General features: G+C 42.6%; 42 protein-coding genes, 1 tRNA gene, 1 other RNA gene and 1 pseudogene (1 of these 45 cut by a window edge). 32 read left to right on the forward strand and 13 right to left on the reverse strand.

Annotated features, from left to right (window positions below; all coding sequences use genetic code 11):
- The 3 genes from JMY05_RS13175 to JMY05_RS13185 all read left to right on the forward strand — a co-directional run.
- Window positions 1–155, forward strand: the 3' portion of a protein-coding gene (locus tag JMY05_RS13175; protein ID WP_045443559.1) for a hydroxymethylglutaryl-CoA lyase. 781 nt of this gene lie to the left of the window's left edge; 155 of the gene's 936 nt are visible here — the last part of the coding sequence; the start codon falls outside the window, past its left edge; it ends in the stop codon at window positions 153–155.
- Between the two features lie 204 nt (window positions 156–359).
- Entirely contained in the window at window positions 360–1547 is a 1188-nt protein-coding gene (locus JMY05_RS13180) for an isovaleryl-CoA dehydrogenase (protein ID WP_045443562.1), read from the forward strand.
- Window positions 1548–1716: 169 nt separating this feature from the next.
- Complete coding sequence (locus JMY05_RS13185; RefSeq protein ID WP_060490399.1) at window positions 1717–2184, forward strand: energy transducer TonB; 468 nt, start codon at window positions 1717–1719, stop codon at window positions 2182–2184.
- Between the two features lie 83 nt (window positions 2185–2267).
- Here the strand turns inward: JMY05_RS13185 and JMY05_RS13190 are convergent, their stop codons facing one another.
- Entirely contained in the window at window positions 2268–2996 is a 729-nt protein-coding gene (locus JMY05_RS13190; RefSeq protein ID WP_045453617.1) for a pantothenate kinase, read from the reverse strand.
- 37 nt (window positions 2997–3033) lie between these two features.
- Window positions 3034–3993 (reverse strand): biotin--[acetyl-CoA-carboxylase] ligase, encoded by a 960-nt coding sequence (locus JMY05_RS13195; RefSeq protein WP_045443568.1) that lies wholly within the window; start codon window positions 3991–3993, stop codon window positions 3034–3036.
- A 195-nt stretch (window positions 3994–4188) separates the two neighbouring features.
- On the opposite strand from JMY05_RS13195, the gene JMY05_RS13200 reads away from it, so the two are divergent.
- Window positions 4189–4992, forward strand: coding sequence for a sulfite exporter TauE/SafE family protein (locus tag JMY05_RS13200; protein WP_201615412.1), 804 nt, complete (start codon window positions 4189–4191; stop codon window positions 4990–4992).
- Window positions 4993–5041: 49 nt separating this feature from the next.
- The gene (locus tag JMY05_RS13205) at window positions 5042–5563 is read left to right on the forward strand and encodes a hypothetical protein (RefSeq protein ID WP_045443571.1); all 522 of its coding nucleotides are present in this window, start codon (window positions 5042–5044) and stop codon (window positions 5561–5563) included.
- Between the two features lie 127 nt (window positions 5564–5690).
- Here JMY05_RS13205 and JMY05_RS13210 read toward each other — a convergent pair whose 3' ends face one another.
- A complete protein-coding gene (locus JMY05_RS13210; RefSeq protein WP_045443574.1) occupies window positions 5691–5990 on the reverse strand; it encodes a DUF4298 domain-containing protein in 300 nt (99 codons plus the stop codon).
- Between the two features lie 139 nt (window positions 5991–6129).
- Between JMY05_RS13210 and JMY05_RS13215 the strand changes: the two genes are divergently transcribed.
- From JMY05_RS13215 to JMY05_RS13230, 4 genes are all read left to right on the forward strand, one after another.
- The gene (locus JMY05_RS13215; protein ID WP_201615289.1) at window positions 6130–10092 is read left to right on the forward strand and encodes an AAA family ATPase; all 3963 of its coding nucleotides are present in this window, start codon (window positions 6130–6132) and stop codon (window positions 10090–10092) included.
- 214 nt (window positions 10093–10306) lie between these two features.
- Window positions 10307–11323 carry a cell division protein ZipA C-terminal FtsZ-binding domain-containing protein gene (locus tag JMY05_RS13220; protein ID WP_045443577.1) on the forward strand — a complete coding sequence of 339 codons (1017 nt, stop codon included), beginning with the start codon at window positions 10307–10309 and terminating at the stop codon, window positions 11321–11323.
- Between the two features lie 293 nt (window positions 11324–11616).
- A complete protein-coding gene (gene ligA, locus JMY05_RS13225) occupies window positions 11617–13716 on the forward strand; it encodes an NAD-dependent DNA ligase LigA (protein WP_045443579.1) in 2100 nt (699 codons plus the stop codon).
- Window positions 13717–13719: 3 nt separating this feature from the next.
- On the forward strand, window positions 13720–15150 hold the full coding sequence (locus JMY05_RS13230; RefSeq protein ID WP_201615290.1) for a DUF2971 domain-containing protein: 1431 nt from the start codon (window positions 13720–13722) through the stop codon (window positions 15148–15150).
- A 50-nt stretch (window positions 15151–15200) separates the two neighbouring features.
- On the opposite strand, the gene JMY05_RS13235 is transcribed toward JMY05_RS13230, so the two are convergent.
- The 5 genes from JMY05_RS13235 to JMY05_RS13255 form a co-directional block, all read right to left on the reverse strand.
- Window positions 15201–15764 carry a hypothetical protein gene (locus tag JMY05_RS13235; protein WP_227678190.1) on the reverse strand — a complete coding sequence of 188 codons (564 nt, stop codon included), beginning with the start codon at window positions 15762–15764 and terminating at the stop codon, window positions 15201–15203.
- Window positions 15765–16110: 346 nt separating this feature from the next.
- On the reverse strand, window positions 16111–16524 hold the full coding sequence (locus JMY05_RS13240) for a hypothetical protein (RefSeq protein WP_045443583.1): 414 nt from the start codon (window positions 16522–16524) through the stop codon (window positions 16111–16113).
- Window positions 16525–16858: 334 nt separating this feature from the next.
- On the reverse strand, window positions 16859–19318 hold the full coding sequence (locus JMY05_RS13245; protein ID WP_201615291.1) for a YgiQ family radical SAM protein: 2460 nt from the start codon (window positions 19316–19318) through the stop codon (window positions 16859–16861).
- A 220-nt stretch (window positions 19319–19538) separates the two neighbouring features.
- Entirely contained in the window at window positions 19539–20294 is a 756-nt protein-coding gene (locus JMY05_RS13250; protein WP_227678192.1) for a hypothetical protein, read from the reverse strand.
- 142 nt (window positions 20295–20436) lie between these two features.
- Window positions 20437–20904, reverse strand: coding sequence for an Lrp/AsnC family transcriptional regulator (locus JMY05_RS13255; protein ID WP_045443585.1), 468 nt, complete (start codon window positions 20902–20904; stop codon window positions 20437–20439).
- A gap of 289 nt (window positions 20905–21193) precedes the next feature.
- Between JMY05_RS13255 and rarD the strand changes: the two genes are divergently transcribed.
- Window positions 21194–22216, forward strand: coding sequence for an EamA family transporter RarD (gene rarD / locus JMY05_RS13260; RefSeq protein WP_045443587.1), 1023 nt, complete (start codon window positions 21194–21196; stop codon window positions 22214–22216).
- Window positions 22217–22320: 104 nt separating this feature from the next.
- Here rarD and smpB read toward each other — a convergent pair whose 3' ends face one another.
- Window positions 22321–22797, reverse strand: a complete 477-nt coding sequence (gene smpB / locus JMY05_RS13265) for an SsrA-binding protein SmpB (RefSeq protein WP_011512728.1) — start codon at window positions 22795–22797, stop codon at window positions 22321–22323.
- Window positions 22798–23155: 358 nt separating this feature from the next.
- On the opposite strand from smpB, the gene coaD reads away from it, so the two are divergent.
- The 19 genes and pseudogenes from coaD to JMY05_RS13360 all read left to right on the forward strand — a co-directional run bounded on the left by coaD (window position 23156) and on the right by JMY05_RS13360 (window position 42820).
- Window positions 23156–23674 (forward strand): pantetheine-phosphate adenylyltransferase, encoded by a 519-nt coding sequence (gene coaD, locus JMY05_RS13270; RefSeq protein WP_201615292.1) that lies wholly within the window; start codon window positions 23156–23158, stop codon window positions 23672–23674.
- 102 nt (window positions 23675–23776) lie between these two features.
- The gene (locus tag JMY05_RS13275) at window positions 23777–24025 is read left to right on the forward strand and encodes a YfhL family 4Fe-4S dicluster ferredoxin (protein ID WP_021814308.1); all 249 of its coding nucleotides are present in this window, start codon (window positions 23777–23779) and stop codon (window positions 24023–24025) included.
- 3 nt (window positions 24026–24028) lie between these two features.
- On the forward strand, window positions 24029–25339 hold the full coding sequence (gene bioA, locus JMY05_RS13280) for an adenosylmethionine--8-amino-7-oxononanoate transaminase (RefSeq protein WP_201615293.1): 1311 nt from the start codon (window positions 24029–24031) through the stop codon (window positions 25337–25339).
- A 2-nt stretch (window positions 25340–25341) separates the two neighbouring features.
- A complete protein-coding gene (gene bioD, locus JMY05_RS13285) occupies window positions 25342–26061 on the forward strand; it encodes a dethiobiotin synthase (protein WP_201615294.1) in 720 nt (239 codons plus the stop codon).
- Between the two features lie 66 nt (window positions 26062–26127).
- An RNA gene (rnpB, locus tag JMY05_RS13290) (RNase P RNA component class A) lies at window positions 26128–26510 on the forward strand.
- Window positions 26511–26630: 120 nt separating this feature from the next.
- Window positions 26631–26707 (forward strand) — tRNA-Met (locus JMY05_RS13295).
- Window positions 26708–27000: 293 nt separating this feature from the next.
- Window positions 27001–27756 carry an ABC transporter permease gene (locus JMY05_RS13300; protein ID WP_227678194.1) on the forward strand — a complete coding sequence of 252 codons (756 nt, stop codon included), beginning with the start codon at window positions 27001–27003 and terminating at the stop codon, window positions 27754–27756.
- Window positions 27757–27796: 40 nt separating this feature from the next.
- Window positions 27797–28468 (forward strand): ABC transporter ATP-binding protein, encoded by a 672-nt coding sequence (locus tag JMY05_RS13305; RefSeq protein WP_045443596.1) that lies wholly within the window; start codon window positions 27797–27799, stop codon window positions 28466–28468.
- On the forward strand, window positions 28446–29552 hold the full coding sequence (locus JMY05_RS13310; RefSeq protein WP_227678195.1) for a capsule biosynthesis protein: 1107 nt from the start codon (window positions 28446–28448) through the stop codon (window positions 29550–29552). The genes JMY05_RS13305 and JMY05_RS13310 overlap by 23 nt, the downstream gene beginning before the upstream one ends.
- A gap of 55 nt (window positions 29553–29607) precedes the next feature.
- Window positions 29608–31389, forward strand: coding sequence for a polysaccharide biosynthesis/export family protein (locus JMY05_RS13315; RefSeq protein WP_201615296.1), 1782 nt, complete (start codon window positions 29608–29610; stop codon window positions 31387–31389).
- 80 nt (window positions 31390–31469) lie between these two features.
- On the forward strand, window positions 31470–34052 hold the full coding sequence (locus JMY05_RS13320) for a capsular polysaccharide biosynthesis protein (RefSeq protein ID WP_201615297.1): 2583 nt from the start codon (window positions 31470–31472) through the stop codon (window positions 34050–34052).
- Window positions 34053–34212: 160 nt separating this feature from the next.
- Window positions 34213–35457 (forward strand): capsule biosynthesis protein, encoded by a 1245-nt coding sequence (locus JMY05_RS13325; protein WP_045443605.1) that lies wholly within the window; start codon window positions 34213–34215, stop codon window positions 35455–35457.
- A 349-nt stretch (window positions 35458–35806) separates the two neighbouring features.
- On the forward strand, window positions 35807–37603 hold the full coding sequence (gene lepA, locus JMY05_RS13330; RefSeq protein ID WP_045443608.1) for a translation elongation factor 4: 1797 nt from the start codon (window positions 35807–35809) through the stop codon (window positions 37601–37603).
- A gap of 104 nt (window positions 37604–37707) precedes the next feature.
- Complete coding sequence (gene lepB, locus JMY05_RS13335; RefSeq protein WP_045443610.1) at window positions 37708–38610, forward strand: signal peptidase I; 903 nt, start codon at window positions 37708–37710, stop codon at window positions 38608–38610.
- Between the two features lie 146 nt (window positions 38611–38756).
- Window positions 38757–39149: a DUF4845 domain-containing protein gene (locus JMY05_RS13340; RefSeq protein ID WP_227678196.1), complete on the forward strand. Its 393-nt coding sequence runs from the start codon at window positions 38757–38759 to the stop codon at window positions 39147–39149.
- 120 nt (window positions 39150–39269) lie between these two features.
- Window positions 39270–40067 (forward strand): ribonuclease III, encoded by a 798-nt coding sequence (gene rnc, locus JMY05_RS13345; protein ID WP_045443615.1) that lies wholly within the window; start codon window positions 39270–39272, stop codon window positions 40065–40067.
- Between the two features lie 361 nt (window positions 40068–40428).
- A complete protein-coding gene (gene era, locus JMY05_RS13350) occupies window positions 40429–41394 on the forward strand; it encodes a GTPase Era (protein ID WP_045443844.1) in 966 nt (321 codons plus the stop codon).
- A 56-nt stretch (window positions 41395–41450) separates the two neighbouring features.
- Window positions 41451–42227 (forward strand): DNA repair protein RecO, encoded by a 777-nt coding sequence (recO, locus tag JMY05_RS13355; RefSeq protein ID WP_201615298.1) that lies wholly within the window; start codon window positions 41451–41453, stop codon window positions 42225–42227.
- 252 nt (window positions 42228–42479) lie between these two features.
- Window positions 42480–42820 (forward strand): annotated as a pseudogene (locus JMY05_RS13360) (pyridoxine 5'-phosphate synthase).
- A 10-nt stretch (window positions 42821–42830) separates the two neighbouring features.
- On the opposite strand, the gene JMY05_RS13365 reads toward JMY05_RS13360, so the two are convergent.
- Entirely contained in the window at window positions 42831–43556 is a 726-nt protein-coding gene (locus tag JMY05_RS13365) for a GspH/FimT family pseudopilin (RefSeq protein ID WP_227678197.1), read from the reverse strand.
- 560 nt (window positions 43557–44116) lie between these two features.
- On the opposite strand from JMY05_RS13365, the gene JMY05_RS13370 reads away from it, so the two are divergent.
- The 3 genes from JMY05_RS13370 to mscL all read left to right on the forward strand — a co-directional run bounded on the left by JMY05_RS13370 (window position 44117) and on the right by mscL (window position 48344).
- Complete coding sequence (locus tag JMY05_RS13370) at window positions 44117–45409, forward strand: OmpA family protein (protein WP_193007713.1); 1293 nt, start codon at window positions 44117–44119, stop codon at window positions 45407–45409.
- A gap of 356 nt (window positions 45410–45765) precedes the next feature.
- On the forward strand, window positions 45766–47616 hold the full coding sequence (typA, locus tag JMY05_RS13375) for a translational GTPase TypA (protein WP_201602234.1): 1851 nt from the start codon (window positions 45766–45768) through the stop codon (window positions 47614–47616).
- A 284-nt stretch (window positions 47617–47900) separates the two neighbouring features.
- A complete protein-coding gene (gene mscL, locus JMY05_RS13380; protein WP_055125730.1) occupies window positions 47901–48344 on the forward strand; it encodes a large conductance mechanosensitive channel protein MscL in 444 nt (147 codons plus the stop codon).
- A gap of 117 nt (window positions 48345–48461) precedes the next feature.
- Here mscL and JMY05_RS13385 read toward each other — a convergent pair whose 3' ends face one another.
- The 3 genes from JMY05_RS13385 to JMY05_RS13395 form a co-directional block, all read right to left on the reverse strand.
- Window positions 48462–48902 carry a hypothetical protein gene (locus JMY05_RS13385; RefSeq protein WP_045443618.1) on the reverse strand — a complete coding sequence of 147 codons (441 nt, stop codon included), beginning with the start codon at window positions 48900–48902 and terminating at the stop codon, window positions 48462–48464.
- Window positions 48903–49230: 328 nt separating this feature from the next.
- A complete protein-coding gene (gene mutM / locus JMY05_RS13390) occupies window positions 49231–50169 on the reverse strand; it encodes a bifunctional DNA-formamidopyrimidine glycosylase/DNA-(apurinic or apyrimidinic site) lyase (protein WP_201615299.1) in 939 nt (312 codons plus the stop codon).
- A 53-nt stretch (window positions 50170–50222) separates the two neighbouring features.
- Window positions 50223–51860, reverse strand: a 1638-nt coding sequence (locus tag JMY05_RS13395; RefSeq protein WP_201615300.1) for a RelA/SpoT family protein, incomplete at its 5' end; no start/stop codon positions are given.

The following is a 51860-nucleotide window of genomic DNA, read 5'->3' on the forward strand; positions in this document are numbered from 1 at the left end:
CCGAAGATGTGGTGTATATGCTGCATGGTATGGGTATCAGTACTGGTATCGACTTAGATAAATTGGTCGTGGCAGGCGAGCGTATCAGTGCGTTCTTAAAGCGTCCAAATGGTTCAAACGTGGCACGTGCTTTAATCAATAAACGTCAGTCTTAACAAGTATCGTCAATCCACTATAAAAGTGTGACAGCGTTAACCTCGCTTGAAGTATTCAATATACATCGACACTCGGTTGCCTTGTCAGACTTTCACATTGAATTGACTATGACTCCAAAAATGACATTATAAATACAGTTACAGTGGTTTTAAAAAGCAGATTAAAATTCGAAATTTAAAAATATCAAAACACAAGGAATGGTTATGAGTTTACCTGGATTAAATTTTCAGCTTGGCGAAGATATTGATGCATTACGCGATATGGTACAGCAGTTTGCCACTAATGAAATTGCTCCACGTGCAAGCGAAATCGACAGTAGCGACGAGTTCCCCATGGATCTATGGCAAAAAATGGGCGACATCGGTCTACATGGCATTACCGTTCCTGAAGAGTACGGCGGCTCTAACATGGGCTACGTCGCACATATGGTCGCGATGGAAGAGATTAGCCGCGCTTCGGCATCGGTCGCGCTAAGCTATGGTGCGCACTCAAACCTATGTATCAACCAAATCAAACGCAATGGCTCTGAGGCACAAAAACAAAAGTATTTGCCAAAGCTGGTCAGCGGTGAGTTCATCGGTGCATTGGCAATGAGTGAGACAGGCGCTGGCTCAGACGTCGTCAGTATGAAACTCAAAGCTGAAGAAAAAGATGGAAGTTATGTGCTAAACGGTAGCAAAATGTGGATCACCAATGGCCCTGATGCGGATGTGATGGTGGTCTATGCCAAGACCAATCCAGAGCTAGGCGCGAAAGGCATGACGGCCTTTATCGTTGAAAAAGGCATGGAAGGTTTTGGCACGGCACAAAAGCTGGATAAACTTGGCATGCGTGGTAGCCATACGGGTGAGATGACCTTTAACAATGTGACCGTACCAAGCGAAAATATCTTGGGCGGTCTCAATGAAGGCGTTAAGGTATTGATGAGCGGCCTAGATTATGAGCGTGCCGTATTGGCTGCGGGTCCTATCGGTATCATGCAAGCGGTGATGGACAATGTCGTGCCTTATATTCATGATCGTAAGCAGTTTGGTCAAGCCATCGGTGAGTTCCAGCTTATCCAAGGTAAAGTCGCAGACATGTATACGATATTGCAAGCAGGTCGCAGCTTTTTATATACCGTTGGGAAAAATCTCGATATGTTGGACGCGCGCGGTGCTGGTCATAGTCGCGAAGTACGTAAAGATTGTGCTAGTGTGATTTTATGGTGTGCCGAAAAAGCCACTTGGATGGCAGGCGAGGGCATTCAAATATTTGGCGGTAACGGCTATACCAATGAGTATCCACTTGGTCGCTACTGGCGCGATGCCAAGCTGTATGAAATTGGTGCGGGCACTAGTGAGATTCGTCGTATGCTTATCGGTCGTGAGCTGTTTAATGAGACTAAATAACGTTAACACAGGTTAGATTGATCAACAAGGCTTTGGGCTGTGCGAGGTAACGGCTAGAAAAGAATAAACAATTGTGCTAAGATGCGGTTTTATTTTTTGATTAACAATAATCGATTAATAAAGCTGACCCTTAGCCTTTTTTATCCACCATATTTATCAGATACTGCTTATGATGCCGACTACTACTACCGCGCTTAAAAGACACTTAAAAATACGCCTTCGATTAACTATCATTTCTGCGCTGACAAAGGCGATGCTAGTACTGAGTATATTTTCGGCACACATTGCAAATGCTGAAATAGCAGACTTATCACCAGCGCAACCTGTCATCCAGTTTGCGACTTCTGATGCGAAGTGGTTACGTCAGCCAAGTTTTAACAATCGCCACATTCGTGCTTTAGGGGGTTATTGCGATCCGGAAGAACCTTGCAAAAAGAAGCGTGTTCAAATGGAATTCTTATTAAGGGTAAATCAAGAAGGCAAAGTCGCCAATATTACCGTATTAAAGAGTAGCGGCTCTGATAGAATTGATAGTGGATTTGAAAAAGAACTACGTCGTTCTCTTTTTAAACCATTTAGAAAAGATAGTAAGACAGTAGTAGGTAATGTCACCATCCCAATAGTCTTTGAGTATTAATAAAGCTTAAACAATAATAAAAAAGCAGTACGCCTCACACGTACTGCTTTTTTTATTTTCAAGGTAAAAGCATTTATTGAGTATTACGACTGCTTGGTATGATCAAAATAGCGTGCCAAGCCATTTAACAATAAATCATCACGTAGGCGCACCGGACGGTTGACGTGCTGCGAGATAATGGCTGCATCACCACCCGTCATGATGACTTCAAAGTTGGGATGGCGATGGCTAATCTCATTGATGGCACCGACAATAGAGAGCAAGATACCGCGATGTACCGCATCTTGTGTGGTCATGCCTTGACCAACACTATCAAAGGTGCCATTAGAGATGGTGATTTGCTTGGTACCAGAAAACAGTGACTCACGTTGCAGATAAATACTGGGGAAAATATAACCGCCCAAATGCTCAGCATGATCAATCAAGTCAATGGTCACCGCTGTGCCACAGCCAATCACGCATTGACGTTTTTTCTTATCCACGGCGCCCAGCATCTGTAGCCAACGATCACAGCCGAGCTGTTCGTCATTATAAGCACTCTTCATCAAAGCATGCGCGGCATCGACATGGACAAACTCAAACGGAATATTCAGACGACCTAATGTCTCTGACACTTTAACATTCAAATCGTCGCCAAGTACCGATGAGATACCAATAAAATCAGGCGCATAACGCTCGAAGCGATCGGTCAAACCCATCAGTAGTTCGGCAGGCGCTTGCAAATGTTGCTTGGCATCATGCGCGACTATTTGTCCGATATCATCGGTGAGCCAGTATTTTAGGCGGGTGTTGCCAAGATCTAACCAGAGCATAAAAATCCCTTTATATCGTGACCATTGGGTCTTTGATTTAAGCCTTATCAATAACGTCGATGCGTCCGGTAAAAAGCGCAGAAATCTTACCGCTATCTTGACGCAATTGCAAACATCCATGTGTATCAAGACCACAAGCATAACCTGTGATGCTATCTGTTTTACCGTTATGCTCTTGAGTAACGTGCAAGCGTAATCCTGCCAATGCGTCCATCGACTCAAACTGTTTTAAAAAGCTGTCCAAGTTATAGCTTTGACCAGTGGGCTTCTCGAATCCTAGATGCTCAAAGCGTGTCATCGCGGCTAGCAGGGCTTTACTCATTTGTTGGTAAAGTATTTTTAGGCTTGGCAGACTCACAATATCTGTCTCTGGTTTTAGCCTCTCATAAATATCCTGTAGGCTAATCGCTTGATAACTCATGCCTTCGCAGGTCTTTGCAGTGAGATTGGGCGTTGCCTGTACATTAAGTCCTACGCCCATCACTACGCCGACCAATTTGCCCGTTTGGGTAACAGGTTCTATTAAAATACCCGCAAGTTTATGAAAAGGTAGGGTCTGTGCTGTCAGTTTAGGCTCATTTGACACTGAGTCAGATGGCAGTTGATAAAAGCCCAAATCATTTGCCCATTTTACGCCGATGGGCGTCAATCCTTGCGCGCGCAATTGCTCATTTAATATTTGAATAACGGGCATTTTTGCCAGTTCAACGCCGATGATTAGTGACAATAAACCGCTAATCGGCAGATGAACAGGGTGATATAACGACAGATAGACATTGCCGCGCGGTGATTGCCACGAGCGCCCGTGCTGCCCACGACCTGCGCTTTGGGTTTCAGCGGTCAGTAGATGCATCTGCGCAGCATTTAACGTGCCATGTTGTACATCTGCTATTAGCTCGCTATTGGTAGAGGCACTGCTGACAAGGTGGCGATGGTTCAGCTGTGGTAAATGATGAAGCTCTAATGAGTCGTCAGAAAAATTGGAAAATGGCGGCATAAGTTTCGTCGATGTGGTTAATATAGCGTGGATAATCTTTGTTATACTGGGCGATTGTCATGAGATTGTCACGATTAGACAATACCAAATAAACAGCATAAAGGTCGGATTATGATTTAGCAAATGCGATAGGCAAGTGATTATAAAACTAAAGAATTTTTATAAAAATAAGTGTGATAAAAGGCTGATTCGATGATGTTATATGTGTGGTTTGTGATTGCAGGCGCGTTTGCAGGTGTTAGTGCCGGTTTATTTGGCGTTGGCGGCGGCATGATTATCGTACCAGCACTGGTATGGATTTTTACCGCTTATGATTTTTCACCAGAAGTGGTGACCCATTTGGCGATTGGTACGTCACTGGCGACCATCGTTGTGACCTCGATCAGCTCAATGACTGCGCACAATAAGCGTGGCGGCGTACGTTGGGAAGTGTGGCGCAAAATGGCACTCGGCTTGGTCATCGGTAGTTTGGTGGGAGCTGGTATTGCCGATATGATTGACGGTAAAGTATTGCAAGCCATCATCGGTGTCGGCGCGTTATTGGTCGCTTTAAAAATGCTGTTTTTGTCCAATAAAGAGCAGCTGGGTAAACCGCTACCGTCAACTGGCGTACAGTTCGGCGCGGGTACAGGGATTGGCATGGCGTCGTCTATTTTTGGTATTGGGGGTGGCAGCTTGACCGTACCCTTTTTAAATTGGGCGGGGTTACCGATGAAGCAGTCGGTCGGCACGTCTGCCGCTTGTGGATTGCCGATTGCATTGGCTGGTGCGGCAGGGTTTGCATGGTTCGGGCAAGATGTGGTCAATCTGCCTGAGGGCACGATAGGCTTTGTGCATATTACGGGTTTTTTATGTATCTCCATCGCTAGCTTTGCGATGGCAAAAGTTGGTGCCAAGCTTGCGCACCAATTGCCTGCGTTAACGCTTAAGCGTGCCTTTGGGGTGTTGTTATTGTTTGCAGGCGGGCAGCTGTTGTTAAGTGGGATTGGGGTGATTTAGAATACTAATCGTTCGACTACTTCGGATGATATTACTTTAGGGAATATGAGTGGACGCATTAATAGCTGGTGTTATCGGTGTGATAACTGGAGGAGGAGTTTCATTCGTAGCAAATTATTTTTTGAATGTTCAAAGGTATAAGCAGGATACTAAAAAACAGAACTCTGACCACGATCATGATCTTGTAAAACAAGACTCCGAACATAAACATGACCGTCAAGTTTTTCGAAGACAAAAGTACGAAGAGCTGACCTTCCGACTTATTGATTTTACCAATATTCTGAAGAATATTAGTTTACAACTATCTCAACTAGAAAGTGGAGCTCTTATAGATACTGCTGAGTTCGATGAAAAAGGTGCAAAAATTGAAATTCTTACTATTCTGTATTTTCCGGAATTGAGTACTGATTGTGAATATTTTTTGGCGATTTCACGTCAGTTTCTCTTGTCTCATAGCCCTAACAATAACTCTAGTAGTATAAACAATCGAGAATCAATGAAGATAAGGTTTGATAAAAGTTTTGATCAACTTTACGATAAGATTAAAGAACATATATCAGACTATACTTAATAATATATAAACTCTAAAACTGACCAAGATTTCAGATAAAACAGTTACCTGTTTTTATTTATCAATCATTTATGTATTTAAATTATTCGGAACTGACAAGCCAAATACTTTCACTGTTAATAGAATGCTATTTCCTATCAATCGCATCAAGCCCCAAACGCATCCACTTTCTTGCTAGCTCATCATGGTCGCTGAGCATACTCCATAGCGCATCTTCACTAAAGATAGAGTATTCATCACCTGAATGTTCAATTGGCAGATCCGCTTCACGATCTGTCATCCATTGAGGGTCTAGGTAGTAATTTTTCAACTCATTTTGCAAGGCTTCAGCTTGCAAAAACTGCTGCTGCGCTTCGAGTTGCTGGCGATGTAGTTTGCACCATTGCTCATATTTTTGCTGTAGTTCTTGCGGATTATAGTTAGGCATTTTTATACTCTTATTTTTTGATACTTAGACGAATGATTATTATTTTCAGCCCTATTATAGCATCCTTCACAAACCCTAAAAATCCGTCACAATTTCAGGTAGAATAGCCGCCTGTTTTCGCCATATTTACTGATCCCTCATGCGCCTAAAATCTCTCAAGCTGGCAGGCTTTAAATCCTTTGCCAATCCTACGACTTTTACCTTTCGTCATGGTATCACCGCCATTGTCGGGCCGAACGGCTGTGGCAAATCTAACGTCATTGATGCCATTCGTTGGGTGCTGGGCGAGACCTCTGCCAAGCAGCTGCGTGGCGGCGCGATGAGTGATGTCATCTTTGCTGGTACGCAGGGTAAAGCCGCCAAAAGTGTCGCTAGTGTCGAGCTAACCTTTGAGCATACGCAAGATGAGCAGAATGGCATTCGCCATGAGTTTAATCTGTATCAAGAGCTGTCCGTTCGTCGTCAGGTAAATAAAGAAGGGCGCTCGGATTATTTTATCAACGGTACGCGTTGTCGTCGCCGTGATGTGGTCGACGTGTTTTTGGGTACGGGACTTGGCGCACGTAGCTATGCGGTGATTGAACAAGGTATGATTGGGCGTATCGTTGAGTCTAGCCCGATGCAGCTGCGTGAGTTTATCGAAGAGGCAGCAGGAGTCTCACGCTATCAAGCGCGCCGCGAAGAAACGCAAAAAAAATTAGAGAAAACTAAAGATAATTTAGCACGCCTGCATGATATGCAAAGCGAGCTGGTCAGCCAACAAAAGCGTCTGTCTAAACAAGCCGCTAGTGCTGAGCGTTATGAGGAATTAGTGCTAACACTAGCTGATATCAAACAGCAGCTCGCCATTCAGCAGCTCTATCAAGCCAAGCATGCCCAGCAGCAGCAAAAAATAGCGCATGAGCGCAGCGCCACTGAAGTATCAACTTTACAAGCCAACTATGACACCCTAAAGGCCAAGCAAGATAAACTTGCCGCGCATATCAATCAAGAGCAGTGGCTAAAAGACGATGCCCAAAGCGCCCATTATCAACAGCAGCTAAGCTATCAACAAGCAGAGCATCAATTAGGTGATGCCAAGTCACAGCTGACCGCTATTGAGCAGCAACTAGCCAGCTTGGATCAACAACGTCAGCAAGCAGTCGATGAGATAAATCGCTTAAAGGCTGAGCAAGCCGAGCAGCAGACTGTGCTAGAAGGATTGCGTCCTAAGCTCAATGAATTAACGAATAAACGTGAAGCGCATAAACGCAACGAGCAGCCATTACAGCGCGCCTACCATGACGCGCAAAATCAGCTATCACGCTTGCAGGATGAAGCTCGCTCGCTAGAACAGCAGCAAGCCATTAATAGCCAAGCACAAAAACGTTATCAGCAAAATAATGAAAAATGGCAACGTCGTCAGCAAAATTGGCAGCATTTATGGCAGCAACTCCAACAGTCGCTATCACCAGTTGCAAGTGCTGGTTTGCAAGATAATTCTAATGCAAATAATTTACAGCAGACGTTATCGGCGCAAGTTGCCGAGCTAAACAAACAATTGCATCAGATTGAACGCCAACAAGACAGCGTCGATGAGCGACTGTCTGAGCTACAACCGCAAGCGCAGGATTTACAACAGCAATTGCACACGCAGCAGCGTGAGCTTAGCGAGAGTGAGAAGCGCCACGCCGTATTGGCAGGTGAGTACGATACCCTGCATCAGATATTGCATCCTAAGCCGACACCAAAATCGCAACCGCTTGTTCATGCAAAAACTGCTGATATTAAAAGTGATTTAGAAAGCAAAATAGTCAGCGACTATAGCCAATTGACCATTACCATCTTGCGTGACCAGATTGAGTTAAGCGCGAAAGGGCAGCAGCATGCAGAGCTACTTGATAGCGTATTGGCATTGTGGCTAGATAGCCATGTGCTGGTTTCTAACCAAACTTATCAACCAAGTGTTGATAACGCGAGAGACGACTCTGAGAAACCGCATAGCTTATGGCAGGTGCTTGAGCATGAGTTAAAAGATTTATTTGTTTATCAAAATGCGCAAACCAATACAGTGGACAAGTCATCAATCAAAATAGAAACGGGTCATAGTTTGTGGCTATCTGCTAAGAAAAATGAGATAAATACAAAGCAACTGATTAGCGAATTGCCTGAGAGTTTGATTGATAAAGTACTGCCTTTATCACAGCTGATTAGCGCACCGAACTTAGCGCTTTGGCAGCACTGTTATTTATATATCGCACAGCCTGAGACAGATAATAAGCAAACGTTAGAAGCGCTTGCTGAGATTTTAAAAGTATTGCCATCGTCAGCTATTTTACTCACGACTGACGGCTGGCTTATCAGTCGTCAGGGCACGATTAATCTCAGTAAGTTTGTTGGTGCGCAAGATGGGCAAAATGGTAGCAATAACAGCAATAGTCAATTTTTAACCCAGCGTTTGCAGCAGCGCAGCCGTTTGCAAGCGTTAGAGAATTTGCTCGATGGTTTTGAAACCAAGATACAAGACCAGCAAAAGGCGATTGCTAATAACCAGCGTAACTATGATGCAATGACAGTTAGCTTAGAAGAGACCCGTGCACAAGCTGAGCAATTAACTCGTGATAAGCATCAATATCAGCAAAAGCTCACTACTCAGCGCGCCAACGCTGAACGTTTGCAAGCGGACAGCCAACGCCTAGATGCTGAAAAATCTACCCTTGAGCAAGAGCAACAGGAGCTGGTGCAAGAGCAGCAATCGCTCAATCATGAGCAGCAGGATCTCCAAAGCAAAATCGCAGCGCTAACGCCACAAATCGCCGATGCTCGCGCGGCAACTCAGCAATTACAAGCAGAGCGCAGTGAGCTAAGTCGTCTCCGTCAAGCAGATGATGACGCTTGGCAAGCAATGCAGCTGCGTATTCAGCAGATCGAGATGCGCTTAGAGCATAGCGTGAGTAGTCTTGCTCAGGCAAGTGCGCAATTTGAAAAGTCATTACAAAGCGAGCAAAATCTAAAGACGCGTCATGAGCAGCAGCAAAGTACATTGCCAGCACTGCAAGCTGCATTGCAAACAGCACAGACCGCGCGCGATGAGCAGCAGTCAGTATTAACAGGGCGCGAGACCGCATTAACGGTGCTCAAGCAAGAATACAATCAGCAGCAAGTAGAGCTAGATACGCTACAAAATACCTTGCAAACGCAGCAATCTGAGCTTGCCCGTCTTGCCACTGATCTGGCATTAAGCGCTGCAAAATTAGAGGATGCTAGTAGCCATACGCAAGAAGCGCTAGATGCTTATTATAATGTGAGTCATAAATATAAAGCACAATCGGACATAGCGCAGCGTCCACAACATCAGCAACAAGTGATGAGCGTCTCAAACTTATTAGCAGATTTTATCGCTCATGATCGCCGTGTGCGCCCAGATAAAATCGCTGAGCTTGAGTCTGAGCGCGTGCAGCTTGAGCAGCAGCTAGGCAAAATTGGCGCAGTCAACTTGGCAGCCGTGGCAGAGTTGGCAGAGGTTAATGAACGCTTAGAGCCACTCGCGCAGCAGACAGCTGATATTGCTGCCAGTATGCAGACGTTAACGGAGGCGATTGCTTCGATTGATGAAACGACCAAGACGCTATTTATGCAGACGCTCGATGCCGTCAATATTGAGCTTGCCAATTTATTTGCCAAAGTGTTTGGTGGTGGGCAAGCCAGTTTAACGCTCAATACGGATGATATGCCCGTTAATGCGCCAAAATCAGAACAGTGGCGGGCAGGGCTAACCTTGATGGCACAGCCAAAAGGCAAACGTAATAGCCGCCTCGCTGTGCTTTCAGGTGGTGAAAAGACGCTTACTGCATTGAGTTTGATTTTTGCGATATTTAAGCAGCATCCCGCGCCATTTTGCGTACTGGATGAAGTGGATGCACCACTTGATGACGCCAACGTCGCCCGCTTTACCAGCCTCATTCATGAATTAGCAGACGATTTGCAGTTTATCTTTATCAGCCATAATAAATTAACGATGCAGATTGCCGATGAATTAAAGGGCGTGACCATGCCAAGCGCAGGGATTTCTACCTTGGTCAGTGTCTCACTTAATGAGGCGGCACGTTACCTTTCTGATTAAGAGCAGCGCTGAATAGCAAAAATAATTGATAACTGGTAGCAGTTGTCAGTGGTATAGTTAGAAATGATGTGCCAATATTACAACGTCACGCAAGTGTGTCAGCCTCACGGTAAACGATGACTATATGGTGACGATATTCATTAGCCATGCTAGACTATTGCCATTTATTCCCTCTTATGTATTCCCTTTTGTCATATATTAGGATGTATCTCTTATGACCGCTATTCAGTTTATATTGATTGCCATTGCCGCATTTATCATGCTTGCAGGGCTATTTATGGTCATTCGTAGCTTTAAGCGCCGCAGCAATGCTGAAGCGGTAGCGGTCAATTATGATAAAAACGGTATTCCTATCATACCGCGTCATGAACGCAATATCGTCGATCAGCCAGACTTAGACGATACAGTCGCTGGCGAAACAAGTATCGCTCCTGATCGCAGTTATCTAAATGCGGTGGTCGAAGACGAGCCTTTGACCCAATCTCATACCCATGTTGATACGCAGCTGACAGCTGGGCATGCGGATGTTAATGGCACCGATACTGGCACAATAGATGATGCTGACTATGTGCGCTGGCAAGCAGAGCAGCAGCGTGCTGACAACAGCGAGTTTGCAGAAGCCGCTGAGCAGATGCATATCGAGCAAGAGCAGGATGCGTTTTCAAGCTTGATGTCCGCAACTGACAGCTTGATGCCCTCTATTGATACCGCAGACGAGCCAAGCTTCGATAATAACAGTCCGATACTCGATCAGCATTTATCAGAGCCAGTGGATGAAGCGCAAAACGGTCCACTCATCAATGCCAAAGACAACATTAATATCACTATCTTGCCGCATCAATATCGCGACCGTCCAGCCGCGATTATCCGTGGTCGTGATTTATTGGCATTAATTGATAAGTATGGTCTGCGCTATGGCGCGATGAATATGTTCCATCGCTATGAGCAAAAAGATGGCACTGGTATGCTATGGTTCAGTATGATGGGCATCACTGATAGTGGCATCGCGCCTTTTGATCCGCATAGCGTGGCGACCAATACTTATAATGGCGTGGTAGTATTCTTATCGCTGCCGCATCCACAAGCGCTGCGTAGCTTCGATAGTATGATGAGCATCGCTTACATGATGGCAAGTGATTTGGATGCCATTATGCTCGATGAAGAGAACGAACCAATCACCCCTGAATACAAGCAGCAATTGCGTAACCAAGTTCGCGATTATGAAGGTTAGTTTTAATGTATTAATACAGGTTGATTAATAAAAGCTGATTCATATTAGCAGTATTCTAAAAGGTAAATAGCGATTGACGTTATTTGCCTTTTTTAATGGGCTTTAGTTTCTGCAAAATGCTAGAGTCGGTTCAAGATAATTTAGATACAAGGAAGGTGAGTGAAAGTACTACACATAGTAGACTGAGCGAGCCTGACACAGTATCTAATTTATATAGGAACGACTATATCCGAGCATCCTACAAACTTGTTATCATATCGGCATCTTGAATTGCAAAGAAAAAGACGCCGACTATGACTGACCCTATCTCACCGCTTACCTCTAAAAACATTAATAAAGACATTAATAAAGACATCAATACTACCAACCCTATAAAAAATAATGATGCTATCGTCACCCAGATGCGCACGTCTATCGATGCGCTTAAGCAGCACAATTATGCCTACTATGTGCTTGATAATCCTATTTTAGAAGACAGCGAATACGATCAGTTGCGCCGCTCTTTATTGGCGCTTGAAGAACAATATCCAGATTTGGTACAGCCAGACAGCCCAATCAATCAAGTTGGCGACATGCCGCTATCGGCTTTTACCCAAGTCACTCATGATATTCCGATGCTCTCGCTTGGCAACGTCTTTGATTATGATGAATTACATGGCTTTATGCGCCGCGTGAATGATCGTCTCAATGATGCACAGAAAAACCCTGAATACGAGATGGAGCTAAAGCTAGATGGCTTGGCGGTATCACTCAAATATGCTTATGGCAAGTTTGTCCAAGCGGTGACACGCGGTGATGGGCAAACGGGCGAAGACATCACCCAAAATGCCAAAACCATTCGCAATTTGCCACTTTGGCTCGCGGCTGCAAGCGATATTCCATTATTAGAAGTGCGCGGTGAAGTTTTGATGCCGAAAGCGGGCTTTGAGCGTTTGAATCGCCTTGCTAAAGAAAAGGGCGACAAAACTTTTGCCAATCCACGCAATGCCGCTGCTGGAAGCTTACGTCAGCTAGATCCCGCCATTGCTGCTAGCCGTCCGCTCGCATTTTACTGTTATTCAGTCAATCAAGGGTTACCTGAACATATCAAAACCCAATCAGCAGCGCTTGCATGGCTAAAGACCATTGGCTTTACCGTCAGTGCAGTCGAGGTGGTACAAAATCCACGCGAGGCTCAAGCTTATTATGAATCGGTAAAGGAAACACGTGGCGAGCTGCCGTTTGAGATTGATGGCATGGTCATCAAGGTCAATAGCTTGGCGTTGCAGCAGCAGCTTGGTTTTTTATCGCGAGAGCCGCGCTGGGCAACCGCTTATAAATTCCCTGCCGAAACGGTCATGACACGCTTGCATGCTATCGAATGGCAAGTCGGACGCACTGGCGCGATTACGCCTGTTGGCAAATTAGAACCTGTGAAAGTCGGCGGCGTCACGGTCAGCAATGTCACCTTGCATAACTTTGGCGAGATTCAGCGCTTGGATGTACGGGCAGGCGATATGGTCAGCGTCCACCGTGCAGGCGATGTGATTCCTAAAGTGACCCGTGTTTGGACAGATCAACGTCCAGAAAATTCTGAACCTGTTACGTTGCCATCGACCTGCCCAGTATGCGACTCGCCTGTGGTGTTGCCCAAAGATGAAGCGTTGGCGCGTTGCACTGGTGGGCTATTTTGTCCCGCGCAGCAGGTTGAGGCACTTATCCACTTTGTCTCGCGTCGGGCGATGGATATCGATGGCTTAGGCGCAAGTTGGCTGATTAGCTTTTTTGAGCATGGCTTGGTGAAGACAGTCGCTGATATCTATCAATTGCACAATCATCAAGACGAGCTGATTACGTTTGATAAGCTGGGCGAAAAATCGGTACAAAACATCCTTAGTGCTATCGAAGCCAGTAAGCATACGACATTGGCTCGCTTTATCTATGCGCTGGGTATTCGCGGTGTCGGTGAGACGACGGCGCAGAATTTGGCGCAGCAATTTGGTGACCTTGATAGCCTGATGGCTGCTGATATCGATAAGCTACTGCAAACGCCTGACGTCGGTGCGATCACCGCTGAACTTGCTTATAAATTCTTCCGCGCACCGCATAATATCGAAGTGATTAATTCGTTGCTTGAAGCTGGCGTGCATTGGGACAAGGTCGAGCAGGTCGCCTCAGAAGGTCTACCACTCGATGGGCAAACGTGGGTCATTACGGGCGCACTTGATAGCATGGCGCGTGATGAGGCCAAAGCGAAACTACAGGCGCTTGGTGCTAAAGTATCAGGCAGCATCTCAGCAAAAACAACGGCTCTACTGGCAGGTGATAAAGCTGGCTCGAAGATGGCGAAGGCAGAGAAATTAGGCGTAAAAGTGGTGGGTGAAGAAGAGTTTTTGGCGATAGTTGGGGAGTAAGTTGTGACAGACAGTGATAGAAAAATTATTGATAAGTTAGAAGAGATTCCAGATGAATATACTCGTGGAATAGTTAAGAAATTAGCAAGAATAATAATAAGCAGTAATGGGAATAAAATAAGTATAGCAAATACGAAATTTCTCATAGCTACTATTTTGTTGAATAAAGACTATAAGGAAGAAGCGCTAGAAGTGTTCAATAGTATCAGACTTGAAGAGAATAAAAGTATTTACGAGAATGCTCAGTTCTTTATAGGGGATATACTTTTAGAAAGTAGTAGCTTAGCAGATATAGCACATGCTAAGAGCAGTTTCGTCTTTGTAAAAAATAAGTTTCCTTACGAAGCAAAAAATAAAATAGATATATGCGATTTAATTTTAGATAAGAGTTCTGAGGAATTAGGCAGAAATATTTTTGAAATATCTAATCTTGTATATAAGATATTATCCATATTAAAGATTGATATCAACAGTATAGGAAAGAAACAGTTGCATGCAGAGCGTAAGCTTGCACATTATACTTCAACTGAAGTGGCCAATATTTTGCTACATAATCCAAATACTAATTTTTTTCGATTAAATACTATTCATAACGTTAATGACCCTAGTGAAGGTAAGTTACTTGAGGGTTATTTAAAGAACGACAGTAAAGAGAGAAATCGTGAAGTAAGGTTTGATGGTGAATGTCAGACATTTATTGGATGTTTTACTTTTAATCATGATAGTTTAAACCAGTTTAGACTTTATGGTAAGCAAGACTATAAGGAAGCTTCTGGTATTAGTTTGATATTCAATAAAAATTTTTTTAAAGAAAATGACCACCCTGATCAAATGTCATTTATCGCAACTGAAAGAATCTTAGATGAAGAAGTATCTGAGGGAAAAATTAGCCAGCAGCCAGTAATACGTTGTGTTTATATAGATCCTAGTTCTCAATTTATACATTTAGCACAACGCAATCAAATTACCTTTTATAGAGAATTTAGCGACCGCGTTGAAGCTGACATAAAATGGATGAAATATAAAAAGTATATCGATAAAAAGGCAAACGAGTTTTTGATATGGTTTGAGTGTTTGAAAAGTGCATATCAGAAAGCTATGGACATTGTAAGTGAGCTAGATCAATCGAAAGCTTCAGAAGTAAATATTTTACTAGATAGGATTTTACTACCAATAAAGTATTTAATTAAGCATATAGCTTTTCAGGAGGAGCAAGAGTGTCGAATGCTTTATATTACTTCACTCAAAGATCCCAAAGTAAAAATGGATTTTGGTAAATTCTTATATGTTGAGTATGATGCAGATGTCAAAACACACCTTGATAAAATCTACATTGCCCCAGCAGCTACTCAGTATCAGCCCTATTTAGCTAAGTTACTTTGCGATACGAATGTAAAAATTGAACTCTCCAACAATCCATATCGTCAGACCTAATATTTTTTAGTCGCGTGTGTCATATACATCAAAACACACGCTATTAACTTCTACTCCGCCACCTCACCATGCCCCTTCACATCACTCTTCTTACCATCAGGTTTAATCTCAATCGGTAATACCAATCCTTTCGCAAAGTCATCAGACAGCACGTAATCATAGCTACTGGCAGCGACATCAGGCGTGGTATGAATGATAAGTTTCATCTCATTGCCATCGGTTAGCTCATGTGAAACATAGCTTTCACTGAGCTGATCCAACGCTTTAGATAGTGCCTCATTACTTGCCATGCTCACCGTTAGATTATGCTGAGCGGTGGCATTATCCACTTTGAAATATTCTGCATAATCACGGACATTTTGGCTATCAAGCGCAAACGGATATTGATAATTGGCAGGGTCAGCGGGCTTCTCACCGCTCGCCATGACAGCCCAGTCGATAGTCTTAGTGGCTGTCGTTGATGAGTCTGCGGTCGCCACCACTGGCTCAGAAGCTTGAGCGGCAGTTTCAGCACTGTTGTCGCAGCCTGCCAGTGCCCACATGCTGGCAGTAGCGATGATCATCATATTCATTAGGCGCTTAGCCATCGACGTATCCTTAGTATTATTAATCATAGACAATGTCCTATCAGTGCTATTTTGACAGGTTTCTTGATGCTTCTCTAGACAAAAGCAGCAAACCGTTAATTCTAATCAACGGTTTACCTAAATCTGTGGTTCTGATATCAGTTTTTATATAGCCGGTACAATATAATTCAGATACAAGGAAGGCGAGCGAAAGTACTACAAATAGTAGACTAAGCGAGCCTGACACCGTATCTGATTTATATAGGATTGACTATACAGATATTCAGCGCCATTATTGCTCAATCAACATGCAAAAAAAACAGCCATCCTATGATGACTGTTTTTTATAAGTAGCTAGTTTTTTAAAACTGGCAGACTGTTTATAGCTAGCTAATTAGATTTGGCAGTTTACTTGATATTCTTTACCGTTTGCCCATTTGATGGCAAAAATACCTTTGTCGCCTTTCATGTGCCATGCATAGACAGCTTCTGGGTTTGACTCATTAACGTAGCTTGCGGTATCACCTTGCACATCACCATTTAAGATGATTGGTTGCTCAGCCCATTTTACTTTAGGCAAGGTTGCATTGAGCATCACTTGTTTTTTATTGATAGATTGTTTAGCCATGATGGTGCTGTCGTCAGTACAGGTATAAGGTGCTGGTGCCATACGATCATAAGCGGCATCGGTGACGCTTTCTGATGCAGGCGTGTTTGATGCATTTGGCGTAGTAGGAGCTGTGGTCGCACAAGCACTTAATAGGGCAAGGGTAGGTAGGGCAACAGCAAATTTAGTTAGGGTGTTCATGGCATTCTCCAAAGATATAAAAATCATAATGTATTTATTTTTAATAATGCGTTAAGCATATAGCGCATATGGTAACGAAAACAGCGCTTGAAGAATGTTAGAAATTGTTTGTTACGTGTTCATTAAGTTACTTAATCACTGACTAATGTAACGCATCATTTGGTGCGTTTTGGTCGGTATTTGAGCTTTGATTATGAATTTATTAAAAATAAACCGATTGAAATGAAAAAGCGTCTATCGATCTTTTGACCGATAGACGCTTTTTTATGAGCTTAAATAAGTGTTCGTCACTCATTTAAGCATCTGTATTTAGCAATAAGATACAGGGCTTTAACTACTTGGTTTTACGCGGTGGCAGACCCGTATGCTGGGTTTGGAAATTGCCTTTGCTCACGCGCTTTTTGGTATTTTTGCTGACTGTGTTTTGACCCGCAGCGCCTTTAGCGGATGCGCCATTGGTTGACGAATTATTATTACGCTTCACCGAATCATTACCCAAGCGGCTGTTCTTTTTACGCGCCGATTGATAGCTGTCTTGTGCCGCATCGCGCCCTTCTAAACTGGCGTTGAACGGCGGGATTAAGCAGCCACGGTTTTTACCAATCAAATCACCACGACCCATATCTTGCAGAGCTTTACGCAATAATACCCAGTTTTTTGGATCATGATAACGTAAGAACGCTTTATGCAATTTGCGCTGTTTACCAGATTTGACGATATCCATGTCACCTTCATCACGGCTGATCTTATGCAGTGGATCTTTGTGCGTATGATACATGGTGGTCGCTGTCGCCATCGGGCTAGGATAAAACGCTTGTACTTGGTCAGCGCGGTAGCCATGGCTTTTTAGCCACAGCGCAAGGTTCATCATATCCTCATCTTTCGTGCCCGGATGCGCGGCGATAAAGTAAGGAATGAGATATTGCTCTTTGCCCGCTTCTTGGCTGTACTGCTCAAACATGGCTTTAAATTTATCATAGCTGCCCATGCCCGGCTTCATCATTTTCGATAAGACGTTTTCTTCTGAATGTTCAGGTGCAATTTTTAGATAACCACCGACATGATGACTGACCAATTCTTTGACGTATTCTGGATCTTTCACCGCTAGGTCATAACGCAAGCCAGAGGCTATAAGAATCTTTTTCACACCTTTGATATCACGGGCTTTGCGATATAGTTTGGTCAAATTACTGTGATCGGTAATTAGGTTTTCGCAGACGTCAGGATAGACACAAGACGGCTTACGGCAATTCTTTTCAATGGTCTCGTCTTTACAGCTCAGACGATACATATTGGCCGTTGGCCCGCCAAGGTCAGAGATAACGCCAGTGTAGTTAGGTGCGGTATCACGAATGGCTTCGACTTCTCGTAGGATAGATTCTTCCGAGCGGTTTTGGATAATGCGTCCTTCGTGCTCAGTGATCGAGCAGAAAGTACAACCACCAAAACAGCCGCGCATGATATTGACAGAAAACTTAATCATGTCATAAGCAGGGATGCGTGCATCGCCATAGCTTGGATGCGGCAAGCGGGCATACGGCAAGTCAAACACGTAATCCATCTCTTCAGTCGAGAGCGGAATCGGTGGTGGATTGAGCCAGACATCGATGGAGGTGTGCGAATTACCAGCGCCACTACTATGACGTTGCACGAGGGCACGGGCATTACCCGGATTGGTCTCAAGATGTAAGATACGGCTGGCATGAGCGTATAAAACAGGGTCAGATTTGACGTGCTCATAATCAGGCAGACGAATGACCGTCTTTTCACGTGGTGGCATTTTTATTTTATGTTTACGCGCCGTCATTGGCTTATCAAAACCACGCATTTGCACCACTTGCGTTTCTTCGTCAACTTGCTCGGCATTTAGAATTTTATTGGTAACTGGTTCAGATACGAAGCCCGGATACTGTGAAGCCATTCCTGAGAGCGCTTGCCCAACCGGTGAATCGCTGGGTTTGTCTTGCTCGATTGAGCATTGATCCACGTCTTCGGTCATCACATAAGGGTTGATAATTGGGTCAACACGGCCAACGGTATCGACATCATTACTAGCGACTTCAGTCATATCGTCTTGCCAATGGCGGCGCGTTGGCGTCAATAGATATGAGGTACCGCGCAATTTGCTCATTTGCTCAAAGCTGTAGCCTTTTGACAGACCATGTACCACATCGACGATGGCGCGCTCAGCATTACCGTACAATAAAACATCGGCACGGGCATCCATCAAAATACTGCGGCGGACTTTATCCGACCAGTAATCATAATGCGCGATACGGCGTAAACTGCCTTCGATACCACCCAAGATGATTGGCACATCAGGATAAGCTTCGCGGCAGCGCTGGCTATAGACGATAGCGGCGCGGTCAGGGCGTTTATTTGCCACGTTGCCCGGCGAGTATGCATCATCGCTACGAATCTTGCGATCGGCGGTATAGCGGTTGATCATGCTGTCCATGTTGCCTGCGGTCACGCCGTAGGCATAGACAGGTTTGCCCAATTCCATAAACGCGTCTTTGCTCTTCCAATCGGGCTGAGCAATGATACCCACACGAAAGCCTTGTGACTCTAGTAGACGACCGATAATCGCCATACCAAAGCTTGGATGATCGACATACGCATCGCCTGAAATGATGATGACATCACAGGCATCCCAGCCCAAATCGTCCATCTCTTTGCGGCTCATTGGCAAATAAGGCGCTGGCTCGTAACAGCTTGCCCAATGTTTGTCGTAGTCGTAAAGTGGTTTGGTGCCTTGTTTAAAGGCGGTGCGGGCGATGGTATCGGCAGACATGAGCGGACCTGTTAATTAGAAAAATGGCACTAAAAAAAGCCGTTATTCATTAAAAATATTAACGGCTCATTTAAAAGTGCTCATTTTAACATGAATTACGCTCATGATGTGATAAACGATTAGCGATAAGTTATTGATAGTTTAAGTAATCTATGAATAAAAAGGCTTGTAGAAACTAAGCGCATCTTTATTCCAAATCATCGTTCATAGTAAGGATTTACTACTCTAATAACTGAAATGGGAAAGTAACTACGTCAAAAGCTAACGCAAAAGGCAATAAAACCAGCTTTTGCGCCGTATTAGCGCCACTACGAGACACTTGTTTTTGCTGGCTTTGTGTATAAAAATTGACCGTATAAGGTTTGCTTAAGGCACGATAATTCGACTGAATCATGCTTAAATTACTGACTTGTGGATAGATAGCACCTTTGACAGGAACGCTAAAGCAAAAGCGCTGAGCATTGATACGCTGGTCGCTGGCTGAGGTACATTCTTTGCCGTTGTTTTGCAAAAAGAACTGATAGTCAGAACGTTTAAATTCATCTTTTAGTTTGGCATAAGACAGCTTCATCTCACCCTGAAAGTAGCCATCATTATTGGGCACATAAAAGTTCATCTCATTATCGACTTGGATATTTTTTGGTGTCAAATTGGTCAGTAAATTCACCATCTCTGTCCCACCTTGGGTCAGCACATAGCTGTTTTTTTCACCGACGATCACCATGGTCGCGTTGGGCATTTTTGGCAATGCTTGTGCAGGGCGACCAAAGGCCACAATTTGATCTTGTGACAACACACTTTTAGTTGTCGTTGTGCTGACTCGATTGTCACTGTCTAATAATGAACTGGTTGCACAGCCAGAGCTGGCTAGCAATGCCGCAAGCGATGCACTGGCCATCACTGTCTTAAAGCTTAATGCTTTTAGTACTGGATTATTACTTTCTTCTTTTCTAATGGTACGGGTGTTTTTAGTCATGGTAAGGCTTCCTTGTCTACTAGGCGATGGACTACTGATGCGGCATCTATTATTTACTGCCAAACTTTCGTTGATATCGTACCTTGTTTGACCGCGACTTATCTACTTTTAATTAAACAGCCAAGCAGTTTTCATAATCAAATTAATCGAGCAAAATCTTTGTACCACTTTTAGTAAAGTTCATCACAAATTGGCTTTTAAAGTTGCGCACATTATTCTCATAGGTGAGCAAACCAGTCGTGAATCGATGGTAGTCGCTCATATTTTTGGCATTGACCATCAACATAAAATCCGCATCACCTGATACCTCATAACAGCTCATCACCTGTGGCTGTGTATTCATCAAGCGCTCAAACCGATGTTGCATCGAGGTATTTGAGCGCGCCATCTCTATCATCACCACCGCGGTCAGTCCGTAGCCCACCTTATTTGGGTCAACGATAGCAACTTGCTTGGTAATGACGCCATTGCTTATTAAAGCTTGGATGCGGCGCTGAGCCGTCGCAATAGACACATGCACTTGTTCTGCCACGGTTTTTAATGGCATGGTCGCATCGTCCTGTAATAAATTTAAAATCGCTTTATCGATATCATCTAAAACTTGGCTCATGGTGTTCTCTCTTTTGAAAAGCATTTCATTAACTGGGTTTTTATAATTATTATCACTATAAGTCAAAATGTAATAAAATATTTATTTTTAAGGGTTCTAAAAGATAAATTTATTCATAAATAGATTTTTATAGCAATAATATCTCACCGACACTCAGTAAAATAGACGCTATTAATCAAGGTTTAACAATCAAAACTTAGCAATTAAAGCCTAGCAACCAAAGCTTAACCATAACAAGTAAAAGCTCACAGCTGGTTTTCTAATGTCTATTTAAACTTATGGTGCTTTTATGTCTACTTCAATGCTCTCTACTGTCTTCGCAAATACGCTCGCAACGACTGTCTCACGCTTGCCATTACCAGCGATTTGGACAGCAGGTAGCGCACAGCAACGCACATTAATATTGGGCGTGGCGTTAGCCGTGTTATCGAATTTATTATTTGGCGTACTGTATGCTTACAGCAGCTTTTTGGCGCCATTATCAGGTACGCAAGTCTTTATCTGGCGGATGCTGGCAATGTGGGCGGCATTGATAGGATATTTGCTGATCAGTGGGCGCTTAGGTTTTCACATCGATAAACTCAAAGCATTAGGCTCTGTTAAACAATGGGCATGGTTGCTATTGCCAACGCCTATATTCTTAAGCCAGTTTTGGTTATTTATGTGGGCGCCAGTCAATGGGCAGGGCGTACAAACCGCGATGGGGTATTTTTTATTTCCACTGATGATGGTTATATTTGGCTGCGTCTTTTTTGGCGAAAAGTTAAGCCGTCTGCAATGGTTGGCGGTTGGCTTTGCCGTATTAGGAGTCGGCAGTGAAATTATCCGTACGCAAAGTGTCTCTTGGGCAACGCTTTGGGTCTGCGGCACGTATCCGCTGTATTATATTTTGCGCCGTTTGCAAGGTATCGGTGCGATTACTGGGTTATTGGTTGATTTGACGATATTTGCACCGTTTGCTGTGGCGTATTTATTTTTTATTGCACCGAGTAGTCTAAGCTTGGTTAGCGGTTCCGGCTTTTTTATTCTCATGCTGGCGGGACTTGGTATCATGAGCGTGTTGGCCATGAAAACCAATGTGGATGCTAGCCAAATGCTGCCAGTGAATGTCTATGGCATGATGAGCTATTTAGAGCCTGCATTATTATTTATCTTAGCCATCACTGTACTGGGCAATCCTTTTGAATCAGCGATGATTTATAGCTATGGTTTGATTTGGCTCGGTATTGTCTTTTTAATTGCCCATGGGGTTAGGCAGTTGCGCCGCGCTCATAAACAATCGCAAACGACAAAGATTGCGCCAGCTATTTGAAAATTAATAAGTAAGCTTGATTGAACAAATAAAAACGGACGATTCAACACTATGCTGAATCGTCCGTTTTTTTAAGATTAACACCAATCTGTTGAAAGATGGCTTTAATCTAAATCCTTCTTAAAGCCACGCTGCTTATCACGTTCCCAATCACGGTCTTTAAGCGTTTTACGTTTGTCGTGTTGTTTTTTACCCAGTGCCAAGCCAATTTGACATTTCACCAACGAGTTTTTCCAATAGCAGGATAACGGTACGCAGGCATAGCCTTTTTGGTTGACTGCACCCATTAACTTTTCGATTTCGCGGCGATTAAGCAGCAGTTTACGGGTACGGATACTATCAGGGCTGACATGCGTCGAGCTGGATAGTAGCGGCTGGATATGCGCGCCAAATAAGAATGCCTCATTATTACGAAAGATAATATAAGCTTCGGTAATGGTCATTTTGCCTGCGCGAATGGCTTTTACTTCCCAACCTTGTAACGACAGACCTGCTTCAAACGTTTCTTCAATAAAATACTCGTGTCGAGCTTTTTTATTGGCACAAATTTGATTCTCTGGTTTTTTTGATTTTTTTGACATAATTTCTCCATAAGGACTGCCTACAAATACAAAGTCCTTATCTGACTAGTCCTACTGATTCCTCATCCTAACTCAATAAATGGTATTGTCCTTTATTTTGTTTATAAAACGGATGAGTCGAACCGCCTATTGTAGCAAAGCCTCTAATAAAAATGTAAGTCGGCTATTAGGACAAATGTAGCCAATATAGTCGAAGTCATTTAAGGTGGGTACACAGCAATCGAGCGCAAACAGAAGACTGAGTACATTAAGTGAGGTTAAGGCGGTAACTATTTACAAATGCATCGACGATAAGTATGAAGTTTGAGCAAAATTTGCTAGCATATAGCCTACTATTACTGACCCTATTAGCCACGCTATGAGCCACTCTACTTCTGCTAACTCCTCAAAGCTGCACACCAGAATTTTATATCCTGGTACCTTTGATCCTATTACCAATGGTCATGTAGACTTGGTCACACGCGCCACCAAATTGTTTGATGAGGTGGTGATTGCGGTAGCATCAGGTCATCATAAAAAGCCATTATTTGACTTTGAGGAGCGCGTCGCCTTAGTGGAGACAGTATTTGCTGACTTACCACAAGTATCGGTGGTGGGTTTTGAAGGTCTACTCGTTGACTTTATGCGTGAAAAAAACGCCACCGCTGTCTTACGAGGTCTGCGTGCGATGTCAGATTTTGAATATGAATTTCAGCTGGCCAATATGAACCGTGAGCTTGATGAAAACTTTGAAGCGGTGTTTTTAACGCCATCGCAGAATTACTCATTCATCTCCTCGACGATGATTCGAGAAATCGCCAAACTCGGTGGTGATGTGACTAAATTTGTCCCGCCATGTGTGTCACAAGCTTTTGCTGAAAAACTCAATCTTAGATAGCAAAATACCTGCTGACAATGAAGATGTGTCGAACATTTAAACGCATCGAAATCGTCAAAGCCAACGATGCAAGTGCTATAAGTAAAATATAAGGATCAGTCTATGGCGTTATTAATTACTGATGAATGCATCAACTGCGATGTGTGCGAGCCTGCCTGCCCAAACGAAGCCATCTCAGAGGGCGATGACATTTATGTGATTGACCCTGATTTATGCACCGAATGCGTCGGTCATTTTGATGAGCCGCAATGCGTAGTCATTTGCCCTGTCGATTGTATTCCTCATGATCCCAATCATGTCGAAACCGAAAGCGATTTGTTGTCAAAATATAAACGCATTACTGGTCAATAAAATATGACAGAATCACTCTCATCTACGAAATCAACGAACGACTTTGACCAGCAACATCTCTGGCATCCGTACGCCAGCTTACCGCCGACTTATCCTAATATTGTGATTGATCACGCTGATGGTATTTATATCGTCACGCAAGATGGTACGCGTCTGATCGATGGGATGTCATCGTGGTGGGCGAGTGTCCATGGCTATAATCACCCCAAACTAAACGCGGCAATTATTGAGCAGTTGGGTAAAATGGCGCATGTCATGTTTGGTGGTTTGACCCATCAGCCCGCCATCGATTTGGGCAAAAAACTGCTGTCAATTGTGCCTGCCGGACTGGATGCGATATTTTATGCCGATAGCGGTAGCATTGCGGTAGAAGTTGCGCTTAAGATGGCATTGCAATATCAAATTGCCGCTAAGCGCCCAGACAAGCAGCAATTTGCCTCGACCCATTCTGGCTATTATGGTGATACATGGCATGCGATGAGTGTCTGCGACCCTATCAATGGCATGCATAGTCTCTATGGTAAGCAATTACCGATGCAGCATTTTGTGCCAGCTCCGCCAATGGGCTTTGAACGTGATATTAGCCAGTCTGAATATGATGAATTAACGGATTTCTTTGATAAAAATAGCGATAAGTTGGCTGGATTTATTATCGAGCCGATTATTCAAGGCGCAGGCGGGATGCGCTTTTATAGTCCTCAGTATTTGCAGCTGCTTCGCAAATTGTGTGATAAATACAAAGTAGTACTAATTGCCGATGAAATCGCGACTGGTTTTGGGCGTAGTGGCAAATTATTCGCTTGTGAGCATGCGAGTATCAGTCCTGATATCATGACGATTGGCAAGGCATTAACTGGCGGTTATATGACTTTTGCGGCGACTTTATGCACTCGAAAAATTGCCGATACCATTAGCCAAAGTGATTATCCGGCACTGATGCACGGTCCGACCTTTATGGGCAATCCGCTGGCTTGTGCCGTCGCTTGTGCCTCAATTGATTTAATACTCTCCTATGATATTGAAGCACGTACTGCAAATATGCAACGGACTATGGAGCAGCAGCTAGCGCCAGCTGTGCTGCTAGAAGGTGTTGCTGAGGTACGTTGTTTGGGTGCGGTCGCAGTCATTGAGTTACATGACGCTGTTGAGATGCCTATCTTTCAGGCTTTATTGATTGAGAATGGTATTTGGGTCAGACCATTTGGGAAACTGGTTTATATCATGCCGCCTTATGTGATTGCAGATGACGAACTTGCTACCCTTTGCCAAGCGTTATTAAAAGTGGTCAGTATTTATTTAACGCAAAAGGGTTAATGATGAGCGTTCTCTTTATCTCTGGTATCGATACCGACATCGGCAAGACTTATGCGACGGGTATGATTGCCAAAGCGCTGATGCAGCAAGGTATTAATGTTATTACCCAAAAGCTGGTGCAAACTGGTGTCGCAATAAATCCAGATAGTGGTGAGATGGGAATTGCTGATGATATTATTATCCATCGTCAGCTGATGAACCTTCCGTTGCAACCTTGCGACCTTAATTTCACCACTTGTCCTTACCGTTATGAGAAGCCTGCGTCACCGCATTTATCCGCCGCACTTGCCAATGCAACTTTAAACCCTGAAATCATCACTAAATCTACGCAGCAATTGCAACAAAGCTACGATGTGGTGCTCTTAGAAGGCGCAGGCGGATTATTAGTGCCAATCACTGAGCAACTATTAACTTTAGATTATATTGCTGAGCAAGGCTATCCGGTTGTTTTGGTCACCTCAGGTCGGCTTGGTAGCATCAATCACACGTTACTGAGTTTAGAGGCAATAAAAGTACGTTGGTTATCTGTACATAGTGTTATTTATAATCATATCCATGATAATGCTGCTCAGACGGATGTTGAGATTGCAAATAGCACAATTGATTTTCTACAAAACTATCTAGCACAGCATTATCCAATGGCGCATTGGTTAGCCTTATCTGTACAAGAGCATGATGGCAGTGGCAATATGGATTTTATACTCCCTAAAAACTTTGTATAAATCAGTGCTAAAAATAAGACAAAAAAACTTTCCGAAAGCCTCATTAATTTTGCTATACTAGCGCGCTTGGTAGACTAGGCAATCGCCGCTGCACACTGGCAACAGACATGCAGGGGAGGAAAGTCCGGGCTACATAGGGCAGCGTGCCAGCTAACGGCTGGGCAGGGTAACTTGACGACCAGTGCAGCAGAGAGTAGACCGCCTTCGGCTTATATGAGTATCGCAAGATATTCATGTCATCGGTAAGGGTGAAAGGGTGCGGTAAGAGCGCACCGCGTGGCTGGCAACAGTTCACGGCATGGTAAACTCCACGCGTAGCAAGACCAAATAGGCATCGGCATGGCGCGGCCCGCGTTCGATGCGGGTAGGTTGCTTGAGCGTACGAGCGATTGTGCGCCTAGAGGAATGATTGTCCACGACAGAACCCGGCTTATCGGTTTACCAAACCTTTTTTATTGTTCGTGATAAAAATGCAGCTAATTTGAATAAAATTCATCTTTTTTGCAAAAAAATGCCCTTATAGGGGTTGACGACAGTCAACATCTTGGGTAAAATTTGCATCCTAAAATGGCGATGTAGCTCAGCTGGTTAGAGCGCATGACTCATAATCGTGAGGTCAAGAGTTCAAGTCTCTTCATCGCCACCATTTTTAGCAATACCTGTAGTATTAAAAATACCAATCATTATTTGATTGGTATTTTTTTGCCTGAAATAAATTATTTCATAATATGGTGAATGGCTCAATGCGCACCATAAAATTATAATTACCTATTGATTTCTTGCTAAATCATAGCTTTATCTGTTTAGGTACAGATTAATTGTTGTAACTTATGTCCCTCTTACTTATCATAGGGGCTGTTTTCGGTAAAGTCCTGTAACGCCATGTCTGTACAACTACCTCCTTATCGTCCTATTAAGCACCGCAGTGGTCTGAAAGTCATGGGTGCAGCATTCCATGCTTTGCTGATGCGTGAGCTGCAAACGCGCTTTAGTGGTTATCGCTTGGGCTATCTGTGGGCGCCATTAGAGATAATGTTTCAAGTTGCTATTTATTTGATAATATTTGGCGCTATTATGACTCGTGTACTACCAGGAATGGACTACATGTTATTTCTGGTGGCAGGCCTAGTGCCTTTTCGTATGATGAGTACCATAGCAACACGATCGTTAGGAGCAGTTGAGGCCAATCAAGGGCTTTTAATGTATCGATCAGTACGGCATATTGACGTCATTATTGCCCGTTCATTTCTAGAGCTAGTGATTTATTTTTTTACCTTTGTACTGTTGTTAGTCATACTTGCATTCATTGGTATTCCCATCAGCCTTGCACATTTGAATGTAGTATTGTTTTGTTGGTTGACCTTATTTTTGTTTGGGTTTGGTCTAGCGATGATTATGATGGTTGTCGGTTATTATGGTGGTGAAATCAGCAAAATTATAGGTTTGATTTTTACTATCTTATATTTCATATCTGGGATTATTTATTCAATTCATATTATCCCTGAGCCCTATTTTAGCTATTTGCTCTATAATCCTTTCATTCATAATATTGAGCTTATGCGTCATGCACTTGCGCCAAACTATCCGGCTTATCATATTGATATCGGTTATTTTTTGAAATGGATGGTAAGTGTTAATTTCTTTGGCTTACTATTGTACAAAGCAGTAGAAAAAGATCTTATACGTTCTAAATAAATCATTAATTGCGATACCAGTGTTAACTTAGGACAAACAAATGATTGAAATTAGAAATGTTTCTAAGTCCTTTATGACCAAGCAGGGTCGGCATTATCTATTTAAAGATTTGAATCTGACTATTGGTGATAAAAAAAGTGTGGGTTTACTCGGTCGTAACGGGGCGGGTAAATCGACTTTGCTGCGTATTATTTGCGGACTAGATAAGCCTGATCACGGAGAGATTATTACCGACTCGACGATTTCTTGGCCAGTAGGGGTAGCCGGCGGTTTCCAAGGTAGTTTGACGGGTCGTCAAAATGTCCGCTTTGTTTGCCGTCTTTATTCAAGCGGTCCCTATATTGACGAAAAAATTCGTTTTGTGGAAGAGTTTGCAGATATCGGAAACTATTTCGATATGCCGGTAAAAAGTTATTCGTCAGGCATGAGAGCGCGATTAACCTTTGGGCTAAGTTTGGCCTTCGATTTTGATTATTATATGCTTGATGAAGCAGGTGCCGTTGGTGACGCGGCTTTTCGTAAGCGTAGTGAAGAGATATTGGCCGCGCGCCGTGAACAAGCAGGGTTTTTGATCGTATCGCATAACATCGGTGATATTAAGCGTAATTGTGATATTGGTATTGTGCTAATGGATCAAACAGCACACGTCTTTGAAGACACAACAGAAGCGATTGAGGTATATGAAGAGCATGTCCACAAAGCGAAAAAATAAGATAATTGACTTCTCGCTGTTTATTGGCTTGGTGGTCCTCCCTTGGGCGTTGGTGATATTTTATGTCATGACCATTGCTCATCCGCGGTTTATTTCGACGGCTGATGTGGTGGTCAAACAAGTCAGTGATACCAGTGTGCCTTCTGGCGGTGGACTGTCGGCCTTGTTGGGTGTGAACAGTACCAGTAAAGAAGATGCGACTTATCTGACCGAGTATATTCTATCCAATGATATGGTGAAGCGCCTTGATAATAAGTTCAAGTTCCGCGAAGCGTATCATGTCGATGGCTCAGATCCGCTCAATGAGATTGAGCCTGATGCCACACAAGAAGAATTACTTGAGTACTTCAAAAAGCGTGTACACATCAATCTGGACGAGCAAAGCTATGTGCTGTCAGTATCGACGGAAGCCTTTGATCCAAAGTATGCTTTTGAGCTGAATAAAACGATCCTCAATGAGTCTGAGCAGTTCGTCAACCGTATTTCACAAGAGGTGGCTCGTGATCAGCTGGTATTTGCTGAGACACAGTTAGATGAATCACAAGATCGCCTAAATGATGCCAAAGAGCAGCTATTAAAGTATCAAAACGAAAATGAGATTTACGATCCACAATCCAATGCTCAAATTGTGAATCAGCTGATTGGTAGTTTGCAAGCGCAATTAAGCTCATTACGTACCGAAGAGCGTCAATTACTCAGCTATCTAAATCCAGATGCACCGCAAGTAGTGTCATTAAGAAGTCAGATTCAAGCGGTTGAGGAGCAAATCAGTCAAGAGCAAACCAAGCTGACATCACCGAATACTACCAAGTTGAACCGTCAAGCGGTACAGTTTGAGACTATCAAGGCAGATGTTGATTTTGCTACTGAGCTCTATAAATTGTCGTTATCTTCACTTGAGAAGGCACGTTTAGAAGCCTTTAAAAAGATGAAAAATTTGATTGTCATCTCAACACCATATCAAGCTGAAGAAGCAACTTATCCACGCCGTGCTTATATTATTTGGACATCTTTGGCTTTGCTTTTGATGCTTTATGGATTTGTGCGCCTAGTGATGGCGGTTGTCCGTGATCATCGTAGCTAGTTTTAACACACCAGATATCAGTAATGATCGATAGATCAGCAAAGGAATACCACTCATGAATATGAAACCACGTCCTCTTGTGACCGTGATAAAAGTGTTAAGTTTGGCCATGGCCGCCAGCAGTGTATCAGCACTAGCAGCAGGCAGTTATGCTGATCAAATCTCAGGATCTAGCTTTGGCACCAGCAATAACAGCATGAGTCAAGACCAAAACCGCAATAACATCAATGTCTCAACACAGGCATTTGCAGGTGGTGTATCAGGACAGGCGACCGCGCAAGAAGCGGTTAATGCCTCAAGCTTGCCAAGTCAGTCAGTCATCAATACCACGCGCCCCTATCAAGAAATCAACACGCAAGACATGATGTTTGGTGAGCAGCTCTTCCGTGGAGCATTTTCGACTACTTCTGGTTCTACCTTTAATGACAGTTACGTGATCAACCCGGGTGATAACGTCCAAGTACGGATGTGGGGCGCTTATCAATATGCGGCTACCATGACCGTCGACCCACAAGGCAATATTTTCTTGCCAAATATCGGTCCAGTACGTGTCTCAGGTGTTCAAAATGGCAGTCTGCAAAATGTGGTAAAAAGTGCTGTCAGTCGTATTTATCGCTCGAACGTTGGCGTTTATGCCTCATTAGAGCAAGCACAGCCAGTGAAAGTATTTGTAACAGGTTTCGTTAAACAACCTGGTTATTACGGAGGTTTAGCAGCAGATTCCGTATTGTCTTATTTAGATAGAGCGGGCGGTGTTGATCCGACTCGTGGTAGTTACATTGATATTCAAATCAAACGTAATGGGCAAATGCTACAGCAAGTCAACCTGTATGATTTTTTACTAGCGGGTAAATTACAAGCATTCTCATTTCGTGATGGCGATGTGATTACGGTCGCGCCGCAGAAAAAAACCTTTGAAGTGGGCGGCCAAGTTCAAAACGAATATACCTTTGAATTTGATGTGAACGATCTAACCATTGGTGATGTGTTGCAAGTGGCCAATCCCGCAGCAAATGCGACCAACGTTAGTATCACTCGTAGTGCAGGACGTGCACAGACGGCGGAATATTACTCGTTGGCAGAAGCTCAAAACGTGCCTGTTTATAATGGTGATCAGATGGTAGTTACCTCCGATCGTTATGCGGGCACAATCGCGGTGCAAGTAAAAGGTGCGCATACGGGTAATGGTGCCATGGTTGTGCCATATGGCGCTCGCTTAAAGGACATCGTGCCACAGCTACAGCCAAGCCCACTCGCTAAACTGACTCATCTGACCATTTATCGTGAGTCTGTTGCTGAGCAACAAAAACGCATGATTAATGAGTCGCTCGATCGTCTAGAAGAGCTGACGCTTGCCACGCAGTCGACCACTCGTGAAGAAGCAGCACTGCGTCAAGACGATGCAGCGTTGGTTAAGCAGTTTGTTGCCAAAGCGCGTAATGTTAAAACGACGGGTCAAATTGTTGTCGTCCCGAATTCGTGGCAGGATATTATTCTGCAGCAAGGTGATATCATTGAGATACCTGCGCAAACGTCTGTCATTACCGTTAATGGTCAAGTACGAGCACAAGGCGCACTGACCTTTAATCCAGATTATACCGTTGGTGATTATGTTGCCAATTCAGGCGGTTTCTCTGACAATGCTGATGTTAAAGAAATCTTGATTATCCATCAAAATGGCGCCAGCGAGGTGGTCAATACCGCTTACCGTATCCAGCAAGGCGATGAGATTATGGTATTACCAAAAGTCAAAACCAAGCGCGTAGAAATTGCTCGTGGCTTATCGCAAATTGTTTATCAGTTGGCCATTGCTGCTAAAGTGGTTCTCGATTTATAACCATTATTGAAAAGTTGTATAACAAGAGAACAAGTCATCTACATAGATAGATGCAAAAGTAATGAATAAGGGTGTTAGAAATGGCAAAAAGCGCGGCAGATGATGTCAATGTGGCAGTTACCTCTCACTCTGATAATGCCTTGCTTTTGCCATCATCCGCATACCAATTGCCACAGCATTTGGCGGTCATTGGTAAGGGTATGCGTCAAAACAATGTACTTTTGTCTCAGGTATTGCAGGCAGATATTCAGCGCTGGTATCCGTGGTCAGGTATACCGCAACGTATCAATGCAGGTAAAACGCATTTACTGTCTGCATTGCCATTACCAAACATGATAAAAAATCAGATAACTCATTTGTCCAGTTCCTCTCTCTCTTTTCAGCAACCCGATGCCTTTATCGGTTGGGGTCGCAAAAAAAGTTATCAACGAGCTAATAAAGTGGCTAAGCGGCAAAAGCTTGAGACATTAAGTGTCGAAGATGGCTTTTTGCGCTCATTAGATTCTGGTGTTAGTAGCCGTCATGGCCTGAGTGTCGTCGTCGATGACCTTGGTATTTATTTTGATACGACGTATGACTCACGCCTTGAGCGGCTGATTATTGAGCGTACTAAAAATGCTACTACGCCCAATAATTATGAAATGAATGAAGTGCGCGCGCGGCAATTGATGGCACGTATTTGTAATGAGCAGCTCAGTAAATATAACGCAGTGATCGATTGTCCGTCCTTGAATGAATTGATGAATCAAGACGGCGTTAACACAACGGCAGATTCCTTGAAATCGCATGTTTTATTGATTGACCAAGTGGTTGGTGATGCTTCTATCACTGGTGCAGGCGCGGATAAACGTCAGTTTAAGAAGATGTTAACATCTGCGTGTCGTAATCATCCTCACGCCCATATTTGGATAAAGGCACATCCTGCGTCAAAATCGGGATACCTGACCCGTTTAAAATTACCTAAGCAGGTTCGGCTATTAACTCAAGCACTCAATCCTATCCAGCTATTAGAGCAAGTTGACCATGTTTATACGGTCAGCTCCCATATGGGCTTTGAAGCGTTGATGTTAGGTAAAACAGTACATTGCTTCGGGGTTAATTGGTATAGTGGCTGGGGTCTAACTGATGACAGCGGCGCACCCAAAAATCTGCTTAAAGCGGTCGAGAAACGTCGTCAAAAACTTGTTAGCAAACTGTTAGAGGCTCAGGGACATTCAAATCCTGCGTTGTTTCCTACATCATTTGCTAAAAAAAAATCTGCAACGTTAGAAACGTTATTTTATAGCGCCTATATAGATTATAGTCGTTATGTAGATCCGGCCACCAAGCAAGCCTGTGATATTGATACAGCGATAGAATGGCTAGTGACTAATCGATATTGGCAAGCGCGCCTTGAAGGGGATCTCACGATATATGAATTTAGTCGCTGGAAATTACCATTTGTAAAAGCTTTTACGAATCTACCGCGTACGACATTATTTATCAAACCCAAGCCACGTCTCAAGAATCTACTGCATCCTGATCATTTTCGTGTTGATTATCAGCAGCCTCTATTAGTGTGGGGTTTGGCTAAGCGGCAACAAGTAAAAAATAAATTACAGCGTAAGCTTGAGAAACAGCCGCATTTGTCCATACCGTCTATATACTGTATGGAAGATGGATTTATCCGCTCAAATGGTTTGGGCGCGACGTTGTTAGCACCGTTGTCGGTCGTCATAGACAAGCAAGGCATTTATTATGATGCGACCCAGCCCTCAGATTTAGAGACGTTGCTACGTCATTGTCAAGCACTGAACCCACAGCAAAGTGTCCGTGTAAAACAGCTGCAAGATAAATTGCTGAATCAGCGGGTGAGTAAATACAATGTTGGGGCTGAGGTCGACAGTGCTAATAACCAGCATACTTCTTGGATGGATGAGGCTAGGGTATCTGGCAAGCGTCGTCTTCTAATCATCGGTCAAGTCGAAGATGATTTATCGGTGCAGTACTGCGGCTCAACGATCAAAACCAACAGCGGCTTGATTGAGCGTGTATGCCAAGACAACCCTAATGCTTATCTTATTTATAAGCCGCATCCTGATGTTGAAGCAGGACTAAGGGCTGGTAAGGTTAGCGCAGAGTTTTTACAACAGGTCAGTGCCGTCGCCTATGATACCGCGATGCCTGATTGCTTAGAGTGTGTTGATGAAGTACATACGATTAGCTCATTGACTGGCTTTGAGGCGTTGCTGCGCGGTTTAGACGTTACTTGCTACGGCTTACCGTTTTATGCTGGTTGGGGGTTAACGGCAGATATTGATGCCCAGTTTTCACCGAAAGCTGACTATTTAGAGAGACGAAAACGCGACACTGCATTAACGCTTGAGCAATTGTTATATTGTGCGCTTATTCGCTATCCCTTATATCGTTTACCTAATGGCTACGGGCTTGCACAAGTAGAGCAAGTGATTGACTATTTATACCCTCCTAAAAGTGCTCCTTTGCTTAAAGATATTCATAATACAGAATCTCAAGCGCAAATATCTAACCCTATAAATAGCTCGATTAACCATGCGACTTCAGTTTTACCCACGCTATCTGAAAATTTTAAACGCCAAGCGACTACTCGTTTTATGCAGCAGCGTCATCAATGGCAGCAGCGCCTGCGTAAACTATCTCGTTAGTTTATTCCAAACTTGTGACGCAAATCCATTGCGACAAGTAGGGACTTTTTCGGTATAATCAGTGATGATTGATTTGTATTCACACGGCTTAATATTCAAGTTGTTTAATAAGTACTCCCGCTTTTATCCTTCATCTTCTCATTAATGGTAATTCAATACTATGGCAGCTTCGATGTCTCACTTGCTTACTCATCGACACGTCTTGCTGTTACAAGGAAAGATGGGCGGATTCTTTAACCGTTTTTCGACATTTTTGCAAACTCAAAATATTAAAGTTAGTAAGATTAACTTTAATGCAGGTGATGCATTCTTTTATCATCATGATAATACCTATGAATATACTGATACCTTAGCGCAGTTCTCTTCTTGGTTGCAGGCTTTCATTGAAGAAAATAGCATTGATGCGATTGTCTGTTTTGGTGATTGTCGTCCGCATCACACCCAAGCTGCTTGTATCAGTGAGCAGTTGGGCACCTCTTTTTTTGTATTTGAAGAAGGCTACTTGCGTCCCGATTACATTACATTGCAAGAATATGGCATTAATGGCTATTCGCGCTTAAATACGGCAGATATTAAAGCGCTCAAAAAAGCCAATGATAAACCACTGTATACTCACAATCGTTTTTATCGTTTGAGTATCGCTGCGATTGTCTACTATATTATCGTTTGGATATACAAAAGTCGCTATCCGCATTATTCGCACTATCGCGGTATGACAGCGTGGCAAGAAGCAATCGCTTGGCTCAAAGCACCATGGCGTAAATTGCGAGGGTATTTACCTGATAAGCAATTGCAAAATAAGCTGACCAAAGAACAAAGTAATAATTATTTTTTGATTAGTTTACAAGTACATAATGACTCGCAGATTACCCATCATAGTGACTACCGTGATGTGGTGCAGTTTATTGATGAGTCTATTACCAGCTTTGCAGAGTATGCTGATAAGCAGCAGTTACTGGTATTTAAGCATCATCCGTTAGATCGTGGTCATCGAGATTATCGCGAGCTGGTATCTAGCTTGGCTAGACGCTATCAAGTGGCGGATCGTGTATTTTATGGTTGCGACATGCACCTGCCAACCTTGATGAAACACAGTATTGGGATGGTGACCATTAATAGCACGACAGGTTTGCAATCGGTATATCACAAAAAACCTACCAAGATCATGGGTCGTGCGATTTATGATACGCCGAAACTGATAGATCAAAAACCACTGAATGAGTTTTGGCAACAACCTAACCGCCCAGATAATGAGTTTTATCTTAGATTCCGTGAATACTTGATAGAGCAAACTCAAATCAACGGGGCTTTTTACGGTAAGTCACCATGGATGCATAAATATCTGCATAGCGCAGGATGTGAACCCATAGAGAGCGATCTGTCCAAAACCAATACCCCTCAGTAGATTATTGATTGTTCATATTCAGTTAGCATGAGTCTTGTCGAAGTGAATAAGGTGCTATCAAGCCGCTCGCTTTCTATCTGTATAGTTATCCGCTCGTAACTTCACTTGTAAATCATCCCTCTGCTAATAAAATCGCCTTACTTTATGGTAGAAAACTGCTAGAATACTCTTTCATGCCTGCGCATAAGAGTTGACGTCCTGAGCGGTTGATTGGAGATGATAATATTGGCAAATAAGCTGATTCTAATTATTTTCTCTTCAACGATGGACAGTTATTTTAGCGGTTGCGCCTGACAGTATTTATTTCTTAATTTTATTATTCTATCACCCTTAATTTAGTAGGCGCTTTGTGACTGCATTAGCAAATATTCGTAACTTTTCAATCATTGCCCACATTGATCATGGCAAGTCGACGCTTGCTGATCGTTTTATTCAAATGTGCGGTGCCTTGCAAGATCGCGAGATGCAGGCGCAAGTACTTGACTCCATGGATATTGAGCGTGAGCGCGGTATCACCATTAAAGCGCAGTCGGTAACCTTATTCTACGATCATCCTAATGGTGAGCGCTATCAGCTCAACTTTATCGATACTCCAGGACACGTTGACTTCTCATACGAGGTGTCGCGTTCACTAGCCGCTTGTGAAGGGGCGCTATTGGTCGTTGATGCCGCGCAAGGGGTGGAAGCTCAGTCCGTGGCCAACTGCTATACTGCCGTTGATCAGGGTCTAGAAGTCATGGCGGTACTAAATAAAATTGATTTGCCACAAGTCGAGCCTGAGCGTGTCATTCAAGAGATTGAAGACATCATTGGTATTGACGCAGTTGATGCACCACGAGTTTCTGCTAAATCGGGTTTGGGCGTCGATAAACTGCTAGAAGCATTGGTTGAATTTATCCCTGCACCGACTGGTGATCGTGAGGCGCCACTACAAGCATTGATTATTGACTCTTGGTTTGATAACTATCTAGGCGTTGTGTCTTTAGTTCGGGTACGTGAAGGTACTATCCGAAAAGGTGATAAACTTTATATCAAATCAACCAAAGAGTCGCATTTAGTCGGCTCGATCGGTGTCTTTACGCCCAAGCCTGTCGATACGGGTATCTTGGAGGCGGGTGAAGTCGGTTTTATTATTGCTGGTATCAAAGATATCGCTGGCGCGCCAGTGGGTGATACGATTACCCACGCCAAAACGCCAGACGTTGAGCGTATTCCAGGTTTTAAACAGATTACTCCGCAAGTCTATGCCGGTATGTTCCCTGTTGATTCTACTGATTTTGAAAAATTCCGTGAAGCGCTGCAAAAGCTACAAATCAACGATGCGTCATTGTTCTTCGAGCCTGATACCTCAGATGCACTAGGCTTTGGTTTCCGTTGTGGTTTCCTTGGTATGCTGCACATGGAGATTATCCAAGAGCGTTTAGAGCGTGAATATGACTTGGATTTGATTACTACTGCGCCATCCGTTATCTACGAGATCGTCAAGAAAAATGGCGATATCATGTATGTTGATAATCCATCAAGACTCCCTGAGCCGAATAATATTGAAGAGTTCCGTGAGCCCATTGCCCGCTGTCAGATTTTAGTACCGCAAGATTACTTAGGTAATGTCATGACGCTTTGTATCGAGCGCCGCGGCGTACAGGTAGATATGCGTTTTATGGGTCGTCAAGTACAGCTGATCTTTGATATTCCGATGGGAGAGGTGGTCATGGACTTCTTTGACCGTCTAAAATCCGTTTCGCGCGGTTTTGCCTCACTTGACTATAATTTTGAGCGTTATCAAGTCGATAAATTGGTTAAAGTAGATGTATTAATCAATGGCGAAAAAGTCGATGCGCTGGCCATGATTGTTCATGAAACCCAATCACGCTATCGTGGTAATGCTTTGGTGACTAAGATGAAAGAATTGATTCCGCGTCAGATGTTTGATGTGGCAATTCAGGCCGCGATTGGTAGCCAAATTATTGGGCGTAGTACAGTGAAAGCCATGCGTAAAGACGTCTTGGCTAAGTGTTATGGCGGTGATGTGTCGCGTAAGAAAAAGCTACTGTCTAAGCAAAAAGCCGGCAAAAAACGTATGAAGCAAGTCGGTAATGTGGAGATTCCACAAGAAGCCTTCTTAGCGGTATTGCAGGTTGAGTAAGTCATTACTAATTGACTGGTCAACGATAGTTTTTTTGGTGTAATTAGTGGCGCAGTTGATAGTATAGATAGCCAGATAAGTCGCTCGTTAATAGGCAATTGAGTATGGATTTTGATTTTAATTTAATTTTAGTACCATTAACCATTGGTTTGGGTATTATTTGGCTATTAGATAAGCTGACCCTGAAACAGCGTAAAACTCGCGGGCGTGGTCAAGAAAGTCTCTTGGTACGCTGGGCTTATGATTTTTTCCCTGTATTGGCAGTGGTGTTAATAGTACGCTCGTTTTTGATTGAGCCTTTTAATATCCCTTCATCTTCTATGGTGCCGACATTATATACGGGCGATTTTATTGCGGTTAATAAGTATGCCTACGGGGTGCGCCTACCGCTGACGTATAACAAAGTGCTGGATACGGGCGCGCCTGAACATGGTGATGTGGCGGTATTCCGCTATCCTGAAAACCCAAGTATTTATTATATTAAGCGTGTCATTGGTTTGCCTGGTGATACTGTTAGTTATGATCAAGGGACACTTTCTATCAACGATGTCCCAGTTGATACTAAGCCTGTTGAGTTTGCGGCAAACCCTGAGTTGACCTCACAGCTTTATTTACCAGGACAAATTGGTCCAGGGCAAGTACTGACCGAAGACAGTGCGGCAGCGATGGGTCAGCAAGAAGAGGGTGAGGCGCAATACTTTCAGGAAACACAAGGTGAAAACAAGCATCTTGTTCGTTACTTGAATGGTATGAATAGCTCTCAATATGCACCATTTTTGCAGCAGCAATCGCCAGAAGTGGTTAGCTCAGCAGGTACTAAATGGCGTATTAGCGTTCCAGAAGGTCAGTATTTTGTGATGGGCGATAACCGCGATCGTAGTGCTGATGGTCGGTTCTGGGGTTTTGTTCCTGATGAGAATTTAGCGGGTAAAGCGGTTTATATCTGGATGCATAAGCCACCCGGAATTAATTTACCAACCTTTGAACGCAATGGTACTATTGATTAAGATTATGTAATTAAGATTATGAGACGCTCTATTGGTTGATTTATCGATAATAGTTTTATGCTAATATTGTTGCTATCTAATAAACGGCTACCTAGTATTTCGGTAGCTCCTAAAAAATAGTTGTTTACCAGTAGAGGGATATCGTAGTGCAGCAATTATCTGGAATCGCCACACAGCGTGGTGCTAGCGTAACGAGTATCGTTTTAATTATTCTTGTGTTAGGAGTTGCTGCCAAATTGATGGTTGCTATCGTACCTGCTCAGATCGGTGATTATCAATTGACCAAGACCTTAAGCGCACAGCTTAAGGAGGCAAATAATAATAATGAGACGGCCAAGCAGTTTGTCGAGCGTGTTAATAGACAGCTATCTATTAATGCTGATTATGATACTCAGGCGGAAGACGTATTTACTTTTATTGATAAAAAGACGGGACAATTGGCTATTCGTAAAGAATATGCAGTCACCAACAATTTCTTTGGTAATGTTGATATCGTCAATCGCTTCGAAGGTGATATCGATATGACAACAGCAGAGTAACTAAAAAGAATGTTAGATCACTCTTAAACTTTTTAATCTCTGAATATCTTTATAATATTCATTAATCCATACTATTACTAACCAAATCAGTAAAACAGAAGGGATAACCACAAGCCACGCATGAAACCAACTTTGCAGCATTCCCAAGCGATTACTACTCCTCAACAAAATAGCACGTCTGTCGACACGCTGATTGTTAGCTCAGAATTTATTCAGCAGTTAGCCGTATTAACACGCAAGTTAGGCTATGTGTTTAAGGACTTGAGTCTCCCCAAACTTGCGTTGACACACCGCTCATTTGATAGCAAAAAAAATTATGAGCGTTTAGAGTTTTTAGGAGACGCTCTGTTAGGAATGATTGTGGGTGAGGCTTTATATCATCGCTATCCTAGCCAAAATGAGGGTCGCTTGACTCGTATGCGTGCCACCTTGGTACGTCAAGAATCATTGGTTATTATTGCGCAAAACTTAGAGCTCTCTAATCATCTGATATTAGGGATAGGTGAGCGTAAAGGTGGTGGGCGCAATCGCGCTTCTATATTGGCTGATGCTGTGGAGTCTTTGATTGGTGCTATTTATTTAGACAGCCAAGATTTGGATATTACTCGTGATTGTGTTCTCTCATGGTATGGTGATTTGATTGACAACGTTAATGACCAAAAAGCGTTAAAAGATGCCAAGAGCCGATTGCAAGAGTGGCTGCAATCTAAGCAGTTTGATCTGCCACATTATGAGCTAATGGAAACACGTGGTAACGCGCCGCATCAAATTTTTGTTGTACGTTGCCATGTTAATATCAATAACTGTGCTGATATTACTGAATCTGGTGAGAGCCGCCGTATCGCTGAACAAAAAGCAGCAGAACTAATGATTAACCAGTTGCATAAACTGCCGAGCTCAGCTAAAAAGCGATCCTAACTAGGATTAACCTATGGATAGCACATACCAATTTTTTTGACAGTATATGTTAAGTGACGTTTTAAAAATCGTTTATTTGAATTAGCGTAAACGTCACACATTTCAAAACCTTAAATATTTCCCAGCCGATAATGGTTTTGCTTTTTTAGTGCTGATACAGCCAATACATCATTAAGCACCATTTGACTGGGTATAAATTCTATAGGATTAACCTATGAGCAATCGTACTGACTTGCCATCCAATGATGAAGATAATGCCAAAAATATGACCGAAAACACAGAATTGAATCAAAACCAAGATAATATCGATACTACTAACGATGGCATCAATCAAGCAGAAGATACTACTGTAGACAACGATATGGCAATTGAAGAATTCTTTGCCCCTAGTAGTCATGCAGGTATTGCTGATGATTTTAAAGCGGGTTATGTCGCGATCGTTGGACGTCCAAACGTTGGTAAATCGACTTTGATGAATCACTTATTGGGTCAAAAGCTGTCTATTACATCACGTAAGCCGCAAACGACTCGTCACCGTATCCACGGTATTTTGTCAAATCATGAGATGCAGGCAGTATTTGTTGACACGCCGGGTATTCATCGCAATGAAGTACGTGCTATTAATGAGCGTATGAATAAAGCTGCGGTATCTGCATTAGTAGATGTTGATTTGGTGTTATTCGTTGTTGATTCAGATCAATGGCGTGATGATGATTTGTTGGTTTTACAAAAGCTTGGCGACACCAATTTAAATGTGGTATTGGTTATTAATAAATCTGATACCTTAAAAGATAAAGGCAGCGTGTTGCCACTGATTGAAACGTTTAATGACAGTTTTGATTTTGCCGATATCGTACCAGTATCTGCCTTAAAAAACCAAAACCTAGATCGTCTACAAGAAGTGATTGCTTCGCATCTTCCTATTGCTGCTCCTATCTATGATACCGAGCAAATTACTGACCGCTCAGAACGATTTTTGGCCAGTGAAATTATCCGCGAAAAAATTATGCGTAGCGCTGGTGACGAAGTGCCATATGACTTAACTGTACAGATTGATGGGTTCAAAGATGAGCCTGCGCACACTGATCCAAAGACAGGGCGTCCACGTAAGGCTTGTACTTTCATCGATGCAACTATTTATGTTGAACGTAGTGGTCAAAAAGCCATTGTGATTGGTGATAAAGGTCAGCGTATTAAGCAAGTTGGTATGGATGCTCGTAAAGATATGGAGCAGTTATTTGATAAAAAAATCATGCTGACACTGTGGGTGAAAGTGAAACGTGGCTGGTCTGATGACGAACGTGCATTGACTAGCTTAGGATATTGATTGAAGAATAGCGCTTTAATCACTTTTCTATATGCTCGATGCTGAGGTAATAAGAAATGCGCAATGAAGCGTTAGTCGGTTATTTATTGCATCAGCGTCCTTATCAAGAAAAGCGCGCCTTATATTATCTGTTTTCTCAGCAACATGGCGTGATCCATGGTATTGGGAAAAAAGGCGCGCCATTGTTCATGCCATTGCAGCTCTTTTCCACTGGTAAACGAGATTTAAAAACGTTTAGTCAGATCAATATTGCATCGCAACACACAACTCAAACAGGCATAGCAAAAGATGATGGCATTGCCACTGTTCTAGAAGCACTGCCCTACGAAAATATTACAGGTCAACATCAATATGCGGCGTTGTATTTAAACGAAATACTATGGCGGTTGTTGTCGACTGAAGATCCAATGCCAGTATTATGGCTACATTATCAGGACAGTCTGTCTCAGCTTAGGCGACCTTTGAGCGCCAACGAATTACGGTTATGCTTGCGTCAATTTGAGCAGCATTTATTCAATGAGTTGGGTTTTAGCTTAATGTTGACTCACGATAGTGTTGAAAACATCATTCAGCCTGACGATTCTTATCGTTTTTTACCTGATGTTGGTTTAGTGCCTGTCTTGCAGAATGATATACAGACTGAGCATTTAGACAATACTATGGGGCAATATTCTTTCAAAGGTACTGATATCATTGCAATGACTCAGTTAGGTATTACTGACAAAACCTTAAATAATTGGTCAAAAATTCATCGACAGCTTATTGACCATTTAATGGATTATCAACCATTGCAAAGCCGCCTACTATGGCAGCAGCAACAGCGTTACCAATAAATAATAGCACTATCCTCAAAGTGCTATAACCAATCTGATTGGTGCTGAGACTGTCTAAAGTTTCATATTCTTGTACCGTTGATCAGTTAATTGGGTTTCGTTATCAAAAAAAATTCTTATGACCACTGCTTCACTAACTTCATCTAACAACCCTTTGCAAAAACTTTTATTAAGTGTAAACATTGATCACGTAGCAACTTTACGTCAAGCGCGTGGGGTTAGTTAGCCAAGCCCTTTAGCCGAAGCTCTTTGATGCGAGAAGGCGGCGCGGCTGCTGTTGGGTTACATACAGGCGCTGATGCCGAAGCAAGCTTGGTAGCCGATATGGACATGCAAAATGCTGAGCTAAAACGAATGAAGCAAGCTGTTGCTACTGCTCGACGCAGTGATAAGAACCTCTTAATTAACGTAGGTCATGGTCTGACATGTGATAATGTGGATGCTATCGTAAAATTGAGGGTATTTATAAGTTGAATATTAACCATGAATTCATTGCAGGCGCTGTATTTGTAGGACTCGAGCAGGCCGTCATTATGATGAAAGAAGCAATGTATATAGAGCTATCAAAAAATGTGAGTGGTAATTTATGTTAGTGGTAGTTTTTTATTCGTCACATTCGGTGGGATGATCTTCATTAAGTTTTTGTTTAATAATACCTCCTTGGTTAAATGATATTAGATACATTGCTTGATTATAAGCAACAATGGGACAGTATTTTATATGGCCAAAATGTCCTCGTGGTTTGCCACTATCACCCCAAAATTTGGTGTAGTGGCGTCGACTTCCAACTCGTAAACTTAGCTTACTGTATTTAGGATTTAAAGACTGCTGAACGACTAATGAATCTACCTGAGCATCAAAGTGATTATTGTCATTTTTATCTATGAATAACAAAAGTGTCTTATCGCTGTCTCTATGGCAGCGCCCTCCAGTATCAGACAAGCAAACAATCACATTCTGTCTTCTGATGTAACTCTCAGCCTTGGCTAAGGCAAGAGAATTCTCTAACTGACTTTGAATCCGTTTGGCTTCCATACGTGCTAATTGCGTTCGTATGACTGGGGCTGCGATCGTCACTATAATTGCTAATACACATACAGTGACGATAAGTTCAACCAGCGTAAAACCCTTGTTATGTCTATTAGCAGTGCTTGGGTCTGTTCTAGTGTTTGTATTAGGTGCTCTTTTATAGAGAGATACTATATATCTGTGATACACATAAAGAATCAATCGGCTTTGAGCTAGCCTGTGCTTATTTGAAGTAAAAACCCATAACATAAATGCTGAGAGCTCTTTGTAACTTGATAATGTTTTATGCAGCAATGCCATGAGGCTTGTTACCTATAATAAGTAGTGTAGTTCAATAAAACAGTCTCGCTTCTTTAAATGTTATTCAATCCAATCATTGCGTGAAATCGAGCCAATATGCGCGCGAAATTTTAGAGTAATGATCAAATTTATGATGTATGAAATAATGTTGAGTGATATAATATAAACAGAATATATGTCTACTGTCAAAAAATGTTTCAATTAGTGAATGACTGGTTTTAATAATAGAGAAAAAATACTAACTGTACTAAAATACGCCCAGACAATAGATACTGTTAGGTTTACTATCTATTGTGAACTGACATACAAAAGATAAAAAGCGTAAGGTGTGTTAGTTCTAGGTAACTTAAGCTGGTTATTGTGTTTTAGTTACGACATTATCGTGTAATAATGTGTAGCTCGTTAACGAAAAAAGTTGTAAACTGAATTGATAATCGCTAAGCTACTCCTTAATTGGTTTTGCTTTGTCACTTAAAATTCGTAAAAGATGTCTATTTTAGAGTATCTTGAGAAGCGGTTTTGCTTAATGCATCACTCAAATTATCCTTTGGAGGAAGTCCATGAAATTGAATAAAATTGCTCTAGCTCTGGTTGCTGTAGCAGCTGCACCTTTAGCAGCTAATGCTGGCGTAACTATTAGCCCATTGTTACTAGGTTATCATTACACTGGCGAAGCTCATGACGAGCAACGCGAAATTTTGAAAACTGGTAAAAATTTGTATGAGAATGTCAATGGCGACCCTATGGCTAATGCTGATGGTCGTGGTAATGACAATGGTGGCGTAGCTAAAGAAAGCAGCTTATACACTGGTGCTGCACTAGGTATTGAACTAACTCCTTCTACTCAGTTCCAAGTAGAGTATGGTGTATCAAATGCAAACGGCGAAGCTTCTGAAGATTCTGCAAAAGCTGGTGTTAACCGCTTTGACGTAGAACAAACCATGCTTTCTGGTAACTTCTTAATCGGTACTGAAGAATTTACTGGTTATACTGATAGCGCATTCAAGCCATATGTATTGGTTGGTGCTGGTCAATCTAAGATTAAAGTAGAAAACCAAGAAACTTACACTAAAACTGGTGAGACGAATCCTACTACTGCTGGTACTGAAGTTGCAGAGTCTAAAGATACTATTGGTAACCTAGGTCTAGGTGCTATGTATCGTATCAACGACGCTTTAAGCCTACGTGGTGAAGCTCGTGCGATTCATAACTTTGATAACAACTGGTGGGAAGGCATGGCTTTGGCCGGTCTAGAAGTTGTACTTGGTGGCCATTTAGCACCTACAGTAGCAGTACCACCAATGCAAGAGCCAGTTATCGATACTACTCCAGTAGTCGTAGTTGAATCTGATCTTGATTCTGATGGTGATGGCGTACCTGATAGCATCGATGCATGCCCAGGCACTCCTATGAATGTTGTAGTAGATGAGCGCGGTTGCCCAGTACCAGTAGATATTACTGATGAGCTGAAAATGGAACTACGTGTATTCTTTGATAACGATAAATCAACGATCAAATCACAGTATCAACCTGAAATCGCTAAAGTAGCAGAGAAGATGCGCGAGTATCCTAACTCTACAGCACGTATCGAAGGTCATGCTTCTAAAACTGGTCCTTCAGCACGTTATAACCAACGTTTATCTGAAGCCCGTGCCGTTGCTGTTAAATCTATGTTGACTAACGAATTCGGTATTGCTCCAAACCGTATATCAACAGTTGGTTATGGTTATGACCAACCAATCGCTCCAAACGACACTGAAGAAGGTCGTGCTATGAACCGTCGTGTTTATGCCATCATCACTGGTGACAAAACAATGACTGTTGAACAAACTAAAGATATGGTTGTTCAGTAAATAGTATTGAACCGATTGTTTTACTAAATATATAGTTACAAAAAAAGTCACCTAATGGGTGGCTTTTTTTTATTTATGGATTGAGAAAAGCAAGTTATTACATAAATTTGTGAAGCAATAATGTTATACTAGCTGCCCAAACATTCTGTAAATTGACAGAATGTACATTAGCATAGCTATCTGTATGATGAATTTATCAGTGTAGATACTTGATTATATTGAAATTATTTGATTAACCGCATCTATTGTGCAGTCTTCCAAAAGTAAGTACTCAATATCTATCTGGTTGATGGTAAAAGTTTATCCAGCGGCGCTTATTGCTACTGCATTTTTTTAAGACGAAACGAGCATTTTATATGGCGAACGATATCAAACACCTGCGTAACATTGCAATTATTGCCCACGTTGACCACGGTAAAACAACTTTGGTTGATAAGTTATTACATCAGTCTGGTACTTTTGGCGACCGTGCAAACATTGCTGAACGTGCAATGGATTCAGGCGATATTGAGCAAGAACGTGGTATTACCATTTTGGCTAAAAATACAGCCATCCGCTGGACAGATAAGACTGATGATACTGAATATCGTATCAACATTGTTGACACCCCAGGTCACGCCGACTTTGGTGGTGAAGTTGAGCGTGTAATGTCTATGGTTGACTGCGTGCTTCTAGTCGTTGATGCGGTTGATGGCCCAATGCCACAGACCCGTTTTGTGACGCAAAAAGCGTTCGAGCAAGGTCTAAAACCTATCGTTGTCATCAATAAAATTGACCGTCCTGGCTCGCGCCCTGACTGGGTAATGGATCAAATCTTTGATCTTTTTGATAACTTGGGTGCAACTGATGAACAGCTTGATTTCCCAGTTGTTTATGCCTCAGCATTGAATGGTATTGCAGGTTTGCAAGCTGACGATTTGGCTGATGACATGACACCACTTTTCAAAACGATTGTTGATGTGGTTCAGCCTCCTCAAGTTGATGCTGATGCACCGTTCCGTATGCAAATCTCAAGCCTTGATTATAATAGTTTTGTTGGCGTCATCGGCATTGGTCGTATTCAGCGTGGTAAAGTTAAAACCAATACTCAAGTGACTGTAATCGACAAAAATGGCAATACCCGTAATGGCCGTATTTTAAAAATTATGGGTTATCATGGTCTTGATCGTATTGATGTTGAAGATGCACAAGCTGGTGACATCGTTTGTATTACTGGTATTGATTCGCTTAATATCTCAGATACGATTTGTGATCCTAGTGCTGTCGAAGCATTACCAGCATTGACCGTTGATGAACCTACCGTTTCAATGAACTTCCAAGTAAATAACTCACCTTTTGCTGGTCGTGATGGCAAGTTTGTGACCTCGCGTAATATCCGTGAGCGTCTTGAGCGTGAATTGATTCATAACGTAGCATTACGTGTAGAAGATACAGAATCTCCTGATAAATTCAAAGTATCAGGTCGCGGTGAACTTCATTTATCTGTATTGATCGAAAACATGCGCCGTGAAGGTTTTGAGATGGGTGTTTCAGGCCCAGAAGTTATCGTCAAAGAAGTGGATGGTAAATTACAAGAGCCGTATGAAAACGTTGTTTTCGATATTGAAGATGAGCATCAAGGTTCTATCATGGAGCAGGTTGGCTTGCGTAAAGGCGAGATGACTAATATGGAGCTTGATGGTAAAGGTCGTATGCGTATCGAAGCGACGATGCCTGCCCGTGGTTTGATTGGTTTCCGTTCTGAGTTCTTAACCTTGACTTCAGGTACAGGTATCATGACGTCAAGCTTCTCACATTACGGTCCACAAAAGATCGGTGATGTTGGTGGTCGCTCGAATGGCGTCTTGGTTTCTATGGCAAAAGGTGTTTGCTTAGGTTTCGCGCTATTTAACCTGCAAAAACGTGGTAAATTGTTTGCTGAGCCACAGCTTGAAGTTTACGAAGGTATGATTGTTGGTCTTAACTCACGTAACGATGATATGGCTGTTAACCCAACGACCGCTAAGCAGTTAACCAACGTTCGTGCAAGTGGTACTGATGAAGCATTGACGTTGACTCCAGCAGTCAAGTTCACACTTGAGCAAGCGCTTGAATTCATTCAAGATGATGAATTGGTTGAAGTAACACCTAAGGCGATCCGTCTACGTAAGCGCTATTTGACTGAAAGTGAGCGTAAGCGTCACGGCCGTGGTAAAAAAGGTGCTTAATATTGAGCCATGAATTACTGAGTAATTTATTGGATTGATATTTTATTAAGCATTTGATGCCATTATTATTTAATAATGGGCATCAAGATAACTAAAAAATTAGCAGTATAGAGTGAACTGAATATGGTTCATTTTATGCTGCTTTTTTTTGTTGTAATTTCCATAGAATATAGACAGAATAACTGACAGTAGTAGTGTTTCTTACTATTACTCTTAAGGCTCAAGATTGGGTCGACTGTTGAGATACTTATTCGATTATAGATTGGTATTTTGAGGAGAAAATAATGAGTATGGTTTCTGAGTTTAAAGAATTCGCTTTAAAAGGTAATGTGATGGACTTAGCGGTCGGTGTCATTATCGGTGGGGCATTTGCTACTATCACAACGTCCTTAGTTGAAGACATTATTATGCCAATAGTGGCCTTCATAGCAGGTGGCGAAATCAATTTCAAAAACATGTTCTTAGTGTTGGGTGATGCGCCTGAAGGTGTTGCCATGACCTATGATGCCCTCAAAGCAGCTGGCGTTCCTGTATTAGCCTATGGCAGTTTCATTACTGTACTGATTAATTTCTTAATTTTAGCATTCATTATTTTTATGATGGTTAGAATGGTTAATAAAATGCGTCGTAAAGAAGAAGTGCAAGAGTTGGTAAAACAACCTTCAGAAGAGGTGCAATTGCTTCGTGAAATTAGTGCTAAGTTAAGTAACACCACTGTTTCAAAATAAAATATGGTGATTTGATTAAAAAAAAGGCTAACACGACGTTAGCCTTTTTTATGGATAATTTATAAATGCATTGTCTTTAATACAGATATATCATTTAACCAGCTGTTAATATAAAGACTATGGCGTAACTACGACATAATCGTTGGTATTAATCAAAATCTCAGATGGTTGGTCAACGACAATACGGACAACATTATCATTCGTCACTTGTGATTTGTAATAATTGTCTTCAGCCACAGTACAACCTAAACAACGTCCCATCGCGTCCCAAGGTTCAACAAAAAGTTTCTGCTGCGACTGATCCGCATTACCACCGATAAGCGAGAAGGGTAGACTAACTAGGTAGGCGGCAGTACCAGCAACGGCACTGACCAGTTGTAAAGGTTTACCCACTACAGTATCAACCACCATTGTCTCATAAGAAGGCCCAAAGTCTGTCTCATCAATTTCTATGGCTGCCAAGGCAGGCTGCATAGTAGCAGCCATTAAACTTAAGCTTGCGGCTATAGTAAAGGCTTTTTGCTTAACTGTGCGTTGGTTTTTGGCTTTAACAGTCATAACGATGTCCTAAAATTCATAATTGGTATGATTATTAGCTGCTGCTATTTCCACAAAGAGACAATCTCCCTATATAAACAATGCGCAACGATAAGTAAGCTAAATATATTACAGATGTATAAATATTATGCACTATTTATGTAAGTGCTCATACTATTAAAGCAAGATGTGTGTCAATAAGCAACAAAAATGGCGCGCGATATAATAATCTTAGTGCAAAATAATAAGACACTTAGTCAAGAGTATTGTGCTGCCATATTCTACGACTTGATACCTAAGTTATTCTGGTACTTAAGGCGAAACAGATAGTGATAGTTTCAGATAATATTTAAAGGATTGGCTGACAGTTGGGGCAGAATACACTGGCGCGACCATTAATTTTGATATTCTCAAGCACCGCATCACAATGCGGACAAGTTTCCCCTTGTCTACCATAGACATTTAATGTCTGCTGGAAGTAACCGGTTTGGCCATCTGCTACGGTGAAGTCTCGTAGTGTGGAGCCACCAAGCGCTATCGCCTTTTTTAGAATAACTTTAATATGATCGACCAAAATAATCATCTGAGCATAGGACAGTTGGTGAGCGGGGGTGGCTGGATGAATAGCTGATAAATATAGGCTTTCAGTCGCATAGATATTACCGACACCCACGACTACCTGTTGTTCCATGATGACTGATTTTATAGCGCGAGCAATGGGCTGCTTCTTTGATTTGGCGTTGCCAATTGCTACGGTATCAGCACTGTGATCAAGCAGGTTTGTCCGTTGAATAAATTGATACAGGTAGTCTGCAGTAAATTCATCTGATAATGGTTCAGGACCTAAATGATCTAATAGTTTAGCACTATAATCTTTGTGCCATAACACTGCCCCAAAACGTCTTGGGTCATAGTAATGTAGTTGGGATTTTGTATTATTAACGCCCTTAAAAACAATGATGAGATGATCATGCTTGCGCTTTTCAGTACCGTAGCTCTGCTGTTGCAGGCTGCCCGACATGCCTAAATGAACCAAAAGTTGACGTGGTACTAACGTATCAGTTTGAGCCGCAGCGCTATCATCATTGGGTAATAAAGGTAAAAAGTTAAGAATTAAATATTTTGCGCGGCGCTCAACGCTATCTAGCGTGTAATCAATCAAGCTATCTAAATCATCTGGCATCGCCCAGCGCAGCTTTGGCTGGAAAACTTTTACATCGATGATGCGTTGCCCTAATAACGGTGCAAGGCTGGTTTTGGTTGTTTCTACTTCAGGCAGTTCAGGCATGATATTTTTATAATAACCTTATGATTCAGTGGACGTACTTTGTGATTTTATATCTAGGCGACGGCGCGGCGAGCATGCAAAATACCATGCTGTTGCTCTAGTTTCGCTAAAAGCTTAGATAGGTGTGCCAATCCTGAGACTTCAATATGAAATTTTAAAAAGGCAATGTTATCATCATTACTAAGCGTCTCAACTTGACGAATATTGACATTTTCTTTATCAATAATTTGCGTCAAATCACGCAATAGTCCACGCCTATCATAGGCTTCTACGTGAATATCAACCGGTTGATAACGACCAGCTTGTACCCGCCACGAAGCCTCTATTTCGCGCTCAGGATCGCGTTCAATCAAGCGCGAATATTCAGGGCAACCACGATTATGGACACTGACACCTCGTGATAAGGTAATGTAACCAGCAATTGGCTCGCCATGCACAGGGTGGCAACAGCCTGCTAAATTGATTTCTATATTATCCAGCCCATCGATACGAATTTTATAAGCATCGATTTTGCCTGCCTCTCTAGCATCTATACTTGGCGAAAAATTTTCTGGCGGTCTTTCAGGTTCTAGGTGTAGCTGACGGGAGATGTGGCTGGTGAGTTGGTTGAGACCAATGTCGCCTGTGACCAATCCAACGATAATATCGTCAGTCGTATTGACATGGAAATGCTGAATATAGTCGTTTAAATCGATGCTATTGGGATGTACCGATAATCGTTCAAGCTCTTTACTGAGCATTTGACGACCAATTTCAATGTTCTTATCACGGTCTTGCTTATTGAACCATTGACGCAGTTTTGAACGTGCACGGTTGGTATGAATGTATCCAAGTGAAGCAACTAGCCAATCACGGTTGGGCTCACGTGATGCTTTGGTGATAATTTCAACTTGTTCACCCGTTTTGAGTTGATAGGTTAATGGTACATAGCGCTGATTGACTCGCGCAGCTTGGGCACGATTACCAACTTGTGTATGTACATAATAAGCAAAATCAAGAACGGTCGCCCCTTTTGGCAGTTCAGTAATGTCACCATCACGGCTAAAGATATAGATGCGTTCGAGCTCGTCAAAGTCAACGAGTTGCTCTTCTTCGTCAAACTCCATGCCCTCTATTTCTTCACCAGTTAGTAAAGATGAGCGCGGTTGGTTACGGGTTTCATTATTGATAGATAACAGCTGACGCAGCGAGCTGATTCTTTGATTAAGATAATTGTCTTTTTTATTCTTTAGACCTTCTTTATAGTTAACATGAGCACACATACCAAGCTCAGCTTCGAAGTGCATTTCATGAGTACGAATTTGTACTTCCAGTGATTTGTTTTCAGCAATGACTGCCGTATGTAGTGAGCGATAACCATTGGACTTGGGGTTGGTAATATAGTCATCGAATTGTTCAGGGATATATCGCCACAAGCCATGTACCAATCCAAGCACGTGGTAACAGTCTGACGGGTTGGTGACCAATACCCGCAGCGCGCGAATGTCATAAAGCTGATCAAACGATAAGCCTTTGAGCTTCATTTTTCGGTAGATAGAGTAGATATGCTTGACTCGTCCAGAGACTTCACCTTCGATATTAGCCTCTGCTAATGCCTCATTGAGCTTATCTTGTACGCGCTGAATATAGGACTCGCGTTCGCTGCGTTTTTCGGAGAGCAGTTTGGCAATCTCTTTATAGCGTTCAGGCGC

The sequence above is a fragment of the Psychrobacter sp. JCM 18902 genome, assembly GCF_904846615.1.
In the GTDB taxonomy this organism is placed as follows: Bacteria; Pseudomonadota; Gammaproteobacteria; order Pseudomonadales; family Moraxellaceae; genus Psychrobacter.

What these genes read in the sequence shown, in the direction of transcription:
- era (WP_045443844.1), top strand. Translation starts at nt 40,429, where the DNA reads ATGGCAATTGAAGAATTCTTTGCCCCTAGTAGTCATGCAGGTATTGCT.
- coaD (WP_201615292.1), top strand. Translation starts at nt 23,156, where the DNA reads ATGAGCCACTCTACTTCTGCTAACTCCTCAAAGCTGCACACCAGAATT.
- recO (WP_201615298.1), top strand. Translation starts at nt 41,451, where the DNA reads ATGCGCAATGAAGCGTTAGTCGGTTATTTATTGCATCAGCGTCCTTAT.
- JMY05_RS13250 (WP_227678192.1), bottom strand. Translation starts at nt 20,294, where the DNA reads ATGACTAAAAACACCCGTACCATTAGAAAAGAAGAAAGTAATAATCCA.
- JMY05_RS13305 (WP_045443596.1), top strand. Translation starts at nt 27,797, where the DNA reads ATGATTGAAATTAGAAATGTTTCTAAGTCCTTTATGACCAAGCAGGGT.
- JMY05_RS13215 (WP_201615289.1), top strand. Translation starts at nt 6,130, where the DNA reads ATGCGCCTAAAATCTCTCAAGCTGGCAGGCTTTAAATCCTTTGCCAAT.
- JMY05_RS13385 (WP_045443618.1), bottom strand. Translation starts at nt 48,902, where the DNA reads ATGACTGTTAAAGCCAAAAACCAACGCACAGTTAAGCAAAAAGCCTTT.
- JMY05_RS13220 (WP_045443577.1), top strand. Translation starts at nt 10,307, where the DNA reads ATGACCGCTATTCAGTTTATATTGATTGCCATTGCCGCATTTATCATG.
- JMY05_RS13185 (WP_060490399.1), top strand. Translation starts at nt 1,717, where the DNA reads ATGATGCCGACTACTACTACCGCGCTTAAAAGACACTTAAAAATACGC.
- JMY05_RS13275 (WP_021814308.1), top strand. Translation starts at nt 23,777, where the DNA reads ATGGCGTTATTAATTACTGATGAATGCATCAACTGCGATGTGTGCGAG.
- typA (WP_201602234.1), top strand. Translation starts at nt 45,766, where the DNA reads ATGGCGAACGATATCAAACACCTGCGTAACATTGCAATTATTGCCCAC.
- smpB (WP_011512728.1), bottom strand. Translation starts at nt 22,797, where the DNA reads ATGTCAAAAAAATCAAAAAAACCAGAGAATCAAATTTGTGCCAATAAA.
- bioD (WP_201615294.1), top strand. Translation starts at nt 25,342, where the DNA reads ATGAGCGTTCTCTTTATCTCTGGTATCGATACCGACATCGGCAAGACT.
- lepB (WP_045443610.1), top strand. Translation starts at nt 37,708, where the DNA reads ATGGATTTTGATTTTAATTTAATTTTAGTACCATTAACCATTGGTTTG.
- JMY05_RS13200 (WP_201615412.1), top strand. Translation starts at nt 4,189, where the DNA reads ATGTTATATGTGTGGTTTGTGATTGCAGGCGCGTTTGCAGGTGTTAGT.
- bioA (WP_201615293.1), top strand. Translation starts at nt 24,029, where the DNA reads ATGACAGAATCACTCTCATCTACGAAATCAACGAACGACTTTGACCAG.
- JMY05_RS13210 (WP_045443574.1), bottom strand. Translation starts at nt 5,990, where the DNA reads ATGCCTAACTATAATCCGCAAGAACTACAGCAAAAATATGAGCAATGG.
- JMY05_RS13190 (WP_045453617.1), bottom strand. Translation starts at nt 2,996, where the DNA reads ATGCTCTGGTTAGATCTTGGCAACACCCGCCTAAAATACTGGCTCACC.
- JMY05_RS13320 (WP_201615297.1), top strand. Translation starts at nt 31,470, where the DNA reads ATGGCAAAAAGCGCGGCAGATGATGTCAATGTGGCAGTTACCTCTCAC.
- JMY05_RS13255 (WP_045443585.1), bottom strand. Translation starts at nt 20,904, where the DNA reads ATGAGCCAAGTTTTAGATGATATCGATAAAGCGATTTTAAATTTATTA.
- JMY05_RS13315 (WP_201615296.1), top strand. Translation starts at nt 29,608, where the DNA reads ATGAATATGAAACCACGTCCTCTTGTGACCGTGATAAAAGTGTTAAGT.
- JMY05_RS13195 (WP_045443568.1), bottom strand. Translation starts at nt 3,993, where the DNA reads ATGCCGCCATTTTCCAATTTTTCTGACGACTCATTAGAGCTTCATCAT.
- JMY05_RS13365 (WP_227678197.1), bottom strand. Translation starts at nt 43,556, where the DNA reads ATGGCATTGCTGCATAAAACATTATCAAGTTACAAAGAGCTCTCAGCA.
- JMY05_RS13325 (WP_045443605.1), top strand. Translation starts at nt 34,213, where the DNA reads ATGGCAGCTTCGATGTCTCACTTGCTTACTCATCGACACGTCTTGCTG.
- mutM (WP_201615299.1), bottom strand. Translation starts at nt 50,169, where the DNA reads ATGCCTGAACTGCCTGAAGTAGAAACAACCAAAACCAGCCTTGCACCG.
- mscL (WP_055125730.1), top strand. Translation starts at nt 47,901, where the DNA reads ATGAGTATGGTTTCTGAGTTTAAAGAATTCGCTTTAAAAGGTAATGTG.
- JMY05_RS13180 (WP_045443562.1), top strand. Translation starts at nt 360, where the DNA reads ATGAGTTTACCTGGATTAAATTTTCAGCTTGGCGAAGATATTGATGCA.
- ligA (WP_045443579.1), top strand. Translation starts at nt 11,617, where the DNA reads ATGACTGACCCTATCTCACCGCTTACCTCTAAAAACATTAATAAAGAC.
- JMY05_RS13310 (WP_227678195.1), top strand. Translation starts at nt 28,446, where the DNA reads ATGTCCACAAAGCGAAAAAATAAGATAATTGACTTCTCGCTGTTTATT.
- rarD (WP_045443587.1), top strand. Translation starts at nt 21,194, where the DNA reads ATGTCTACTTCAATGCTCTCTACTGTCTTCGCAAATACGCTCGCAACG.
- JMY05_RS13245 (WP_201615291.1), bottom strand. Translation starts at nt 19,318, where the DNA reads ATGTCTGCCGATACCATCGCCCGCACCGCCTTTAAACAAGGCACCAAA.
- JMY05_RS13235 (WP_227678190.1), bottom strand. Translation starts at nt 15,764, where the DNA reads ATGATTAATAATACTAAGGATACGTCGATGGCTAAGCGCCTAATGAAT.
- JMY05_RS13370 (WP_193007713.1), top strand. Translation starts at nt 44,117, where the DNA reads ATGAAATTGAATAAAATTGCTCTAGCTCTGGTTGCTGTAGCAGCTGCA.
- JMY05_RS13240 (WP_045443583.1), bottom strand. Translation starts at nt 16,524, where the DNA reads ATGAACACCCTAACTAAATTTGCTGTTGCCCTACCTACCCTTGCCCTA.
- JMY05_RS13300 (WP_227678194.1), top strand. Translation starts at nt 27,001, where the DNA reads ATGGGTGCAGCATTCCATGCTTTGCTGATGCGTGAGCTGCAAACGCGC.
- rnc (WP_045443615.1), top strand. Translation starts at nt 39,270, where the DNA reads ATGAAACCAACTTTGCAGCATTCCCAAGCGATTACTACTCCTCAACAA.